Genomic DNA, 57,671 nt, shown 5'->3' with positions numbered 1-57,671 from the left:
GCTTAAATGGCGCAAGCAAAACAACATCTTATCTTTGAGTACATTAGTGAGATTTATCCCTTAGGTTGAATGCCTCTCTGGCACAGGGGAGATTAGAGTAACAACTAGCTGCAACACTTTGTATCAATTACATTTTTCATCTTGAAATCCCCTTCATCGCTCTGTCACTATGCGCGCACAAAACAAAAACAACACTTAATCGCAACATTTACCCATGCCCGCTTACATTATCCAAGCAGGCAGAGGCGTGGCGAACAACGTAAAAATAAGGAAATTGATATGAAAAGAATCACGGGACTTTTACTCGCCAGCAGTTTGAGCATGGTCCTCAGTGCCTGCGGCGGTGGCGAAGATGATCTCACTCCCAATATCCCCAAACCCGACCCAACTCCACCGAGCTTAAGTGCCGATGTCTGTTATTTAATGAGTACCACAAAGGGGGATTTAACCTTAGCCATCGACCTCACCCATATGCCCATCACGGGCAAGAACTTTAAACAGTATGTCGATAAGTCCTTCTATAACGGCACCTTATTCCACAGAACCATTAATAACTTTATGATCCAAGGCGGCGGTTTCACCACGGGATTACAGAGCAAGCCAACGAGCTCGCCAATTAAAAACGAGGCCGCGGTCGGCATCAGTAACAAACGGGGCACAATCGCGATGGCGCGTACCACAGTGTCAGACTCAGCAACATCACAGTTCTTTATCAATGTGTTGGATAATCCCCAGCTCGATGCTTCGGCGAGCAGCTATGGTTATGCTGTGTTTGGTAAAGTCATCGAAGGGATGGATGTGGTCGATCAGATAAGCATTGTGCCGACCAAAACCAGCAACGGTTTTAACGACACACCAGTGAATGAGATTTTGATTAATAGTGTGACAGAAACCAACTGCCCCAAAGCTTGATAAATACTCGGGGTTAAATAAAAAGCACTGATTTATCAGTGCTTTTTATTATTCTCGGCCCAAGGAGATTATTCATCCCCTTGAATTTTACCCACTAACAACATAGGTGCTGCGTCGATTTTATCGGCGTCCATCATGGCCGCAATTCGCTCCACCGATGAGAGTAGCTGACTCTGCTCCCACTCTTCAAGATTTTGATATTGCTTAATAAAGTGTTCCTGAAGTGGTTTAGGAGACGCCTCTAAAAGTGCACGCCCCGCATCACTTAAATACAAATGGACTTTACGCTTATCGGACTCGCTGCGTTTGCGGATCACTAATCCCCGCCCTTCGAGCCTATCAATAATCGTTGTCACAGTGGCTGGGCTGAGGGTGATTTCTTCGGCCACCTGCTTGGCTAAGGGAGCGCCGAGTTGGGCAATTTTCTGCATCACCATCAACTGTGGTCCCGTCAAGCCGGAATGCTTATTGAGTTGCCGCGAATGAATGTCGATAGCGCGGATCACGCGGCGCAGTGAAATCAGCAGTTGTTCATATTTTTCCATCGTACTTCACATACTCCTCATCAACTCAACGGCCGCACCTTACCAGAAACTCAACCACAACTCACCTTGGCGGGCAATTTTATCGCGTAATAATCTGAGTTTAACTAAACAAGTAAAAGCTGAAAAAAGCGTTTAAAAACATAGCGTATGCAGCCCTTAATCTCTGTCATAAAAATTCATTATTTAGTTATCTAGTTCCAACTTTAGTGCGAATTTCACCTCAGGAATCTATCTAAACCGATCTAGATCACAACTTGGCTACCCCTTAATTGGTAGTTTGGTCACCAGAAAGAAACAAATTTAATATACAAGCAAATAGGTGGATATATGGCTGCTAAATTTTTTATTCCTTCCGTCAACGTATTAGGCAAAGGCGCAGTAGATGATGCTATTGGTGATATCAAAACCTTAGGCTTTAAACACGCGCTAATTGTGACGGATAAACCTTTAGTCAATATTGGTCTAGTCGGTGAAGTGGTCGAAAAACTCGGCCAAAATGGTATTACCTCAACCGTGTTTGATGGCGTACAACCTAACCCAACCGTCGGGAACGTTGAAGCAGGTCTTGCGCTGTTAAAAGCCAATCAATGCGATTTTGTGATTTCACTCGGTGGCGGCTCACCACATGATTGCGCTAAAGGTATCGCTCTTGTGGCAACCAACGGCGGCAGCATCAAAGACTACGAAGGCTTAGACCAATCCGCTAAGCCACAACTGCCATTAGTAGCCATTAACACCACCGCCGGCACCGCCAGTGAAATGACCCGTTTTTGTATCATCACTGACGAAGCTCGCCATATCAAAATGGCGATTGTCGATAAACACACCACCCCATTACTGTCTGTGAATGACCCAGAGCTGATGCTGAAAAAACCAGCAAGCCTCACTGCTGCAACGGGGATGGACGCGCTGACCCACGCGGTTGAAGCCTATGTGTCTATCGCTGCGAACCCAATTACCGATGCCTGCGCCATTAAAGCCATTGAACTTATCCAAGGCAACTTAGTGAATGCGGTAAAACAAGGCCAAGATATTGAAGCCCGTGAGCAGATGGCCTATGCGCAATTCTTAGCGGGTATGGCCTTTAACAACGCCAGCTTAGGTTATGTACATGCCATGGCGCACCAATTAGGCGGTTTCTACGATCTGCCCCACGGTGTGTGTAACGCCCTCTTATTACCCCATGTGCAAGAATACAACGCTAAAGTGGTACCGCATCGCTTAAAAGATATCGCCAAAGCGATGGGTGTCGATGTTGCCAATATGACGGATGAGCAAGGTGCAGCGGCTGCAATCACTGCGATTAAAGCCCTATCCGTTGCGGTAAATATTCCAGAAAACCTGACGTTACTCGGGGTTAAAGCGGAAGATATTCCAACGCTGGCTGAAAACGCCTTGAAGGATGCCTGTGGTTTCACTAACCCTAAACAGGCAACCCATGAAGAGATCTGCCAGATCTTCACGAATGCGTTATAAGTCATATAAGCTCTAACGCCTATCAGCGCGCCAATTGACAGGATGTTGTTCGGCTAGCGCAAGCTAACGACATAGAATCGGCCCAAACAAGTTCCCTTGTTTGGGCCTTTCTTTTTATGCATCAAAGACACCTTTAACACCACATCATCACAGCAAAAACCGCCGTAACGCCTTAATCTTCGGCAATTGAGATCGCGCAGATCGAAAATTCCATCAAATAGCGCAAAAACGTGATCTTGGTGGGTTACATGCTGTTACAAATCCGCTAGACTGGTTCCAGTTCGCTTTTTCCCTGCAAAAGATGAAGCCAGCTGAGAGGCCCGTTTTAAGGAACGGGCCTCTGTCCATTCAAGCCCTCATCAACCATGCACTTCCCTCATATTTTGCTAATGTTAAATAGCATACTCATCAAAACATTTTTATACCTATCATTAATTGGTGCTTTATTGCGCAGTAGTTAAGCAAAAACGAATTTGAATGCAAAACTGAGAGATAGCCCAAAGTTATTCGTTAAAAACTCATGCTAAATAACAGCTATGGCAAATAAATTAACTCGCTCATTTTTATATAAAAACACTTGTAAAAACGGTGATTTATCTAGGACGGTATCAGCGTAATTAATGATTGACCGAATTCAAAAACGATGCCTATGATGGCAGCAACATCCTCTACAGGTAGGTACGCTATGACAGCAATTACTCATGTATATAACTACACAGTTAGATGTCCGCATTACAAAGATCCCGAACATACCGCAAGTTGGTTAAACCACATTGAATTAAACCAATCGAGTGAAATTGCATTAAACCGTATCACCAAATGGCATGAACTCTCAGGCACTAAATCCTTTGAAACCAGTAAGTTTGTCGTCCGCAAAGCCGAAAATGAAGAAGCCTATTTTTCGATGCAAAGCGATAGACTTAAAAATGATGGTCATGCGCTCGTCACCTTTAAAATTTTCCTCGATACCTGTTGCGACAAGGCCGCACCAGAAGAAATTATGCAGCACCTAATCCAAGACTATCAGCAACGTTTAGCCAAGCTAGAACAGGCATAGAACACCATTCGCCGTGGGCATATAGCGTCAAATGCCCAATTATCCCAAAGGCCAAACCAACGTTTGGCCTTTTTGATAAGTACTTTAGTCAAAGCTGCAGTAAGCAATTGTGATCTCATGCCTAGGGCGTGTTGACGTTTCAGTTTTTGGAGCAATTTGGCCAGTGTTTATACAAGGCAAAATCCGTGCTTGTAGTCATCCTACATAAACGGACAATAACGCAGCAGAAACGCTGCCGGAAGAGTTCGTCAGACAAGCACATGCTCTTACTTTCTGTCATTAAGAGCCGCATGTCATTTGAGTAGAATAACTACGCATTATTCTTCGTTTCGCGAGCACTAGCTTGTCGGAATGAAATGTAATCTCGATACATCAATGCGCCCTAGGATTTAGTTAACTGATGACGATGGTGCTCACAAGCGGCATAAAGCGTTTCAGTTCAAAGAACTCTCCCGACACAAGCAGGTGAGCCAGCGCACATTTCACCAAAAAGTGACACGACACATATCACAATTTGCGATCAGCATAATCATACACTCAACCCCCATAAAAAAATAAGACTAATAAAATCAATAAATAATCATTATTCCTGACTCACTTCCCAACATATGGCCTCATTGCTTGAGACATAAAGCTAAGGTTAATATTTTGTTTCACAACCTTACCCTCTGCACAATCTAACAACACAACGAATAGGAATAAGCGGTATGGCTATAGCAAACATTGTTATCGTGGGTGGTGGTGCTGGCGGGATGGAGATTGCGACTAAATTAGGCCACAAACTGGGGCGCAAAGGAAAAGCAAAGATAACGTTAATCGATTGTGCTGAAAGCCATATTTGGAAGCCACTACTGCATGAGGTTGCGACTGGCGCACTCGATGTTGGTATCGACGCTTTAAGCTATCGAAGCCATGCAGCTGCCCATGGCTATCACTTTCAACAGGGCGCTATGACGGATATCGATAGACAAAACAAACAAGTAGTGCTGTCAGCGATTTGTGATGATAAAGGTGATGTACTACTCCCATCTCGTCATATTGATTATGACTATTTAGTGGTCGCCATTGGCAGTATCGCTAATGACTTTAACATTCCAGGCGTACGTGAACATTGCCAATTTCTTGATAATACAGAGCAAGCAATGGCAATCCGCAAAATTTTGCTGAATAAGTTTCTCCGTTATGCCAGCCATAGCCTGCTGGCCGATAAAATTAAAATTGCTGTTGTAGGTGCAGGGGCCACTGGAGTAGAAATGTCTGCGGAAATGCACCATGCCGTGGATCAGTTGCGCGGATTTGGCTATAACATCGATTCACGTCTTTTGGAGGTCACCCTCATTGAAGCTGATAAACGGATTTTACCTAAAGTAGAAAAGCGCGAAATTTCAGATTCAGTAACCAAAGAATTAGCCGCGCTCGGCGTTAAGGTCATGACTGAAACACGCATTAATCAGGTGGATGAAACGGGGCTGACCACAACAGATGGGCAGATGATCCCCGCCGATTTAGTGATCTGGTCTACAGGGGTAAAGGCACCGGATTTTCTGAAGGAAATTGGTGGACTAGAAACCAACCATATCAACCAGTTGGTGGTAAAACAGAATATGCAAACCAGCCGCGATCCGCATATTTTTGCAATTGGTGACTGTGCTGCTTGCCCACAACCCAACGGTACTTTTGTTCCACCAAGGGGGCAATCAGCACGGCAAATGGCACTCATGACGGCCGACAATATTATGCTACTGCTTGCAGGACAAGACGCCCGTCATCTGTATGTTTATAAAGATCTGGGGTCGCTTGTTAACTTGTCGAAGTTTCATACCGTGGGCAACTTGCTGTCATTTATCGGTGGTGGAGTGATGGTCGAAGGTAAAATCGCTCGCTTTGTTTACACTTCTCTCTATCGGCGACATTTAATTGAACTGCACGGTGTGGTAAAAGGCAGCCTTTTAATGTTTGCTAAAGGTATTAGTCGCATTATTCATCCCCATCTCAAATTGCATTAGCAAGATTATTAAGGCGTTTTGCGTAACTATTTGGTATCTTGCGAGGCAACCGTTAGTTTTCAGGATGAATAACCATGAAAAAAGCAACACTCCTCATACTACCATTGCTACTTGTCACCACGGCCTGCGCCGATTTAAAGGATGCGGGGCGCGCTATCGGCACCACCACGAAGGATGTCACTAAAGAGATTGGTCATGCCACCCGCGACACCACCAAAGCCATTGGTCATGCTTCTAGGGATGCGGTGAAATCGGTCAAAGAAGATCTTACTAAAGACTCAGAGTGACGCCCGTGCGTCACTCTGCTTTATTAAGCTTTAGGTCTTATCAAGCTCAAGGCATTATGCCGCATTAGCACGAATACCATGGGGAACCGGTAATCCCTGCGCATTCACATTTACAAACACCATCTTATCGATACTCACCACTGGCGCCTGCGTCATCTTATTACGTACTTGGCAACTGACCGTAATGGAACTGTGCCCGAGGCTGACAAGCTCCAAACCAAATTCCAACACATCCCCTTGGCGCGCCGGCGTCATAAAATTGATTTCAGAAATCAGCTTAGTCACATGGCTGGTGCTTTTCATCTGGCACGCAGCAAAGATAGCCGCCTCCTCGTCAATCCAACTCAATAACTGGCCGCCAAATAGGGTATTTGCAGGATTTAAATGTTCAGGTTTGACTAAACGACGACTGTAATATTTCATGACGGTGACCTCACTGTGAATGCTAAGTTTTACGGCCAATTCACAGCATTATTTAGGCCAAGATAAATAGCCATTGAATAACAATGAGATAGCATTAAGTCTTTGTAAAACGGTTAAAAAATTGCACCAACTCGAGTCAGAGTTGCACCAGAATAATAAGTTAGATAAAAAAATAGCGACTCAGAGAGTCGCCAAGCACAGGCAAGCAAAGTATTGACTGGGTGGGAAGTTAAGTCACAAGAGTTGACTTAAAAACCCGTGCAGCACATGTAGGCGAACTGCACGGGGGACAACAGCTGCAATGCAGCTAAACACAGGGTTTACGGGTACAACATCTTACGGGTAGAACCTATTCGCGATACAACAGACTTCGCTTAAAACTGCTCTTCTTCAGTCGAGCCAGTCAGCGCAGTCACTGATGAATGACCACCTTGGATAACCGTAGTCACTTGGTCGAAATAACCTGTGCCCACTTCCTGTTGATGCGCCACGAAGGTGTAACCTTTCTTCGCTGCCGCAAACTCAACTTCTTGAACTTTCTCAACATAATGCTTCATACCTTCACCACGAGCGTAATCGTAAGCTAGGTCAAACATGTTGTACCACATGTTGTGGATACCCGCTAAAGTGATGAATTGGTACTTGTAGCCCATGTCTGATAGTGCTTGTTGGAAACGGGCAATCGTTGCATCGTCCAGATTTTTCTTCCAGTTGAACGAAGGTGAGCAGTTATAGGCCAATAATTGGTCTGGATACTGAGCATGGATTGCCTCAGCAAAACGGCGCGCTTCTTCTAAGTCTGGTTTAGCGGTTTCACACCAAATTAAATCCGCATAAGGTGCGTAGGCTAGACCGCGAGAAATCGCTTGGTCCAGACCCGCTTTTACGCGGTAGAAACCTTCATTGGTACGCTCACCAGTCACAAAGTCACGATCGTACGGATCGCAATCAGAGGTCAATAAATCCGCTGCGTTCGCATCGGTACGGGCAATAACCAGCGTTTCAACACCGCTTACGTCGGCAGCCAGACGTGCTGCAACCAGTTTTTGTACCGCTTCTTGGGTTGGCACTAATACTTTACCGCCCATATGGCCACACTTTTTCACTGACGCTAATTGGTCTTCAAAGTGCACACCGGCGGCGCCTGCGTCGATCATTGACTTCATCAATTCGAACGCATTCAGTACGCCACCAAAACCGGCTTCCGCATCGGCAATAATGGGTAGGAAATAATCGACAAAGTTTTCATCTTCCGGATTAACCCCATTGCTCCACTGGATTTGGTCGGCACGGCGGAAAGAGTTGTTAATACGTGAAACGACCGCTGGAACCGAGTTAGCTGGGTATAACGATTGGTCTGGGTACATAGTGCCCGCTAAGTTAGCGTCGGCCGCCACTTGCCAACCTGACAGATAAATCGCTTCGATACCGGCTTTTGCTTGCTGTACAGCTTGGCCGCCAGTCAGTGCACCTAACGAGTTCACATAACCTTTTTTTGCGCCACCGTTGACTAAATCCCACAATTTAGCAGCGCCGCGTTTGGCAATGGTGTTCTCAGGAACAATTGAACCACGAAGTGCCACGACTTCTTCTGCAGTGTATGGGCGACGAACATTTTTCCAACGTGGATTCTCTGCCCAATCTTTTTTGATCGCGTCAATCTGCGCCTGACGTGAAGTCTGTGTTGCCTTAGTCATAGTGTCACTCCTTTCTGTATGATGTTGTAGCAAGTGACGCTGCCCCACCGCGTCACCCTGCCCATTGGTTTAATTGACGGTTTCACCGCCATAACGCATTCCATAGGACGCATTAAGTGTTAACGCATTTATAATTAAGCAGTTAGCATCTCGTAACCGGGTAAGGTTAAGAAGTCGACCAACTCATCCGAAGTGGTAATATCCTCAAGCAATACCGCCGCTTGGGTAAATTTGCCGTGGGTGAATCTGTCACTGCCCACTTCTTTTTTCACGTTTGCTAACTCTTCCACCAGCATGTCTTTAAACAATTGTTTCGTGACGGGTTTGCCGTTGGAGAGTGACTTACCATGTTGGATCCATTGCCAAATCGAGGCGCGGGAGATTTCAGCGGTTGCCGCATCTTCCATTAATCCATAAATCGGCACACAACCGTTGCCACTGATCCACGCTTCAAGGTATTGCAGTGCAATACGAATATTCAGGCGCATCCCTTGCTCAGTGCGCTCCCCATCACAGGGCTTTAATAACTCAGCGGCGAGAATCGGTGCATCCACATCACGGGTGATATGCAATTGGTTTTGATGATCTTGGCCGATATATTCGTTAAAAATCCCCATCGCCGTATCCGCAAGACCAGGGTGAGCGACCCAAGTACCATCGTGTCCATTGCGAGCCTCAAGCTCTTTGTCCTTACGCACCCGTTGCAACACCGCTTCGTTCTGTACAGGATCCTTCGCCGGAATAAAGGCCGCCATACCTCCCATCGCCAGTGCGCCACGTTTATGGCAGGTTTTGATCAGCAGTCTTGAATAGGCGCTTAAGAAAGGCGTATCCATAGTCACCGCTTGGCGGTCAGGTAATACGCGGTCGCTATGGCGCTTTAATGTTTTGATATAACTAAAGATATAGTCCCAGCGACCACAGTTCAGTGCGACGATGTTTGAGCGTAATTCATAGAGAATTTCGTCCATTTCAAACACCGCAGGCAGCGTCTCAATCAAACAGGTACATTTGATGGTGCCAGGCTGCAGGCAGAATCTTTCTTCAACAAAATCAAACACTTTTGCCCACCAACGTGCTTCGATATGGCTCTCGAGTTTAGGAATATAGAAGTAAGGACCACTGCCCTTCGCCAGCAATTGGCGATAGTTATGGTAAAAGTACATCGCAAAGTCGAATAACGCGCCGGGAATGGACTGCTGGTTAAATTCAACATGCTTCTCTTTTAAGTGCAGGCCACGCACACGGCAGATCAATACCGCAGGATTTGGGCCTAACTTGTAGTGTTTACCGGTTTCAGGCGCTGTGTATTCAATTTCACCACGCACGGCATCACGCAGGTTAATCTGACCTTCCACTACTTTTTGCCAGCTCGGTGCTAAGGAGTCTTCAAAATCCGCCATAAACACTTTGGCATTAGCATTAAGTGCATTGATCACCATCTTACGTTCAACGGGACCAGTGATTTCGACACGGCGGTCAAGCAGGTCGTTCGGAATACCGCGGATCTTCCATGCGCCGTCACGAATAGCCCGAGTCTCAGGTAAAAAGTCTGGCAAAGCCCCTTTATCGATACGCGTCTGTCTGTCTTTACGTTTGGCGAGTAAGGTGGGCACTTCAGCCGCAAATTCACGGCAAAGTGACTCAAGCAACGCCAGCGCACCTTCGGTAAAAATCACTTCTTGGCCAGGGATAGTATTTCCCACTATGGTCAGCGTGCCATTCGCAGTGGTCTTATTCTGTGCCGAATTCAATTGCTGCTCACTTAAAGTTTGTTCCGTCATCTTCTCACCCTCCCAAGAGGCAAAACTCTTGCTCGTTTACGACTCATTACCAGTAAAGACATGGGTAACATGTACAAACATTCACCGAAAAACATTCAAATGTTCGTTTAGAACCAAAACTTACAGACAAACATTTGTATTTGCAACTATCCAAAAGTGTCATGACAGCTAAAAAAATTGACCAAAAACCATGACAAAATTGGTCTGACCAAAGTGATTTTTCAAATATAAATATTTGATTTAAAATAATTTTATATTTAAGTGATAATTACTATTTTGGTAGTGATGAAATTTGTCTGACAACTTTACCACTTCAAGTGCATTGTAATTTTATACGTAATTAAATTACATAATGAAAATTAATATATACACCACTTTTACCTTATTCGACCTAAGTAGAAAACAGACAGTGTTTTGAACTCCACCTTAAGGAAAGCGAGTAAAACCAATAAAAATAATAAGTTAACAAAATTTAAACATTACAAAAATTTAAACACTCGTTTAAATATTACGTTTACGTAAACAGTCATCGGGATAGAATGAGAGTGATAGGGATCACGGGTTATGTTTCTCGATCAAAAAGCCGAGTCGATGTGGTTAACCCAAAAAATAAATCACTTTTTTATAAAAAAAATGAAACAAATTAGAAATCTGGCTAAGAGTTGCTTCAAGTTGCGCGCCTAGTGGCGGCAAAACTCACCACAGGATTAATCCACAAACCGTTAATCATACGTAAAGATGACAAACATTTAACTCCCAAGACCTATCAATCAAAGGTTGCAATGGTTATGAAAATCATTATCATTCGCGACCATTCTGTTTGGGGGAACTTTATATGTCAGTATCACAACCTATATTTCGTTTATCACTTATTGCACTCGCCTGCCTCAGTGCTTTACCACATACCGCTTTTGCCGATGACACACCTTCTGCTCGCGATGAAAACATCGAACGCATAACAGTCTACGGCAGACAAAACTCCGTAGTGAAAAACTCTGGGCTTGCGACTAAGTCAGATATGTCCTTGATGGAAACCCCTGCGGCGGTTGTTATCGTTGACCAGGAGCTGATTAACAGCCAAGGAGTCGACAATCTGCAGGACTTGATTCGCAATATCAGCGGGGTGACTCAAGCGGGCAATAACTACGGCATTGGAGATAACTTAGTGATTCGCGGCCTCGGCGCAAACTACACCTATGACGGCATGTATGGCGGTGCCGGCCTTGGCAATACCTTTAACCCCACTCGCTCCCTAACCAATGTGGAATCCGTGGAGGTCTTAAAAGGCCCAGCAACAGGACTCTATGGCATGGGCAGCGCTGGCGGTGTGATCAACCTGATTGAAAAGAAACCGCAATTTGAGTCCAAGCACAAATTCACCACTGAAGTTGGCCAGTGGGATACCTACTCGCTCGCCATCGATAGCACGGGTGGAATTACCGATGATCTTGCTTATCGTTTAGTCGCCAAAACCGCCCGCAGTGAAGGCTACCGTGATTTAGGCGCCGACCGTGATGAAGTGTTCGGCTCACTCAAGTGGGTATTAAGTGATAGCCAAGATCTGATGCTATCCGGCGCATATATCAAAGACGCCATTGCCGTTGACTCCATCGGCCATCCAATTCGCATCTACAATGCCGATTCAGTCGGCGGCAAAACAGCGAGCGAAGTCACTTGGCAAGATTTGATAAACGATCCTAAAGGGCTGGGCATACAACTGACTGACGAGCAGCGTCAGCAATTAGCGGCATCACTCGCCAGTGGTGATGGTTTAACTCCTTATTCCTTTGGTGACGCGGGATTAATTTCTCCCATGGCAAAAGATAATGAAGGTGAAGAATTAAGGTTCAAGCTGACCCACAATATCTACTTTACCGATAATCTGTTCCTTAATCAGCAGTTGCAATATCGCGACTACACCACAGGTTTTGCCCGTCAAACAGGGGCTTACAACTATGTGTACTGGAAGCGAAACATCAAGATTGGTGGCGTATCGACGGATGTGATTAACCAGGATCCCCGCGCGCCACTGGTTGAAAATGGCGTGATCTATCCCTTTGCCGCCAGACGTCAGGAATACCGCCAACTCGATGCCGAAGAAACCTCATGGCAGTATTTTGCCGATCTACGTTACGACTTCCAAATCGGCAATATCGACAACGAATTACTGGTGAACGCTAACTACGAAGACCGCGATATTCGCCTCGAGCAATTCTCAATTTACGATGCAGATCAAGTCATTAAAAACAAACAAGGCGAAGTGATTTACCGTGGTTCGCTACCGTACATTTACGATATTCGCAATCCAAATTGGGGAACGGGTAAATTTGCCGACTACGATCCACTCAAAACCGCCAACTACAACAAAAAAGTCAGCGCTTGGGGCTTAGGCGTGCAACATGTGGGTTATTTAGGTTATGGCTTTACCTCCCGTGTTGGCGTGGCCTTTAACGAAATCAAACAGAGCTATGAGCACTTAGGTGTGGATGAGCGCTACAGCGCGAGTCAAGCGAGCCCTACCCCTGAGGAAGATAGCAAAGATAATGGTGTCACCTACAACTTGGGCTTAACCTATATGCCCATTGATGATTTATCATTTTTCGTCAATCACTCAAAGGGCCGCACCGCCTATAGCATCTTAGGCTCAATCACTGGGGAAAATACCGACCGCGAAGACTCAGAATCCGTCAGTAACGATCTTGGTATGCGCTTTAAAGCCTTTGATGATCAGATGCTAGCATCGCTGGTGTTCTTTAAAAGCTCACGCACGAATGTGCCTTACAACAACCCAGACTATAACGCTGGCGTATCTGGTGCCGAGGTACCCGTGTACTTTTACGATGGCAGCGAAGATACCCAAGGGGTCGAGTTAGATCTTAATGCCCACCTAAATGATCAGTGGCGAGTTAACTTTAATGGCATGTACCAAGATGCAAGGGATAAACAAAACCCAAATAGTTTAACCTACAACAGCCGCCAAAAAGGGGTACCCTATGTGACCGCCAGTGCTTGGGTGACCTATGGTGCAGACTGGTTTGCCTTATCCAGCCCTATTGAGCTGAGTTTAGGCGCGAAGTATGTGGATGATAGAAGCACGCACTCAACAGACTTTGGCATCCCTGATGGATATGTGCCGAGCTACACCTTAGTGGACTCTGCCATCAGCTACGCCACCGACTCTTGGAAGTTACAATTGAATATCAATAACCTATTCAATAAAGACTATTACAGCAAAGCGATGTTCCTCGGTGGTATGCCGGGCGAAGAGCGTAATGTGAAGCTGCAATATAGCTACAGCTTCTAAGCGTTTTCCTTAAGCCCATAAACAAACAAGAGAGCCCATTGGCTCTCTTGTTGTTTTAGCTGGCAGACTTAACTAACGTTTTCCCGGTCGCCACGCATCAGCGACTCCAACTCAGCTTTCCCCTTATTGGATAAATCAATCAGCTTGGCTAAATCATGTTGATGGGCAGCACTGGCGATCACCAGCTTTTTATCGTGCTCGGCAAAAATCTTCACCCTTTCATTGGCCTGCACCTGTGATAAACCTAAGCCCTGCAAAATCTTCTCACTGGCAGATAAAGCCGAACCAAAGGTTTCACGGAACACATCAGTCACCCCAAGGCTCATTAATCGATAGGCATGGTTACGGTCCCGCGCCCGAGCAACAATATTGATATGGGGGAAATGGGTTTTCACCTGTTGGGCAATTTCAATCGAATCCTCAACATTATCAACGGCCAGCAGCAACAAGCGCGAGCGCGCAATTCCCGCCGACATCAACATATCTAAGCGTCTGGCATCGCCAAAATAGACCTCACCACCGTATTTGCGGATCACATCCACATGGCTGGCATCCTTATCTAAGGCCACAAACGGAATACCCGATGACGCTAAAATCCGCCCAGTGATCTGCCCCACCCGTCCAAATCCGGCGATCACCACCTCAGATTCAGTCACATTAATGGTATCGGGTAAACGAGTATCCACCACCTTAGGTTTAGTGGCTCTAAAAAGCGTGAAAATCATCGGCGTGACTGCCATGGATAAACCAATGGCGAGCACTAATATTTGGGCGATTTTATCATCCACTATGCTGGATAATTGCGCCTGCGATAACAACACAAAGGCAAACTCACCGCCCTCTGCCAAGATAAGCCCTAGGGCAATACTCGGGCGCCATGTATGGTGCCGTAAACGGCCAAGCAGCATTAGCACTAGGGTCTTAATCAGCAGCATGCCCAGTAAAATCGCGAGGATAAGTAAGGGATCGGTTAAAAACAGCTTGAGATCCATACTCATGCCGACCGCCATAAAAAACAGCCCAAGCAGTAAGCCCTTAAAAGGCTCGATATCGGTTTCGAGCTGATGTCGGTAGCTGGAGTTCGCCAGCATAATTCCGGCTAAAAACGCCCCCATACCCGCCGATAGCCCCAGCCACTCCATCAATTCGGCGCTGCCCATCACCAGCAATAATGCAAAGGCGGTTAACACCTCACGAACGCCGCTACTGGCAACAAGTTTAAGTACCCGCGGCAACAGATATTTGCCCACCAACACAAAGCCCACTAAGGCCACACAGGTCCAATACCAAGGCACCGCATGGTGCTCAATCTGGGCCGAATTAGGTGCAAGATAAGCGGTTAATAACAACATGGGGATCACGGCGAGATCTTGCATTAACAACACACCAAAGGCATCGCGGCCCAGCGGGGTGGTCAGTAGTCTATGTTCGCTCATCAACTGCACCGCAAAAGCCGTCGATGACAAGGATAACGCCGCGCCAACCACTAATGCTGCCTCAATGGATAAGCCAAATCCCCAAGCTAAACCGCCAATTGCCGCCCAAGAAAGGAGTAACTGACCACTACCGAGACCAAAGATGGCGCTGCGCAGCTCCCATAACTTGCTCGGATTGAGTTCAAGCCCGAGCACAAACAGCATCAGTACCACACCCAGCTCGGCAAAATGCAGCACGGCGGCGGGATCAGACACCAGCGCCATGCCGCCAGGCCCTAAAATCACCCCAGCAGCGAGGTAAGACAGAATAGGTCCTGCGCCAAAACGTTTGCCCAAGGGTACAAAAATCACCGCGGCCAATAAAAATAACAGTACAGAAGTGAGCAGACTCGACTCTTCCATTAGGGCTCCACAATGTTAGCGAAAGGCAAAAATAGGGGTATGACCTTAAGCGAAAAAGCTTCGGCTACCGCTGGCAATCATACTCTAGTTATGCAGGAAAAAGTGTGAAAAATTGACCTAAAAATCATCGAGAAAACGCAAGAAATAACCGAAACAGCGAAAGAAAAAAAACGCGTTACATTAACCTAAACAGTCAGTTACACAGACAATACAACTCTACCCCCTACGGCCTTACCAACTGGCTGGTAATATTGGTGGCGCGTTTATCGGAGGCTAAAGCGTCCTCATAACAGAATACACTGTTACGACCATTGGATTTTGCGGCATACAGTGCCATATCGGCACGGTGTAGTAGAGGGTCTAGGCTTAAGTCTTCTGTTGTCATGCCGCTGACCCCAAAGCTCGCGGTGATAGTAAATTTATGCCCCGACAGATGCGTATCAATGGCTTCAATTCGGCTTCGGCATTGTTCGGCAACTTCCATCCCCTTAGATTCACTGGCGTAAGGCAAGAATAGCGCAAATTCCTCACCGCCAATCCGGGCAAACACATCACCATTGCGCACATGGGGTTTTAATACTTCCACGACTTTTTTCAGCGCCCAGTCACCCGTTCCATGGCCGTAGGAATCATTAATCCGTTTAAAATGGTCTAAGTCGAATAAAATCACGCAAAAATCGCCCCCTCGGGCAGCGGCTTGCACAAATAGATTTTCGCCCAGATCTTGCCCTGCTCCACGGTTAAGCACGCCCGTCAATGCATCCATTCTGGCCATGCGCATAAAACGCCGTTTTTGCAAATTGCCCACGACTAACAAAATCGCGAGGAAAAACAGCCCGCCCACTAATATCGTGATAAACATCAGCATATTAGTGTACTCGCGCTCTTTTACCGTTTGCTGAGCGATGTAAAGTTCGCGCTCTTTATTCAGCAAGTTGATTTCACGCGCCTGCTCATCGGCATTAAACTTAGCCGCCTGATAAGCAAGGGTTTTCATCCTCGACTCATCAAAAATCAGTTGATTATAATGTTGCTCTTTTCTGGAGTATTCATAGGCTTGTTCAAATTGTTTATCCGCCGCCATCAACTCGGCAAACACTTTGTAGGCAATATGCTTATGTTCGATATAACTATTATCATCGGGAAATGTGAGCACCTTAACTGCGTGACTTTTTGCTTGCACCAGTTCACCCGTTGCAAAGTAATTTTCTGCAAGTAGTGCATGCACATGGCTGATTTCTAATTGAAATTGAAAAGCTTCATACCCTTTTAACGCTAATAGCAAAATCGCTCTCGCGCCTAAATAGTCACCTCGCTCCTGCAAAACCATCCCTTTGCCTTTCATCGAAATAATCGCCAGAAGTGGAAATTGCTTCGCATCACAATATTGACGGCTATCTTCGAAGGCATCGAAGGCGTCGGGATTTTTCACACCGAGCAAGTAAATCGCCCGCAGCAATTTGGCATGGCAAATATCGCGAACATCGGTTTCCTGAGCGAGTTGTAACACCTTATTGGCATAGAGGCCCATATCGCTATAAGCATCCATTTCGGAATAAATATTGGCAATTCTTAGATAGGAGTGACGTTTAATCGTAACATCATCGATATTCACCACTAGGGCTAATGCTTTGGCGACAGCCGATAAGGCTTTATCATAGTCGCGCATCCCTATATAAACCGTGGCTTTATAACTATAAACCGATGCTAATAACTCAGAATTTGTGATTAAGGTTTCGGCCTGATGCAGATCGTCTAACGCTTTGGCATATTCACTGACAAAAATATAGCTAATGGCTCTGTCAATTCTTAGTCTGCCTTTTTGTGTCGGGGTTAAGCTGCTAAATGCGGTCTCATATTCGGCCAGTTTTTTCTGCGCAGTGCTAAGATCAGATTGCAGTAATACATCAAGCTCATTGAGTGCCTGATCAAAATCGATAGATTTAGCCATCAACGCTGTCGAACACAAAGCAAAGATGGCTAATAGGGCACAACGCAACCGTTTCAAGATAAGTTAATTATTACCATGATTCACTAATAAGAAGGCTTGATAGTCTTGGTCGCCACTTAACGTTTTGAGCTTTTCCATATCCCCAGTCATTACAGCGTTAATTTCTTCATCAGTTAATCCGTGGGCACGCATCACCGCCTCGGGATTCTGCTTATAGTCTTCCATTAACTGCGCATCTTGGCCTAACTGGGTAAAAAAATCCGATAATGCAAACATGTTTTCTCCTTATTGTTAATAATGACTCAATATCACACTTCAATTTAGCCCAAATCTTCGGGACCGATCCCTAACTTAGCCAAAATAGCATAGTTGTACTCCAGCTTTTTTGCTGGCGGAATTAACAACGTACTAATCGGTGTTAAGTGTGCTTGGGGTAAATTCGCTAAAGGTAAACGCTCGATACGCGGGGCTTGGATTGGCAAATTGGCCGCTTCGTATATGACCACCTCATGCTCGAGCGGGTACCATTGATTTAACTGCTCCACGAGGATCTGCAATCTATCACTCGAGGTATGAAATTGGGTTAGAGTATGTTCACCCGCAATCGCGATTTGCCAGAGTAATAAGTGGGTGGTGGGATCGGGCACATGGTTGAAAAACATAAACTGGCTGGCTTCAAAGCTTTGATGCCCGGAGTTGCCAGGGTCAATCCCTAAGTCGGCCCACAGGCAAGCTTCGGCCGAAATCCCCGGCTCCATCTTGGCCGAAAACCCTTCGGCCTTGGCGCGAGTTATCGCCATATGGGATACACAGGCAAACACGCCCGGATGACCATAGAGTGCACACACAGTTTTTTTACCCGCTCTCACCGCATCTAGAATGGCATTGACCATTTGCTCGTAGGTGTCTCGGCGATTTTTAACTTCACCATTTTGCGCATAAAACTGCTGCAAATTGATGACATTGGGGTTGAGCTTCGTCAACCAACGCTGCGAGAAACCGTCGGGTAAGAGTGAAAATACAATATCGGCATGTTCAATATAGCTGCGGCTTAATACGCTAATTTGCCCCGCGAGCTGTAACCCCGTCCCCACACAAACGAGTGATCCCAATGGTCTCTCCTAAAAAGGCGATCTCGGCGGATTAATACATAAATTCAAGCGCTGAAATAACGCTCTCTAAAACCAATACCATCGCTAAGATCATCAAAACAAAAAACTTTCACAACTCTACCCACATTCAGCTAACAATGCCACAGCACAATACTGCATTTGGTAAAATTTTCTGACCTAATTACCGCCCTACACGGTACATATAAAACAAAAAGCGATACAGGTAACAATCGCCGTAAATCAGTGTCCATGATAAAAATCTTCACACACAGCGAACTAAAGCCAGCCGCTTAGGTCGAAAACTCACACAATTGCAACGATAAGCGCCGCAACGCCCAATTACCCTTGTCATAGGGGGGACTGCTTGGGTATGATGGCCGCCAGATTTTCAGAAGTAGCGCATACAATGATCAATAAAAAGCAAAGTCTTACCCTGCTGAGTGCCATTGCGCTCTCAGTTTCGCTCAGTGCCTGTAGCGTGTTTGATTGGCTGATCTATAAGCCCGATATTCCGCAAGGCAACTACATGGAGCCGCAACAGGTTGAAAAGTTGCGTATCGACATGACCAAAGAGCAGGCCGAATACATTCTTGGTCGCCCAGTACTGCGTGACAGCTTTGCCGATGACACTTGGTATTATGTGTACCACTATAAGAGTGGCCGTGATGCGAGCATTACCCACAAAGAACTGATCCTGCACTTTACTGGCAACAAATTAAGCTTAGTGAAGGGCGACTATGAATTAAGCCCAGAGTTTAATACGCCGCTTGAGCAAAGTAAGTTGCCGATGGTAAACACCGCAGAATCTGCGCCGCAGGTGCCAGCACAGCGCCCAGATGAAAAGCCATTAGTGAAAGAAAATCAAACCGAAGCGCAAGTTCAAAAGCCAATCAAGTAAGTACACTGGTTTAACACTTACCTTAAAAACAAAAAGCGCCCATGGCGCTTTTTTTGTGTGCTGGTGTTGCAGACAGATTAAGACACCCGTCCACCGGTCACTTTATTGGCACGACCTTCATCCTTGGCCTTATCGGCACGGCGACGGCGCACATCCTTAGGATCGGCAATCAACGGGCGATAAATCTCTACTCGCTGCCCAGGTAAAATCACTTGGTCATGCTTAATCACATTGCTAAACACCCCAAGCTTTACCGTTTCTAAATCAATCTCAGGGAAAAAACTCACCATATTGCTCTGACGCACTATGTCAATCGCGCTCGTGCCGGGCAATACGCTAACCGAAATCACCTTCTGCTGAGTCGGCAGCGCATAAATAACATCGACGACGAACTTATCTGCTTCATTTGTCACTGTAAATTACCTTAGCGCGGCTGGTAAATGCCGTCACCATTGACACCATAAGATCATTAAACACTTTACCAAAAGCCATATCGACCAATGAGCTGGAAAACTCGAAATTTAAATCGAACTCCACCTTACAGGCATCTTCAGTCAACTCGGTAAAACGCCACTGGCCGAATAAGTGTTTAAAAGGCCCATTTTCAAGTCTTAACTCGATACTCTTTCCCGGCACCACCTGATTGCGCGTGGTAAAGGTCTTACGGATCCCCGCCTTACTCACATCGACCGAGGCCACCATGGTTTTACCATCAAACTCAAGCACTTTACCGCCAACACAACCGGGTAAAAACTCTTTGTACGACTCAACATCATTGACTAAATCATACATTTGCATCGCACTAAAACGAACTAACACACTTCGAGAAATTTGCGGCATAAAGCTTGGCACTCTCAATCTAAGTAAACACGCTGTCTCAAGCGAACTCCGCGCGCCCTAATCTCTAGGGAAGCTAACAAAAATTGGTTTGGATTCTACCACGATACTTAAAAAACGCACCCCTCACATATCCCTATGATGACACCGCCAAAACCGTATAAAAAACCAGCAACAAACTAATGAAGGCTTGAAATAGCTCAAATAAACCCTTATATCCATTTCAAATTGATTCACCGTGCGTATAATGGCGCCACTATGGTAAAGAAAAACTCAAAAAAAGCCGCGCCTGCGACAATCGCACGTAATAAGCGCGCAACCTTCGAATACCGTTTCGAAGAAAAAATGGAAGCCGGCCTATCCCTCATGGGATGGGAAGTGAAGTCTATCCGCATGGGTAAAGTGAACCTATCGGACTGCTACGTCTTCCTGAAAAATGGCGAAGCCTTTATGCACGGCTGTACCATTATTCCGCTCAATACCGCCTCTACCCATGTGGTGTGCGACCCTATACGACTCAAAAAATTACTGTTAAGTCGTAAAGAGTTGGACAAATTAGCAGGTTTAGTGGAACGCCAAGGCTACTCGATTATCCCTATCTCAATGTACTGGCGTAAAGGGGCTTGGGTCAAAGTGGAAATCGGCCTAGGTAAAGGTAAAAAAGATCACGACAAGCGTGAAGATACTAAAGCGCGCGAATGGGAAGTCGAAAAAGCCCGCGTAATGAAAAAGGAAAAAACGCGCGGATAATGAACAAACGATTGAACTTGCAGCAAATGATACTAGGTTATCTTTACGCTACGAGTTACAATCAACTTTCTTGGGGGCGATTCTGGATTCGACAGGATTCACGAAACCCTGGGAGCATGCCGAGGGGCGGTTGGCCTCGTTAAAAGCCGCAAAGTTATAGTTGCAAACGACGATAACTACGCTCTAGCCGCTTAATGCCGCTAGCCATCTACCACACGCTTCGCACATGGGCAGTGGATTTGATGGTCATCTCACATCGTGCTAGCGAGGGAACCCTGTCCGGGGGTGAACCGCGAAACAGTACCGGACTCACCGTTTGGGATCCTGTCTTTCGGAGTTCAAACGGTTAAACAATAGAAAGACTAAGCATGTAGCGCCTTGGATGTAGGTTTTCTGGACGCGGGTTCAAGTCCCGCCGCCTCCACCAAATAAAAGAACGAAGACGTCTCAGGACGTCTTTTTTCTTGTCTAGAACAACGTAAAATCAATAACTTACATTCCACCACTGTCCATAGACGTCCATTAACTGCCATATACTCTGGTATTCCAAATGGTATTCCAAGCGAAATGTCGCTATTATTTGGAATACCAAAACGGTTTGGAGATAGTCTATGTGTGCCAGAGCGACTCGTCTTAGTGATAAGGAAATTAAATCAATCAAACCCGATGACAAGGATAAGGTCTTATCGGATGGAGATGGACTGCAACTCAGAGTCAGATGTAATGGGTCTAAACTCTGGAACTTTAACTATCGTCATCCCACAACCAAAGCGCGTATCAATATTGGATTGGGTACATACCCAGAAATATCTTTAGCTCAAGCAAGGCAATTGACTCTTGAAAATCGAGCATTGGTTGCTCAAGGGATTGATCCCAAAGAGCATCGAAGCCAAAAGCGATTAGAAGAACAAAGTATTACCGAACATACCTTGTTTAATGTCGCATCTCAGTGGATTGAGACCAAAAAACACAGTGTAACAACTGATTACGCAACAGATATATGGCGCTCATTTGAGCGTCACGTATTCCCCAAACTCAAAGATATGCCCATATCAAAAATCACATCACCGATGATTATTGAGCTTTTTCGCCCTATAGAGGCTTCAGGCAGTTTGGAAACAGTGAAAAGGCTCACTCAACGCCTAAATGAAGTCATGGTATTTGCTGTTAACTGCGGCCTAATTTTTGCCAATCCACTTGTTGGAGTAAAAGCTGGTTTCAAAAAACCGGTAAAAGAAAATATGGCAACCCTAAAACCTGAAGAATTACCTGAGCTAATGTTAGCCCTAGCAAATGCCTCCATCAAACGTACAACTCGTTGCCTAATTGAATGGCAATTACACACTATGACTAGACCTTCTGAAGCCGCCTCGACACGTTGGGATGAGTTTAATTTCGAAGAAAAAACTTGGACTATTCCAGCTGAGAAAATGAAAAAAAGACGAGTTCACACAATCCCACTGACAGAGCAAATGTTGGCACTTCTTGAGACAATGAAGCCTATTAGTGGACATCGGCCTTATGTTTTCCCTTCAGATCGCAATCCTCTAGAGCACTGCAATAGCCAAACTGCAAATATGGCATTAAAACGTATGGGGTTTGCAAACCGACTTGTCAGTCATGGCTTACGATCTCTAGCCAGTACAACATTAAATGAACAGGGTTTTGAACCAGATTTGATTGAATCGGCATTAGCACACGTAGACTCCAATCAAGTTAGAACTGCATATAACAGGACAGACTTTTTGGAAAGAAGACGCCCGATGATGAGCTGGTGGAGTGGACATATAGAAGAAGCCTCGAAAGGGTCTCTATCTGCATCAAGCTTTAAAGGATTTAAAGTTGTAAATAGCTAAATAAAAACACCGCGAGCTCGGTTAACAAAAACATCAATCGAGCTCATAAATGCTATGAGCATCGCTTACATTAAATAGTATAAAAATATCTTAGCGTTCTAATCTCAAAAAACTACAAAATTATGACATCAAACTCATTAAGCCTTAACTGATTTAGCAAAACCCAAAATGGTTTGATATAGCTTAAATGTTGATTCATCCTGCATATGCTCATAAGTACTGACAAGATGATACGCGGGAGATTTATGTTTTGGCATATATATATCAAATGGCTTAATCAAACGTCCATTAGCCAACTCTTTTGAGACTAGAATTCGATTCACATAAGCAATACCAGCACCTTGAATTGCAGCTTCTATTGCTTGAATAGAGTTTTGAAAGATAAGTTTACTCTGGCTCGATTTTCGCTCTACTCCAAAATACTGCATGACAATATCCCATTGAACTAAACGGTTGTTGGTAAAAATCAAAGTATGTTTATCGACAATCTCCTGATTAAAGCTAAGAACATCAGAATTAAAATAATTAGGATGGCATACTGGGATCATTTCTTCATGAAATAAAAAAACTGAGTAGAGATTATCCCAAGAGTCGTAGCCATAACGTATTGCCAGATCTAAATCACACTTAGAAAATTCAAGGTAATCTAATGTATCAATGAATTCAACACTACGATTAAGCTCTTTTAGCTTGTTATCTACCAACCTTGGTAGAAGCCAATTCTTTAATAATGAAGGAGGTATAGCTATTTTGATTTTTGGCTTACTCCCTTCAATCCCCAGGTCAACCGTAGCTTCTTCCATATTTTGCAAAATCATGGATATTCTAGAATAATACCTTAAACCACAATAGGTTAGAGTAACTTTCCTGCTACCTCTTTCAAATACTTTTTTACCAATAAAATCTTCTAACGTACTTATCTGATGGCTAATTGCACCAGGCGTAACATTCAGTTCCATTGCAGCAAGTTTAAAACTTTGCAGTCTAGCTGCTGCCTCAAAATAAATAATCGATTTTATCGGAGGTATAACTCTCATGCCATCTCCTTGTGTTAAGTGAATTTTTCTATTCTGACAAATTAATTTTTTTGCTTTGTCAACATGCACCCCTGAAGCAATGATGAATGTGAATTAAAACACTAGAGAGGTAAGAGTAATGTTTAACACCAAGTTATTACCGTTAGCTATATCTGCTTTTTTTATATCAACATTTAGTTTTGGACAAACGTTATCAGAATTCCATATTGATAATGGCAATAATTGCCAATCATGTCACACAAAGCCTATAAAAGTTGATGATGCAGAAAGTTATGAAAATAAGTCCTGTGAAAGTTGTCATGGTACTATGGATAAATTAGCTACTAAATCAAAAACAAAACTATCCCCACACCATAGCCACCTTATTGATGTGTCATGTACTAGTTGCCACTCGGGCCATAAACAACCGGTATTCGTCTGCCAAACTTGTCACGACTCTTTTAAGAATGAGTTCAAAATCCCCTTTTCTGATGACAAGCCCATTCTTGATAGCTATCAATTCCCTAAAGTTACTCAAGAAATGATTGATACAGCCCTTGCAAAAGCTCCAGTTGAACAACACCAAGTTGTTGTTATTGGAGCAGGTGCAGCAGGACATGCTGCGGCTATTTCAGCGAGGCAACATGGTGTTGCAGATGTCGTTATTCTTGAAAAGCAACCCTATATAGGAGGGAATAGCATGTTAGCCGCAGGCGGAATGTCTGCCGCAGAAACAATCACACAAGCCCTTAAAAACTATCCTGACAGTAAGGCACTGTGGTACGAAGATACAATGAAAGGTGGACATAACATAAACAACCCCAATCTCGTTAAAATCTTGACAGAAAACGGCAGCGCTGGGATTGATTGGCTACAAGCAATGGGAGCAGATTTAACGTCAGCATCAAGTGCTGGGGGGCATAATGCTGAACGTTTACATAGGCCTACAGGTGGGGCGAAATCAGGTCCTGAAATCGTTAACACCCTAAAAGAAACAGCAAAGAAACTCGGGATTGAAACGCGTACAAATAGTAAAGTTATCCAGTTAGTACAAGATAAACAAGGGGTTGTCACTGGCGTCCTTGTTCAAGGAAAACACTCGAAACTACATATACTTGGAGCTAAAGCAGTCATTATTGCTTCAGGTGGTTTTGCTCGAAATAATGAACTAGTGGCAAAATATCGCCCAGATTTGAAAGGAGTCGATGCAACAAACAATCCAGGTAACGTAGGAGATGCGCTAACTTTTGCCCCCAAAGCAGGTGCAGAGGTTGTTGATATAAAAGAAATTCAAGCCTTTCCAACGGCAGCAGCAGGGAAAATGGTTATTTCAGGGACTGCACGAGGTGCCGGAGCAATCATGTTAAATAATGATGGTGACCGGTTCTGTGATGAAATGGGGCCAAGAGATAAGGTGTCTGAATGTATTTGGGCACAAGAAGGTAAGGATGCTTGGTTAGTTTTTGATGAAACCGTCTTGGATAGACTAGGCCAACTACGTGGAATGTTGGATTTAGGTATTATTTTTAAAGGCAACTCAGCAGATGAAATAGCTAAAGCAACTAAAATGAATGCTCAAAAATTTGACCACGCAATTAAACGTTATAACGATTTTAAAATGAAGGGAAAAGATGCAGACTTTGGCCGTAAAAATATGGCAGATGATCTTCAATACCCAATTTATGCGGTCAAAATTAAACCCGCCGTCCATCACACTATGGGAGGCTTAAAAATTAACGCGAAAACTGAAGTCATCGATCACAATGGCTTACCAATAAAAGGTCTCTTTGCTGCGGGAGAAGTGACAGGAGGAGTTCATGGTGCAAATAGATTGGCAGGGAATGCAATTGCTGACACCATAGTATTTGGACGAATAGCAGGTGAGCAAGTAGCCAATTCGATTAAGTAATCAACCTTGTTTTAATGCCCCCTTCTCTTAGAAGGGGGTTATTGTCCTTATATAGTGCTATCTAAATTTACCTTCCTATTTCTCGAATATAGCTTCAGATCTAGATTTAAGTAGACCATAACTACCATCAAACTGTAGAATTATTTAGGTAGTAAGTTTTTATTTTTAATCTTCACTTCGAGTGCCATAAAGCCTTTCAGCCGTAATCCAAAGGTCTGAAGGGTGACAATTCAAGGCTTGGGCTAGTTTCCACACTGAAGCGATAGATGCCTTAGCCACACCACGCTCAACACTTGATACAAATGATCTTGCAAGTTCAGCTTTATCAGCTAGTTCCTCTTGGTTAAACCCCACCTCAACACGGCGCAACTTAACCGCTCGGCCGAAGGCCATCCCCATTTTTAACACTTCATCATCATTCACTTGAGAACTCCAGGGCATTGAATACTGGATAATTCTCAAGCACTGGCTATAGACAAACCACGCCATGAAGGATACATTTCGACCTGTATAGTTGTCATTTCGATATTTAAGGTCTAAAAAATGCTTCTATTATAAGTAAGCATCTTCTTTCAAGACCGGTGATGTCGTTAAACACAATTTTTAAAAGGAGTTATACATGTCTGTCGTAAAAACCATGTCAATCATAGGAATGGTGTTTTTCCCTTTATGCCTCATTCTTGCCTCTGCGTTTGCAGAAGTTGATTTAGAAGCCTCTGCCGGATGGGGGATATTTTCAGCATTATACGGGATTGGATACTCAATCACCGTTTTTGTCCAAACCAAAAAGCTCACTAATAGTGCCTCGTAATGACTCACCTTCACCCTTTGAAAAAGCAAAGGGCGTGAGTCTAGAACATTGAAAATCAACTTGATTTAACACAAGTTGATAGGGTTCAACGATACTCTGACATACAGTAAAAAGTGTGGTTTATATGATTAAAACATTGGTTATTTTAGCTTTAACTTTGATGATTTTTGGCTGTGGAAACTCGCAGCCTAACATTGAAATTACTTACGAATATCAAACAACATTTGGCTATACGTACCCAAGTATCAACGTAAAAGCCATTAGCGATACTGTAACGATAAACAAAGTCATCATAAACAGGGGAAATTGTGGCGGCACCGTAATGTCGGGACTCCCTAAATTACTTAAATTTGGAGAATCGATTTCAGTGATAGCCAATGGTGATTGTGATGTAAAACAAGTCGATGTGCTTACCGATGATGGCGATTGGTCTGTTACTTTTTGATTTAGATTATAAAAATGCATTACAACACCATATGCCCCCCGTAAGAGCATTTACTAATTGAAGAGCCAGGAAGTTGCACACCTTCGTAGCTTCCTATCTATCTGTAACATAAAGATGTGTTTGGCAGTCCGGACAGGGGTTAACCTTATTACGAATACCCATAAACATTTTGCCGCAACCAAGGCACTGGCATTTGAGCTGTTGATGTGCAGGGATAGATAAAACATGGCTTCCGGTAGTTAATTCTTTCAGTGCCTTATTGATATCTTCATCTCTCTTAGCAATACACGCCTTCTCTCGGGGATGATAATACCAATCTTTAGCCTTGATACTTGTTTGAAGCCAGCCTAATAACTGGGCTCTGGCAGTTCCTAGTTTCCCTGTTTCGACCATCGGCTGATGATAAAAAAACGTTGATAAAGCATCGATATTGAGTGTTGTAACACCAGTATTCAACTCTTGTAATAATGGCTTTTCGAGTTGGCATTTACGCCCTCGGTATTCCAAATAGAGCACTAAAGAGTGCTTTATTGAATTCATATAAAGCATCAACTTTATGCCCACAAAAATCAGCGTCTAACGTGAGCTTTACACCCGCAGAGCCCTTTAACTCCAGATCTTTAAATACCATCACTTCGGGAGGAAATTGTTCTCGTAAAACCTTTGGTACACTAACAGGCTTAAAATATGCAGGTAACTTGAGTGATGCGCCTTCCCGCAGCAATTGATGGATCATCATCCTCACGAAAACTTCAAAAGAAAACTCGCAATCAACTATTTCTACTTTAGGTGTATTTCTGGTGTGGTGAGTAAAGTGCCATTCTCGCTCATCTCCCTGATGGGCGGACAAAGGCAAAAGACAAGAAGGGCAAATACAACCACAGGCAAGCCCCCGCTCGACCCCTGCAACATCTTTCCACTCGCCAGTGGTTTTATCCTGCCCGAAAGGTACACCTAATTTCATCTCAGCCATCCTTGTTTAAATCAGCCCAATCAGCTAACACTGACTTGCATCAAAAAAACGTTGAATCAATATATGTAGACGTATAAAAAGCCCTCACCCAAAAGGCTTAATGTTATTAGGCTACATCAACGAAGAACAAATCAAATTTGTGCTGCTATTGATTTCTAAGCTGCCTGTACGGCAGTGAACTTTGCGACTCCATATTGATATTTTGGCGCACATTTCTAAGCTGCCTGTACGGCAGTGAACGGGCAACCATAGCGTCATCGTCTGCCTAAGTTTTTCTAAGCTGCCTGTACGGCAGTGAACCCACTACATCACTGCCAGCGGTTACCGTTAATTTTCTAAGCTGCCTGTACGGCAGTGAACACTTCTTAGTTTTCTTATGATGTGCGTATCAATTTCTAAGCTGCCTGTAAGGCAGTGAACGCAACCCAGATAACGGAGACATTTGGGGCTATTTTCTAAGCTGCCTGTAAGGCAGTGAACCGCAGGAGAGATAAGGATTATCTAAGCATATTTTTCTAAGCTGCCTGTAAGGCAGTGAACTCATCACTCAACTCGCACAGTGGCTTATCGTTTTTCTAAGCTGCCTGTAAGGCAGTGAACGATTTCACCTTTGATGACCGCGATGTTTCTATTTTCTAAGCTGCCTGTAAGGCAGTGAACACAATTGCCAGCTTGTCGCCTTGGGTTGGCTCTTTCTAAGCTGCCTGTAAGGCAGTGAACCAGAAACTGAGCGAACTCTTGAACAGCAGTTTTTTCTAAGCTGCCTTTAAGGCAGTGAACGAAGCGCAAATCGTTAATCATCTGGCTAGATATTTCTAAGCTGCCTGTAAGGCAGTGAACGTGCTGGAACAGGTGCTGCAACAGCAATCATTTTTCTAAGCTGCCTGTAAGGCAGTGAACCACCACCCGCGCGCGCAACGCCGCGGTGTTAATTTCTAAGCTGCCTGTAAGGCAGTGAACCCTTAACAGTTCTGCGTGCGCTTCCTTTACTCTTTCTAAGCTGCCTGTAAGGCAGTGAACAGTCCAGCCAGCCACCCACGGTCAGCCCGTCTTTTCTAAGCTGCCTGTAAGGCAGTGAACAACACACCACGACGCTTAAAGTTGCCACAGTTTTTCTAAGCTGCCTGTAAGGCAGTGAACGAGCGCCGCGTTTAGTTTTAATTAGCATGCTCTTTCTAAGCTGCCTGTAAGGCAGTGAACTCTCGGGTGTTGTTGGTACAGGTGCAACGCTTTTTCTAAGCTGCCTGTAAGGCAGTGAACGGAACGGTGGTGAACAGTGGAGGCCCACGATTTTTCTAAGCTGCCTGTAAGGCAGTGAACCGTAACGAGCCGAAGCGAGCGCTAACGCGTTATTTCTAAGCTGCCTGTAAGGCAGTGAACGGTCGCCGCTTAGCGCGTAGCCGTATGGGTACTTTCTAAGCTGCCTGTAAGGCAGTGAACCGATATGACTGTCATCACCGAAGGTGTTGTATTTTCTAAGCTGCCTGTAAGGCAGTGAACTACACGTTGCGTTGACCGTGACAGTTCCACTCTTTCTAAGCTGCCTGTAAGGCAGTGAACATTAAGCCTGATGAGCTTAGAAGGCTGCAAATTTTCTAAGCTGCCTGTAAGGCAGTGAACGCTAGTACGTAAAGAGATTGTTAGCTGGTTGGTTTCTAAGCTGCCTGTAAGGCAGTGAACTCCAAGGACCAAGCAAAAGACCTGGTTAAAAATTTCTAAGCTGCCTGTAAGGCAGTGAACAGGATGCGCACAATGTGAGAACGTTATGTTGATTTCTAAGCTGCCTGTAAGGCAGTGAACCGCAAATTAATGCATCTATTAAATCCTTAGGTTTTCTAAGCTGCCTGTAAGGCAGTGAACATGCTCAAACTTGAACTTTCCCTTACCTTCCCTTTCTAAGCTGCCTGTAAGGCAGTGAACGCTCTAGCGAGCTGGTGTTTCCGACAGATAAATTTCTAAGCTGCCTGTAAGGCAGTGAACATAACAAAGCAGGTAAGCACTGCGGTTAGTGTTTTCTAAGCTGCCTGTAAGGCAGTGAACTCCTGAATTTGATGCAGGATTTCATCGAGCTTTTTCTAAGCTGCCTGTAAGGCAGTGAACTTAACAAAGTTGCCGAAATTGCCGCCAGAGAATTTCTAAGCTGCCTGTAAGGCAGTGAACGGCAAAATGGCAATGACCACCTACGGCCTTGCTTTCTAAGCTGCCTGTAAGGCAGTGAACGGCAAAATGGCAATGACCACCTACGGCCTTGCTTTCTAAGCTGCCTGTAAGGCAGTGAACTCGCCCACCCTTTTCACGCTCTCTCGCACCTTTTTCTAAGCTGCCTGTAAGGCAGTGAACGTTTAGCTCAGTAATCGCGGCATTACCTTTCATTTCTAAGCTGCCTGTAAGGCAGTGAACAAACCTGACCACGGTGTTATCTCCGCCAGCTGTTTCTAAGCTGCCTGTAAGGCAGTGAACAGTGTCGGATTATTGGCATAGCGTCTGTACTCTTTCTAAGCTGCCTGTAAGGCAGTGAACCACTTCACAACTAACCATGACACGTGCTGGTTTTTCTAAGCTGCCTGTAAGGCAGTGAACATAGTGCCTGTAAAAATATTATCGATTGTCTCTTTCTAAGCTGCCTGTAAGGCAGTGAACGCAATGCTATTGATCATGGTGTCGCGTATGCTTTTCTAAGCTGCCTGTAAGGCAGTGAACTGATAGCGCCGTTAATGTTCACGGTTCCGTCGTTTCTAAGCTGCCTGTAAGGCAGTGAACGATCCATATGGGTAATCACCGTCGGCAGGATTTTTCTAAGCTGCCTGTAAGGCAGTGAACCTAGACCTAATCATGGTGTGGCATTACAACAATTTCTAAGCTGCCTGTAAGGCAGTGAACCGTCATTTAGTGCGTTTGCTGCTGATTCTGGTTTTCTAAGCTGCCTGTAAGGCAGTGAACATTCAGTAAATGGAGAGCAACTCGCAGACCTTTTTCTAAGCTGCCTGTAAGGCAGTGAACTAACATCGCAAAATTCCTCAATCTCGCTCACTTTTCTAAGCTGCCTGTAAGGCAGTGAACGTGCTTATCTGTTGGCGTCAACGTGCCAGCTTTTTCTAAGCTGCCTGTAAGGCAGTGAACACAACGACCTTCACCATTATCATTTTTCCATGTTTCTAAGCTGCCTGTAAGGCAGTGAACCATCACGGCAATCGGCATCACAAAAAATACGTTTTCTAAGCTGCCTGTAAGGCAGTGAACTGAGCTTTACGATAAGTTCGAGGGATGGGTAGTTTCTAAGCTGCCTGTAAGGCAGTGAACTCCCCTTGATGGGAGCGTAGCGATACGCTTTTTTTCTAAGCTGCCTGTAAGGCAGTGAACTTAATGTTGAAGTTGCACATATTGTTATTGGTTTTCTAAGCTGCCTGTAAGGCAGTGAACTTCTACTCAGCAGGGCTAGTTAAAAAATCAAATTTCTAAGCTGCCTGTAAGGCAGTGAACGGTACTTAGGATATTTTGCCAATACTTCATGATTTCTAAGCTGCCTGTAAGGCAGTGAACTAGCCGGAAGGCTGACAGGTGTTAAACGTGATTTTCTAAGCTGCCTGTAAGGCAGTGAACCAATCCAAGACACTTCTGATTTTTTACGAGTATTTCTAAGCTGCCTGTAAGGCAGTGAACATGTGGAGTCGGGCAAGTCTCAACTATCGCCATTTCTAAGCTGCCTGTAAGGCAGTGAACCAGTGATCACATTGTTCAGTGAACGGATGCCTTTTCTAAGCTGCCTGTAAGGCAGTGAACTGAGTAAGTATCGTTCAATCCGCCCTCTCACTTTTCTAAGCTGCCTGTAAGGCAGTGAACGCAAAGCGCTAAAGGGTCGCAACCTTGTGCAATTTCTAAGCTGCCTGTAAGGCAGTGAACAACCAGTCACGGTCGGGGCAGTTACGCTAACTTTTCTAAGCTGCCTGTAAGGCAGTGAACGCCAACGCGAACAGCGCGACAGAGGCGTACCTTTTCTAAGCTGCCTGTAAGGCAGTGAACCTGGCATGATAATTACTCTACGGTTAGTTTATTTTCTAAGCTGCCTGTAAGGCAGTGAACTTTATGGGATTTGTGGCGCCAATATTGCCACTTTTCTAAGCTGCCTGTAAGGCAGTGAACTTTAACGATTTTTTCATAACAATTTCCCTCTATTTCTAAGCTGCCTGTAAGGCAGTGAACGCAGTTAAAGAAGCCATTAAAGCCATGGCAACTTTCTAAGCTGCCTGTAAGGCAGTGAACAGAAGCCAAGAAGCAAGATTATCTTCCGTACATTTCTAAGCTGCCTGTAAGGCAGTGAACTTTAACGATTTTTTCATAACAATTTCCCTCTATTTCTAAGCTGCCTGTAAGGCAGTGAACTTTAACGATTTTTTCATAACAATTTCCCTCTATTTCTAAGCTGCCTGTAAGGCAGTGAACGCAGTTAAAGAAGCCATTAAAGCCATGGCAACTTTCTAAGCTGCCTGTAAGGCAGTGAACAGAAGCCAAGAAGCAAGATTATCTTCCGTACATTTCTAAGCTGCCTGTAAGGCAGTGAACTAGATGATGAGCTTGATTTGATGACTGATGCTTTTCTAAGCTGCCTGTAAGGCAGTGAACCTGTAGCTGGTGATATTACTGTTAAGCTGTCATTTCTAAGCTGCCTGTAAGGCAGTGAACGCCTGTTTAGTGTAGAACAGGTTTGGCTTGTATTTCTAAGCTGCCTGTAAGGCAGTGAACACCCATTTTTCTATGACTGGCGAAGAATCAGATTTCTAAGCTGCCTGTAAGGCAGTGAACGAATGCCTTATCGCTATCAAAACTTACTTACCTTTCTAAGCTGCCTGTAAGGCAGTGAACTTTACACCTTGGCATACTGGCGCCAGCGCCAATTTCTAAGCTGCCTGTAAGGCAGTGAACCACGCTCAAACGTATAATTTGGGAATGCATCATTTCTAAGCTGCCTGTAAGGCAGTGAACTCAGCCACCCCGACGGCCGATAGCGCAGGATATTTCTAAGCTGCCTGTAAGGCAGTGAACTCATTAAACCTCCTCGGCCTAGTGCTCGGCTATTTCTAAGCTGCCTGTAAGGCAGTGAACTCATTAAACCTCCTCGGCCTAGTGCTCGGCTATTTCTAAGCTGCCTGTAAGGCAGTGAACATCTTCGCAACCGCCTTCACCTTCCCATTCATTTTCTAAGCTGCCTGTAAGGCAGTGAACGCTCGCCATATCGCGGTGTTGAATCGATTAAATTTCTAAGCTGCCTGTAAGGCAGTGAACTCCTTGCGCTTGCGTCCATTTGCTGACCATTCTTTCTAAGCTGCCTGTAAGGCAGTGAACCCTGTTGGTAATCCTGATTGGTTTGCTCAGGCTTTCTAAGCTGCCTGTAAGGCAGTGAACATGTAGACGATTCAATTTAAGGCGTATGTCATTTTCTAAGCTGCCTGTAAGGCAGTGAACTGCGCGTCGCCACTGGCGCGGTACTCGGCCTATTTCTAAGCTGCCTGTAAGGCAGTGAACGGTGTAAAGCTTTGGGTAGTCGTGCTGTTTACTTTCTAAGCTGCCTGTAAGGCAGTGAACCACAAAATCAACGCCCTGATCCTGCTCGCAAATTTCTAAGCTGCCTGTAAGGCAGTGAACTTAAATAAACCAAATTCGTGTTATTATTTAGATTTCTAAGCTGCCTGTAAGGCAGTGAACCGATGGTCAAGTTATTGTTAAACGACATTAACTTTCTAAGCTGCCTGTAAGGCAGTGAACACGACTACTGCTTAAGCCTGCGCGCTAGCCATTTTCTAAGCTGCCTGTAAGGCAGTGAACTTCAAAGTCCATCGAAGGGCGGACCGTTGACTTTTCTAAGCTGCCTGTAAGGCAGTGAACCTGGTCCTCGAGCCACACGGCCCGCTCGTATGTTTCTAAGCTGCCTGTAAGGCAGTGAACGCGCCCTTAGCCCCCAGCGCCGCCCCTATTTGTTTCTAAGCTGCCTGTAAGGCAGTGAACGTTGTGCCCTTTCTCACCCGAATTACACGGGTTTTCTAAGCTGCCTGTAAGGCAGTGAACGCTACTGGCGATCCCTCCAATCCTGTTTGTCATTTCTAAGCTGCCTGTAAGGCAGTGAACAGTAATAAAAAGCGTCTGGCAGGACGGGTTTATTTCTAAGCTGCCTGTAAGGCAGTGAACCTTAGCCAATGCGCGCATGAGCGTGCCGCAATTTTCTAAGCTGCCTGTAAGGCAGTGAACAAGCTCGACCACCCCCTTCACTAATTTTTATCTTTCTAAGCTGCCTGTAAGGCAGTGAACAGATCACCAGACGGTTCGATAAGTATCTCATTTTTCTAAGCTGCCTGTAAGGCAGTGAACCTTATAGATAACTACATGAAGGATGCTGTGAATTTCTAAGCTGCCTGTAAGGCAGTGAACTTCAGGGACATAAATCTTGCCATAACGTTCAGTTTCTAAGCTGCCTGTAAGGCAGTGAACAATAGACTAAATCAATAAAAATAAGTTACAACAGGCAGTTAGGATAAAAATTACTTTTTTACCTTATTAAAAACCACCCATTGTAACTTGTTGTATTTAAAATATATTTTTAAAGAGCAAAAAATAAAGGGTTAAAACTTACCTTTTTCGTTCAATTTAAAAGTGCGGTACGGTAGCCAATACTGACTGTCCATTCGCTTTGCTACTCAAGCCATAGCAATCGAAGCCCCCATCTTGTGATGTGCTTTGCTGCTGCATCTGAATAAACAGCGGAAACTTGCTATTTTTTTCTGGTGAGCGTTGCTTGGTTTGCTGGCTATGCAAGTAAATAAACGGCAAAGAGCACAATGCTGTCGGCTTGCTTTGTTGCAAATCCGCTAAACATTCCACCAGCGGTTTACCGGATTTTGCTGCCCATAGTGCGGCTTTTTGCTGCATATCCCGCTCTATTCGTTCGGGCGATTTCACCTGCTTGCGTACAAAGCTTACGTAAGTTACATCGCTTGGTACGGGTTTGATCCCTTTGATGTGCACATAGTCTTCTAAGCGAGTTAGCCAGCTGTGGATATCCAACTTTTCCAATGTCGTTTGCTCTTTAGCAAATAGGCGTAACTTACTGCCGAGCGGAAATTGCGCTTGGCGATAATCAGGAAAACCGACCGCAACGAGCGATTGATTGCTACCCACTTTGTGCTCAACCAAGGCGATGTGGACTTGTTGAAAGACGTTTTGCCAAAGAAAGCCCAAGGCAATGTCAGCATCTGGCAGTAAAGTGATCTCTTGGTAGTAGTTCATCACTGCCACCTATTTGTCACTTTCGCCAAATACACCGCCACGCACCAATACCGCCATAACGTAATGCTCATCTTCTTCACGGGGCAAGTTTTCACCACGCGCCCACTTATCGAAGAAGGTGTAAAAATCTTGCTTGTCTTTCGGGGTACGGAACGCCTTTCCTAAATTGGTGACAGCGCCATAAGGTTCAATCGCAATGGCTCCTGCACTTTGCTCCTCAGATGCGTAATCTGGGTACCAAGTATCAATGGAACGCAGTGCATTACCAATTTTTTGTGAGTGCATCGCAGCATGCTCATTAACCGCATACAGGATTTTACTTTTCTTGGTTTTACTGTTGCCTTTATCCAGCACCAACTCTTCACTGGGGTAAACTTCTTGGGCTTTACCGACTTTGGCATAGCAGTCAATTTGCAACATCAAATGATCTGTTTCGCTGGCCAGTGCCTGAGCAATTCTGTCGGCCAAACTATTGATCTGTGAATCGTTATGATCAAAGTGGCGAGTACTGAATTGTTTGGCATTAAAAGTCCAAGTCTGCTCAGACCCTTTGTTTAATGCTTTGACTTGCACTTCAATCTCTTCTGCGCCAACGCGGTTGCGCCATAGAAAACGGGCATTGGCAAGGTTGGTGGCATAACGTTTCGCCAATTCGAAACAGCCATATTTGGTAATGTACTGCGAAACCGCAGCACTGTAGCTCTGTTTGAACAGCGCATTGTTACACGCCGAAGGTTGGGCAAGCCCCCCTAATACTTTGAGTGTGAAATGTAGCTTCAAAGTATCGTGATCCTGCCCCAACGCACAGGCATCCACGCGCTGCAAGTTTGGACTTTCAACTTTTGCATCGAGTTTAGCTGGATCTTTTGTGAAATCACCTGCGTCTTTCTTATTGAAGCGATTAGAAATCGTGCCACGTACCGATTTCTCTTGTAGGGCTAATGGGGTTGCTTGCGCTTTTGTTTCCCAATTACATCCAAAGAGATAGCCATCGGATGGCACTAATTTTTTTTCAAATGCGAGTACTGAAGCTGTGTCGTTATTTTTAGCCATGAGAAATTTCCTTATTGATGTTCGTTGATAGCATTAACTTGCTGACAAAGGTAAAGATCGTTTTCTAAATCGGGGTGGTATTGCCAAAGGATGTCATCGAGATGCTTAATTTTGTGCGCCATCACAAACTCGCCGAGTGTGACCACACTTTCGGCAAAGCGATGCGGCACTGAGGGATCGCGCTGATTTTTTGCTTCAGCTAATGGTGAAATACCTTGAAACCCTGTGGCGATTGGCACAATCCAACCGCTCGTCTTGCGCTGGCTATGCCAAACAACACTTTGGTCTTCAAGCTGCTCACAATGGTGGTGTACGGTGAGGTAACCAAGCAGCGCATCTAAGGCATCATCGCCTTGCTGCATTGCTTCAATCATTAAATCGCGGCGTTCAATGAGTACATAACCCGGCATCAGTTGATTGAGTAATTTTCGGGTCTCTTGCTCACTTTCAATATCAGTCGATTGATTAAATGGGCGCTGCATACTGAGAACATCGCCTCCTGCAACTTTCATGGTGGCGATAATCGCTTGCAGTTGTTCTGCGAAGCGCTCGTGCTGCACTTGATCGACATTGCCACTCCACTCAATAACTAACGAAACGTCTAGGTGGCAGCGTGCCTCTTCAATAAATGCCGAGCGCGAACCATCCTTATCGAGCGGATTACCAGTACCGATAATTGAATGAACAAAGTCACCTTCGCCTTTATGAATCTGTACATCACAACGGTGGCTTACCACCGCAGCACTATGCAGTATGAGATCTGATAAACCTGCTTGGTTCAGCTTGCGCTCTAAGGCATGCACAAAGCCTAACCATGCCGTCATCGCCGGAAAGCCAATGGTAAATGGGCTTGAAAGTGCATTGGCGTTGTGAATTTTAAGATGCGGAAGAATCAATACATTCATCGCAAGTTCTCCTTATTGCTGGCAACCACCTTTTCAATGGCCAGCAGTTCTTGGTCTGCTAGAGTTAAGGGACTGCTGATCACTTTGCTGCGGCCGTAATGGTTGATTAAGCCTCGCGCAATGTCGCGAATGATTTTATCGAGCCACTCATCCTCTTGCTGACGCTGATCAGCAAACTCTGGATAGAGCCAGATTTTTTGATCCAAAGGCAACGCACTCGATAGTTCACCGGAATACGCTTCAAGAAACAGGCGTACTTGCCACATTTTTTCAATCACCAAATCAACATATTGCTGAATACGGTAGTCGCGCCCATCACGGAGATTGATGTTGTTGTAGTCGGTGAGAAAGAGTCGATGCAGCGCTTCAAGCACCTCTTTGGCTTGCCAAGCGGTAAAACTCTCTTTGAAAAAATCCGTTCTCGGCAGACGGATATCGCGAGGTGTTAACTCCGGTGGAATCGAGGCCAGCAAATGTGCTTTACCTGCGTTTTGGTTATTGAGCACGCTGATATTTTGCGGTTTTGTGCCGCCAAACCCAATCGTGGTTAGGCCAAAGATTTCTTGGTAACCCGCAGGGTGAAATTGGCTCGTTTTTTTGCACTCTCTTGCCTCTTTTACCGCATCACCAAATCGAAGGACATCAAGACGTTTACGTAATTCAAAAAGATGGCCGGAATGAGTCAATAACGACAATAAATGATATTCCCCATCGGCTATAGGGAAATAGACTTGCTTAATCTTCGAGCTGGAAACAGACGCCTGATCGCTATCAACCATTTTTAAAAAGCCATCGCGTAGCGCCTTATATTCACAGCTTGGTATATCAAGCAATTGCCGAGCTAACTCGCTCTCTTGCTCAATATGCAACAGTAAAGAACGTTGGTCGCTCATCTCTAAGCTGAGAAACTTGTATACATCTAATGCCGCCGCATTACCGAGTGCATCTTGCTCAACACTCACATTACCGGAGCGAAGAAAACCATCTGTCCTAGGTTTGTTCTTAGCAATAATGGACGAGACGTAACCATTTTTATTTTTCCGCGCACTCGGATGGCTAAAGGTACAAGGATGCGAAGCCACAGAAATTTGCCCCGCTCTTTTGGCCGCATCAGGCAACCAATTGTCTAATAGAAAGTTTTGCTCACACTCCTGTTGTTTTTCCAATACTTCTGCATCAGACATTGCTGCACTGATGTTTTTCTTAAGCCATGCTTCTTTACGCTCCGCAAAAAAGGCTGCTATTGCTGGATCTATCACTTGACATCTCCCTTTTTGATTAAGTTTTGTCCAGTCTATAACCACCACAAAACAAGATCAACCATTATGTAATTTTTTAAATAAACATTTTGAAAATCCTTTGAAAGAGTTCTACTCATGCTGTAGCCTCTCCCTCGACTGCAAAAATGCAGCTTAGAAAATTATCTAATTGTTTAAGATGTTCACTACCATGCAGGTAGCAAAAGGCTGGATTTTTCCAGCCTTTACTTTTAGGAAGTTCTGACTAACCCTAGTTGGTCGTTGTAGCTGTATTGCTGATTACCTTCACGGTAGATAAAACTGATTTCGCCATACCGAACTGACGTGGCAAACCCCTGCTCAGGGCTTGGACTGTATAAACTGACTAACTCGCTGTAATCACGCTGTAGCCAGAGCTTCTGTTGCTGCGTTGGTGCCAGCGGCTGGTGTTCAATATTCAAGGTGCGTTCAATCGGATGTAAGCCGCCCTGCTCTTCACGCAAACAAAACTCGATACTGCGCGCTTTTTTGACTAAGTAGATTTGCACTGTGGGTTCACTTTTACGAAAGCGTTTGAAGTATTGCGGCAGTGCGGTAAGCCACCAGTAGCCGTAAATATGACCATGCAGATGCTCGTGCCAACATGACTGCGGCGCACTGTTGCGACGATTACGGCTGTATCTATCCTGGCGACTAGTATTGGCTTGCTGTGGTTTGCCAATTTGATCGGTGCCAAGGGTTTTCGCGGTGGCAAAGTGCTCTAAATCCGCCAGATTCTTTTGCGGCTCTGGTATTGTTCGTTTTTGGATACGTGCAATGGCATTGACTGATTGCAACAATGCTTCTTCGTCGACCAACTCTTTTAAATCATGGGTGACTAACGGTGAAATAGAGTCTGTTTCATAGCCGGGATGATTAAATACTCGCTCTACTCCTCCCTTGAAGCCTTTGACGTTGTATTGCAACAAGCCAATGTTGGGTATTTCCACCTCGCCATCACGATGTCTGCGCACGCGGCCTGCCATTTGAATGATCGAACGAAAAGATGAGGGTTCAATCACCGCCCAATCAAAGTCATGATCACGCCCCACTTCTTCAACTGGGGTGGCAACCAGAATGAAAATCAGGTTTTTTGCTTGGCAAACGGTTAGGTGTTCGCGTATCACGGGATGAGCAAAAGCGGCAGGGTGTTCACCCGCTTTCTCTTTGCGCTTGAGTACTTCATCCAAATGCTTTTCTTGCTCATGGCGCAGCAACAGCACCTGCTGGCTGTGATAAGCCATGCAGCGCACTTCGGTATCGGAGGGCCAATCACAACTGAGTAGATATTGGGTTAATTCGACGCAAGGTTGAATATTGGCAACCCGAACCACGCCAAACGATACCCTGGTTTGGCTCTCTGGCTCTAAGGTGTTGTGGTGCTGGTGTTTGGCCAAAACCGCTTGCTTAACTGTCTCGAAGTACTGTTTCTCAAGCGGTTGCCCACCCTGTTTAATGCATGGAATGATATCGGCTTTTCGCCTTGCAATTTGCTGTTTTAGCTTATCAACGCGTTTAGACACAAAGCGTTGTTGGAAAGCCTCATAGGCAGTTAAATCAGGATCATCGCAGCCCACCAGCTGTGTATCGGTACTAAACTCATCGACATAAACACAATTAACAGTACTGACTCGATCACGGCTGGCGGCAAACACTGCCCACCCTTGACGATAGGCATTGTATAAACCAAGGGCTAAATCCGGCGGTATGGTGGCAGAGGAAATCATCACTTTGCGCCCCAGCATGGCTGCCAGATGCACTAATCGGCCAATCGCAATCAGATCATCGCCGGTAAAGTCGTCAATTTCATCAATCACCAAGTCGGATGACATTAAACGTAAACAGGGCAGAATATAGCGCCCACCACGCTTAGTTTCGGTCGCGGCCATGATGTGATCGATGGTGCACACCAGTACTGGGGCATACAGAAGTTTTCGGTCTTTTTCTTTGGTTAAAACGGTCGTGAGCTCTTCTTCAGGCAGCACACCTTGCCAATCCAGAACATCGTTTTCATCTTGAAGACTCTCCAAAGACTCAGAACCAGCGTCAGCTTGTTCAGGTTCAATGTCATCTTTTTCAACCGTCTTACCCGATTGATGTAACTCTGAAATTGCTTTAGAGCCTATAAGTACTGCCAAGTCGCTTTCTTGCAGTTTGAGCCGTTCTTTGTATTCGTCACCGGTTTGCAAAGTGAGTGTGCGCAAGCCAAGTGCTAGAATAAAACGCAGACTTTCACCCTCTTCAGATAACGCCTGCATAATTTTGGCGTTGGCGATGGTTTTGCCACAACCGGTACTGGCCATGTTCACCACAAAATAGCCTTGGCTTTTGTCTTCCGTTTGTTCACGCCACTCATTGATTTTGCGTACCGCTTTGTCTTGCCAACGGAATGCTTTAGGCGTGTTGGCCTTAGGTGCAAGCTCGCTGAGCTCAGTGGCTTTTAGTGGCTCTGATTCAAAAAACGGCAGTAGCTTCACTGTGTTCACCGCTACTTTAGCGACATTAACTAAGTGCTCATCCAACTTTTGTTTACGTGCTTTGGTGGTGGGATCGGTATTAGCGTACAGCTCTACCGAGGTTTTCCATTGATGATCATTGGGTTGTGAAGAGTAATAGTGGTCACCTAACATCAGGCACAACCTTGCATGGTGTAGAATCCCTCGCCAACTACCATCATTTATAGCCTGAACGAGTAAAGGTAGGTGATGTAATAAGTCTTTCGCGCGGCGTTTTAGCTCAGCAAGCCAAATCGAAGAATTAGAGAGCAGCCCTAACGGAAACTCAAAACATTTCGGCAGTAGCTCGTTGTACTCATCAAAGCGGTTTTCGTAGCCCCATGCTGGAGTAATTCTGGCTAGTAAATCAGCCAACGACGAGTTATCAACTTCTCGTTGTTTATCACACAGGTCTTGCTCTTTGGGTAAAGGCAACCGGTGATGAGAAACGATCAACCAAGCGATCAAAGCTGCCGCTGTCGGTAATTCGGCAAGCGCCTTTTCTTTGGGTAATGTATTGGTATTAAAGCAAGTTTCATCAATGCCTATATCAATCAGTGAATTTAGCCAAACCTCATCAAGACGTTCATGAGTTTGATGAGTAACCCATTGCTGAAAGAGCAAACAAGATACCCACTCATGGCGTAGCGGGTCACCTTTATGCTTGGTTTTTACTTCTGGGTTTAACTTTTCCTGAAAAAGTAAAGATGCTTTACCCCAATCGTGCAGCAAAGCGGCCATGCCAGTGATCACCTTAATCAGGGGTAAATATTTCCAATCGTTTTCATATTCGCTGTTGAGCAAATCCTTCTCAGTACTATTGACTGGCACATATCCCTCTGCATTAAATTTCTTCTTGTTACCCACCACCCATAAAAACTGACTACGCGAACGGGAGCGTATCCAGTGGCAGCTGACGGCGGTGCTGCGGCTGGCGGTTTGACGCAGCATTTTTTTCACGGTCAACAAACCATCTTCGGTGATGAGCGTTTGCCAGGTGTTATCGCCAATCCGGTTGGCGAAGGCATCGAGTACCCGGCGGGTTTTCTGAAGGGCATTTTTCTCGCATTGACTGACAAAGGTGACCATCATCGTGGGTTCACCTCACTCTCTTGCTCAATCTTCGACTTGCTCTCAAGGTGCTTTTCTGGTTTGTTCTCAAGTTCGTTCTCGGACTCTGTCTGGCCTTGCAGAGCAATACTTTTCACCGTATCGAACATAAAATCGAGTGCTTTATGCTCGATAAAAGCTTGCAGTATTTGTTGGCGAAACTCTTGTTCGGTGGCGTTTTCTTTAGCGCAAACAAACGCCCATGGCAGCACAATGGCATCTTTAATTAAATCCGCGACATCGAACACTAAAGCTCCCCTTCGGGTTTTGCCATGCATGACGGCAAAGCCGTGAGGAATGCCAAGCACCCACAAGCAGCTTGCTGCAAGCCCATAGGCTAAGTAGTTGCCGTGATTCAAAAAATCATTGGCTTTGTCAGTGCATTTTTTGTCTGGTTGGTGCTGGCGAGTAAAACAGTCTTTGCCTGTGCTATTAGCGGCATACTTGTATAGCGCTTTGGTGAGCTGCGCTTCCGTAAGCAGCAGTTCGGCAGGTTTGCTGGCAGATTCGGTACGCTGGTGAAAGGTTTCAAGGGATTGTTTTATCACTTCATCTTGCAGATTAAATTTCTCAAGGGTTAGTTCTCGGTCTGATCGCCAAACACGCTGCAAGTAATCAATCCGTGCGTTTTGAAATTGCTTCGCGGCAGTTAAGCGTTTTTCATCATCAAACCAGAATGAAAGCCAGCCTTGTAAGTATTCTGTTGGGCGATATTCGCTCTGAGGCGTGAACCATTCCACCTCGCAAGCCATGTGCAGTGGCGTACCGCCGCCGCCACAAAATCCAACCAATACGCCAGCCTGTGAGAGCATGCGCATGGCGGCTTGAGTAATTGAAGTACCGTTGCCGAGCATGAGTACGGTGGTGTTGGCAATCGGAATATTGAAGTAGAGGTTTTCTTTATCGGCTTCGGTCAAATAGAGCACACGGCCATCTTTTTGCATCACACGGCAATATTCCAAGTAATACATATTGGCGCGCTTTGAGTGCAGAATTGTTTTTAAATCAGAAGGTGAAAAATCATCCATAATAAACCTTAGTGTGCTCTCCGTTTCAAATACATACTACATTCATAAACGCTTACTCACCATAACCTTGTTGTGACACCTACGTCATATTTAGCAACTAAATCATCTCTAAACTGATATCTATAATCGCGAATTTCATTTAAGACTTAACTTACTAAGTTGTGCATTCAAACTCTTAACGTTAACAATCTCTTGCTTCTATCCTTTCAAAAATCCACTCCTGTACTTCACTTTCTACCCACGCAACGGCCCTATCGCCTAATGATACGGGTTTGGGAAAAGCTCCTTCTGCGATGTATTTGTAGATGGTTGAACGGGCAAGGCCTGTGCAGTCGATAACGTCTTTTAGTCTGATTAATCTCATTTTTTGAATCCTCTGGTTTAGTTCAAACCATGAGGAGTGGCGGTTATCTTTAACTGTGAAATTTGGCGGTCTCCAACCTTTTTCACATCTATATCACTAAGATGCAGTAACACATTTACTGTCACATCCGGCTACCAGAAGCGATTGCGACCAGTGGCCAATCTATCTATTTAAACGAAGGAGGCTTTATGCCTATCGTATTTATCGCCGGCTTTATGCTTGGCGTTGGAATTTACCGCAGCCTGAAGGAGAAGGACTATGTTTAGCCTGCTCATTAATCGGCCAATGGCTGAGTTATTTATTCTCGGCGTGATTGCTGGTTACGACTGGGCGAAAAACAAAGGTATGTAGCCTAGGTTAGTCATGCCCTCACGAAGCCAAGGTGCTTGTGGGCACCTTGGCTTTTATGTCTGTTTCGAACATTTTTTAGCTATATATCACTCCTGTGCATAAGCCCATTAACGCTTTCAAGGAGCCTGATATGTCAACAAAACCTATGCACACCAGAACGACCATTCGACCAGTGACGCTATGGCCGCCCTCGGATGACGTCATCCTCGCCTCTGCCGCCAATATCATTGCCGAGCGCTATGTGAAAAAGGACGCCTATACCAATCCACAGGCCACTAAGGATTTTTTAACTTACAAACTCGGTGGTTATGAGCGGGAGGTATTTGCGGTGATGCTGCTCGATAATCAGCATCAATTACTCGAGTTTAAAGAGTTATTCTTTGGCACGTTAGATGCCGCCAGTGTTTATCCACGGGAAGTGGTTAAGGCGGTGTTAGCCGTCAATGCCGCAGCGGTGATTTTTGCCCATAACCATCCCTCCGGTGAGTCAGAACCTTCAATGGCAGATAAGCACATAACCAAACGGTTAACCGATGCGCTGGCACTTATCGATGTGCGCGTGCTTGACCATATCGTGGTTGGCCGCACGCCAGTGTCCTTTGCTGAGCGCGGTTTACTCTAGCCAACGTTTAAACCTGCCACACCTTTTTAAGGAGTCCATCATGATTGAATTTACCGATAGCTTTTCACAGGCCTGTGTTGCCGAAGCCTGTGCTGCGTTTCCGGAACTGCGTAACCGCTTAGCGGTTGAGCTAATTTTGCCGATGTTTGTCCGTCCACTTAATGCCATGGGCCAAGTGATTGGCAAACCGATTGTGGCACCGAATCCAAAGCTACATAAAACCGTATTGAGTGTGTTTCACCGTGATGTGGTTGAGCACTTGCCCAAGGAGATTGCCTTTTGCCGCTATATTTGCCCCTGTAACAGTTATGGTGTGCCTATAGGTGAATGGCAGCGGGTCATCAATGGCGTGTACTTTAACCATGGCAGTAATGAACAGCCTAATTGGAGTGTGCATACTTAAAGACCTTTACCTGCTGGATATACAGCGGTATTCACCACTTCTACTCAACTAGATATTCATCACCGCTCCCGCTAATCCGCTAACCAGCAAGCCACAACCTGAGTTTTATCCTTCAACCATTGAGGTCACTATGACAACGCTAAAACTTTTCGATATTGAGCACGCCTGGGGCTTGCCCCGTAAAGTGTCACCCCGCTTTGGTGCGAGGCTAATTTTGCGCGGTCTGCACTTGGATTATCTCCATGACCGCGCCAGTTTTGTCGGTGAATTTCCACCAGCAATTAAACAACAATTTGTCGAGGCCTTTCCCGCCATGGTTAAACAGCTTGAGCGGCTGGTGGCCACTGGCGAGATTGATGCCACAGAGCAGCACTGCGTGAGCATTGAACACGCAGGCTTTACCTGTGAGGCTGATACCTTAGGCAGTCATGGCTATTTGTATATTGCGATTTATCAAACCGAAGCTAAACCACTAACCACCAGCAACCTCGCCATCACTCGATAACTTGTTCGAGTTCGTAAGCCTGTACCAATCCCCTAACCGTAAGCACCTTTTCCTAAACCCTAGCTTTAGATCTCTATCAAGCAACCCTTAGCGACTCATCTTAAATAGCTCGACCAACCACTGTTTTTTAACCCAGCCGCATAGACAACAAGAGCCAAGGCATGACTGCGCCTTGGCTCTTGCGTATGCACGTCAATCAAACAAGGAATATCCCATGACATTAACCATCAAGCGTAACCAACAGCCAGCGATGCCCAATCGTTTTTACCAAGTGATTGAAAAGGAATTGGCTAACCTCGATCCAAAAGACGCCAACGCTATCACCCTTAATTTTCGAGATCCAGACTACAGCGCCGAAGCGGGTGGCTTTCATCCCGTCGAAGTCAGGCTTGAGAAACAGCAAGATCACTGGCGTTTAGTCTACGTCACCGACTTTGCTTTTCGCGGTCATCCCTTCCCTGAACTGGTTAAAGATATCGATATCTGCTTTAACAGCAAGCAGGTTTATAGCCTGTTTAGCGGCTGGATTGGGGAGCGGGAATCACAGGGACTGATTAAGTTGTTTAGCGATAACTTTGTCAGTTATTACCAGATGGAAGCCTATCAAGTGGAGGTGAGCTTGGATTAGCCCGCATCGTTATTTCAATGTTGTTGAACGCCCGCAAGTTCCCGTAACCATAAAACGGGAACACTCAACCCCTTGCCCCATAAGGCTTTCAACAACGCAAGTACCCAAAAACACGCTATAGCAAAAAAGAGGAACATGACCATGCCTGAAGTTCAAGCGGTTAAAGATCAAGACACCGTTAAGCTTATCAGCTATCTACTCGAAAGACAGTTTAGCCAGCAACTGGCCGATGTGTGGAATATCGGCCTTAATCTCGCGCTTAGGATATCCGACTTACTCTCAATTAAGTTCAGTGATATCCACGGCGATAGACTCATCATTAAGGAGTCCAAAACCGGCAAAATCGCCAATATCAAGCTCAACTCAAAAACGCTAGAACGGATACAGCGTATTGCGCGCGAGCATCCTAACCATATCTACCTGTTTCAGTCCTACCGTAATCAAAGAGCGAAAAACACCAAACCCGCGCCTTTGTCACGCCGCTATATTTGCCGCGCTCTGGCGATGATTGGTGAAGAACTCAAAATCGCCTTAGGCACTCACTCGATGCGTAAGACCCGTGGCTATCTGCTGTATCAACAAACCAAAGACATTGGTCGAGTAATGAAGATGCTCAGGCATAGCGCCGAAGAAACCACCTTGCGATATATTGGTATTGAGCAAGACGATATCGATAAGGACTTTGTCGAGCTAGAAATCTAACAGGTTAAGAGGGTGCCAGTTCACCCTCTACATTTTGGTACTCACAGTAAGCTTCAAGGACTATCATCTATAAACAATTACTTGATTTTATCTCACCGTAAGGCCCACTCCATTACCTGCCACGCTGCTTGCAAGCTTTTCCAAGGTTTCATTTTGCAAGTCAAATACATATAAATCGATACGCTCTTGCATAAAAGTATCTGACCAAGGAACCAAAGAGATACTCAAAGTTCGAAGTGTGATAAATCTGCCATCATCACTTTTACTTACAATACTAAATAAGTCCATGACAGATATTTTTTTCGTTCTTAACACTTGTCCATCGGAAAGGCGCAGCCAGTATAATGTTCCGCCCTTAACAGCTAAGGCTTTATCCTCACTTAGATAGATCATGTCTGTATAGTCTTTTAATGAAAACTTACTAAAGGATAAATCGTTTCCATTGACAAGGTATAAATCACCTTTACGAAGATAGAAGCTCACGACTTTATCAGGATAGGCGTACACATTAGGTGGCCGCATAACTATACCGACTTCATCAATGCGATGAACCTCTTTGCCTTCCTTAACAAAAACAATTTCACCCACATTGTTGATTACTGAAAAATAAATATATGAGCCTTCAGTAAAAAAAACGGTGCCTCGGCGCTCAGGGTGATATTCAACGGAAGAATTCGTAAGATTAAGAATATACTCTCCAGGATTTAAAACCCCATTGGAGATGGATAACTTGTCGCCATAAACTTGCATAACAGGGCTATTACCCGCATTCACATGATATTCTTTTATGATGTCGCGAGTTTTTATATCAATAACACTGATTATGCCAGTACCAGCACCTTTGTTAAATTCTAACGTCTTAGAGGTGATGACCTGCGTAGGCATTGCTGAAGTCATAAAACTTATTCCCAATAATAAACATGATAAGAGACTATTTTTTAGGACCATAGCTCACCTCTATCTGTCGCCTTACACTATCGGCCTAAGAGAGAATAAACATAATTCACTGCAGTAAAATTCATTACGGTAGACATAAAGTAGAATCCTTATCCATGCTCATTTTTCAATGTTAACGATATCGATAAGGACTTTGCTGAGCTGGAAATCTAACAACAAGGAAGGATTACCCTCCTTATTTTTTTAATCTCCTGCCCGTAAAGTACACTCCATATCCTTAGAAAAACGGATACCAGATCTATCAACAACCCAGATCAACTCATTTCCCTCGTTTTTTTCCTTTTCAAGCAATAAATTGATTACGCTCCCATCAAAAGTATGAATAATCTTTCCTTCTGCTTCGATATCAATCCGCTCTAAAGTGACATTTTCGTTCTGCTTTACACCAAAAATACCCTCCCCCATGGCTCCCAAACCAAATACACGACATGGTGGCCACTCATGGGAAAAGGTTTCACCATTACTGTAAGTAACGGTTAATTTAACCGGAATAGAAAACTCACTTCTGATGTTAGGGCCTGGAAATTGATCGCATGCAGCAAGAAGCATACAAAAATAAAGCAACAGTAAATTTTTCATTGTGGCCATCATCAACGAAAACCTCGACCATAATTTTGCACAGCATTTTCGAACACATTAAAACCTTTAGTATGCTTTAACTTGCTGATTTGTTGGCATTACCTACAACCTTTTACAAGATAGAACGATTCATTTTGCTTTTCACCATCCACATAAATTTTTAGCTCCTGAGCACCTGTGAATACAGCTTTAAATGACGAACTAAACAATCCATTTTGAACATACTGAGCTGGTGGCATCACAGGTTTGTACTCATAAATCTGCTCTCCAGCCCTAACTCTAAAACAATCGAGGTTATATGCAACTCGGGTTGCTTCACCAGGTTCAATTCGAGACAACTCAACATCTGAATAGCCAGACAGAATGTGGATGGGAATACTGCTCTCATTCAAAACCTCAACATTAAATTGAGTAGGACAACCCACCAAACTTAAGCTAGAAAGCACTATAGCAACCGTTTTAAGCAACACATGTAAAATTCTCATAAAACCTGCACTCAATGAGGGGCTAGCTTTCAAGATGTACTTAGGTCTTTCGTAAAATCAAAAAGTTAGTCCGTTTTAGTTTGATGATCTCCACTTAATCAGTTTCTTATGAAAATAGATGATTTTATGATTATCCAACGGTAGCAGGGAGTCGGTAAAATCGAGAGCAAAATCCACATCTTTGACCTTTTCAGGGAATTTAAAGTACAAGTTATAACAGTTATCTACAAATTCACTGCCGAGCCGTAAACTCTCTTTGTTATCGGCAATATCGACACTACGAGTACCTCTTTCACCATCAATAGAGCGATCAAAACCACAAAAAATTGGGTCTTTCCTTTTATATTTCATTACCCTATATGGCTTGAAATGCTGTTCAATACCATCAACTTTCATGATTAGCGCGATATTGTTTGCTATTAACTCAACATCCAATTTCAAGGGTTTTACCCCCAATGCGAGTACAATTTCATCATCATTAAATTGACTATCACGCCAACGGTTCATCTCTATACCCAGTATGGCATTACCCCGGTACTTGGTTTCATAATTGTTGAATAACAACGACAAGTTAACGTCGGAAAATTCAATAATATCATCAAGGCTTTTGTTATACGTGTATTCCTTAGTATCGGGAACGGGCTCCCAAGGACTGACGGAAGGAACACTGGCCACCTCCAGAGTCGTGGAAGTGCAGCCACACAAACAAAGACCGATAAGCAGTAACAAATACTTCATCACTTATTCCTCTACTCTTGCCCATAACAGCTCAAAACTAATTGAGCCAATACATCAACCGAATCAACCCAAGTGACTTAATGGGCTTTACTGAGTAGATAAAAATACACGGTTAACGCCTTGGCTTTACCACTACACTGGTTGCAGCTGCCACCATTGAGTAACATTCCGAGCAACCAGTGCTCGGAATGTCTTGTTGTAGTTCCAGTAGACACTCTAAATTATAAATGTTATCCACCTATACTAAGCTATAGCCAAATGAACGTGTTCTATCGCCATAATGCTTAGTCTCCAACTTAGCAAAATAGCTCAAACGATAGAAGGCTTTACCGAAGGTCTGAGGATACTTTTGAGCATTACGATTGATGTAATAAACCGGAGTATCCTCAGGGAAATGTACTAAATGCCTAGTACTGTAATCATCTAACCCCAAAGCACTAGCCCAGGCTTCAACAATCTTAGTACTCAGGTTTTGGCCACTTCGATTGAAATTTCCGAGATGGCTATAGGCATCCTTATTAAGAAATATCACTACGTGGTAGTGATCTGTGTCTGCATCTGCTCGCTCCTTTGCCCATATATAGCGCAAAGTGCAAGGATGAACACGCTTAGCTTTGCGCCCTTTGATAAACCTATCATATCGGATTTTTGCCGTAAGAGACTTAAAGAACTTGGTTATCACCGTTGAATCATAAACTACTGGTGAATCACAAAAATTGAGCTGTGGTAAATGTAAATCAAACCTCACCATGAAGGTTCTTGGATGGTCAATAATAGCTGTCTGCATCGTCTTCAATATTATTTCTAAGTACGCACTACTTAAAGGCCTAGAGATAACCTTAAAGTCTTGATACTGGCCATTACTGATTATGGGATAAGCGTTAAAAGTTGACATGTTACGATTCCATATTGGTTATTTTTCATAACCTAAATGGTCAATGTAATCTTAAACTTATGCTCATTTATGATCTGATGCTCCTAGTATTCATTAAACAATATCCAAGGATGAATTGGGGTAATACAAGGTCAATTGGCTTCTGTTGCACTTGTCCTACAATCGTTTTGTGATTTAGATACTTGGAATCAAAGCTAATCTTGAGCACGACATAGTGCAGCTAATAACAGCCTAAGAGGAATGGAAAAAGATAGTAATAACAAACAGACATGGCACCAGACTGGAATGCTTGATCGCATTAAGGGAAAAGTGTTCTCAACTACGGTAAATTCCAAGTATTTTGCGGTCGATGCAACTCGAAGATTAAATGTTTACAAATTACGTTGTTTGATATGTTTGACTAATTCTTTGAGCGCCTTCCAGTTGATACAACATGGATAGTATCGACCTGAACAAAATTAGAATTAACATCTTCATCTTTGGGGGTGGGATTGGGGTTGCGCTTGGGCTTGGGTCCTGCCGTTAGCACGACACCACCAAATACAACACTATCTTTAATCTCTTGTGAGCAGGTAAGATTTAACATCAAGACTAAAAAACTTATATTAGACGCTTGCTGTTCAGATGAATCATTTTGTTCAATAGATGACTCAGGATCAATTGTATCCTGAAGGACAGACTTAGCGATCAAATCAAGTTCAGGCTTTGTGATAATGATCATTTCTTTAGGTACATAACTAATTTGCCGAATCGAAAGATCATACGTTTTTGCAAAGACATCGACTTGTTGGACAACTTCTATAACTTTTGTAGTCACTTCAGTAGCCAACTTTTTCAATAAAAAACCTTTGAGCAAAGAGTTGAGAGCGTCTACATTGTCTTTTGGCTCTATTGGTAGACTTATTTCTAATGGTAGAACTGAGCCAGATAACGATGGTATCAAGATATCACGAAGCTTGGTAATCGCCATTTTTTTCAACTCATGAGAATTGAGCAAATCAGATAAATCTCGTTCTTTGGATGATTCGATAATCTCTTGAGATAATGAAAAAATGGTCAAAATACATAGTTGATGTATATATAAAATAATTTTTTTATCAAAAAAGTGCTTAGATAAATAATCGTAGTATTGCTCATCTGTTACTGGATAACTTTGTTCAAGCACCTTGTCTTTTTTATTTACCCTCAACTTGGCCCTTCGTCGATATCTAAAAATCTGAGTTAACAAATCAGACTGTCTGAAGATATATAAAGGCAACGAAACGCCTAATCGAACTACCTGTGGATTATCAGCCTTGAGTTGAAGTTGAAATATGGCGGGTAAGTACCCCCAAAACGCTGTGTAACCAACCTCTCTAGCAAGCATGGAAACACAACCTAAACGCTTTAAGACTTGAAGACTAAGCCTAATTTCATTATCTGAAATGCCACCTAAAAGGTGTTTCATTTCACTCATGCGTTGTGAAGTGATGTATCCAAATTTATCAGCAGAACAAGCTAAAATAGCCCATAGCAATCTTATTTGACGGCGCGGAAAATTAGTATCCATGCCAAGAAGAGCTTGGTAAAACTCTTCTTTCAATAAGCATTGACTGTATAACTGTCCCCACAACCGCCAAGTTGTGGCAGCTAAAAAATACTCAAATTTTGGTCCTTTCACTCCTTTTAGCCTCAAATAAGTGTTCGAGTATTTATCCACATATCCTTCCTGAACTAGATACTCTAGAGAGAGCCTAACTCGCCTTTCAGTGGACTTGAAAGTTCGTGCTAGTTGCTTAGGCTCTGCGGGAACGAGCAAAGGTTCCAAGACATTTGTGTTTTTCATCATTTCTATTACAAGTGCCCACTGGAGCAATAACAACCGCTCTTCAGGTGTAGCTCCTGTCATTGAGTGCAGTAATTCCAATTTAATCTCCATCAAAAATACGATTTATGCTCATAAAACAGCAAAATCCTCAAGCCCCCTAGCACCATAATACACATGTAGCGTCACATGTAATTCCAACAACTATTGCAAATAGCTTAAGGACAATGTTACACCTGCAGCGGCACACAACACAAAATCAAACACAAAGTATCTATAACTTTAAACATAGATTTTAACCAAGAGGGATGACCAGTGAATGACCTTCATGCAAGAGCTGCAACCGAACTATTTACATTTTTGAAATCTAAAACACCAAGAAGCCTCGAGTGGGAAATTAAATATCTAAGGAAAAATGACATAAAGCTTAATGTCGCAGAGCCATTTAAGGATAGCTTTAGCCTGATCGCTTGGTTGGGAACAGAACTGGTGCGCCAAGGCTATAACACGCAAAAAGCAAAAGAGCTTGCTCAAAGAATGAGAAATGCGTGGCGCACACATAATTCCCGTAAAAATGGAAAGACGGTTTCAATATCTATCAGTCTCAAGCCCTCTATTGCTGAACTGCTAGCGCAAATGAGCAGAGGCGAAAACAAATCTGACATCATATCTAAGCTCATATCTAACAACTACCAAAGTTACTTAGCTGAAAAACGTGAATTAGCAAAACAGAAAGCAGAACAAAAGGAGGAGCGTCTAAAAAAGCAAATCGCTGTTCAAGAATCAAAAAAAACAATGATGTCTCCTTGTACATGTAGCCTTCAATTCCCATGTGACGTACTTACAGAGCAATTGAATCAAAAAAAAGAACTTGCTGACGGAATCTCAAAACTACATAGCTTAGTTAGCAAACAGAATGAGCAACAAACAAGTCTATTTTAACGTTTTATGACAAAACTCCTCAAAATTCATGACCAAGCATTGCTTCATGTGACAAATATTTACTATGACACACTCGCTAGATGGCAACCCAATCAGTTAAGAGTCAAAAACATCATATTTTGGTATTCCAAAAGGTATTCCAATAAAAAATCAAATTAATAAAAATAATTTAAATACAAAAACTTAAAACACAGATTCAAATGACGCCGCCCCACCAAATATAAGAACGAAGACGTCTCAGGACGTCTTTTTTCTTGCCTTGAACAACGCAAAATCAATAACTTACAGCACATTAACGTCTAATTACCTCCAACTACAGCTTTGATTTTTAGGTACACCTGAGGGTACACGGCCTTGACTTCGAAACTACAGTGTATCCATCATGACCATTGTCACTACTCGCCTAACAGATAAAGAAATCAAAACGGCAAAACCAAGGGATAAAGAATATAACCTATTTGACGGTGACGGACTCCGCTTAAAAATTATCCAAACAATGGATTTTGAACTATTACAATCCCCCCATGTTTCGGGTATTTGTGCGCAATTGTAGACGATGCATCATAAGCTGTTTAGATAAACGCTCAATCATTGAACAAATGGATTCAGAAACACTATCAACCTCTTGTGTCTTGATATATTTTCTCCGCCAAACCTCAGCTAAAGTGAAAATAAGTTGTTCCGCTTGACTTAGAGATTGATGTGATAACTCTCTGATAAATAAAACTCTACAGCATTCAAAAAAGCAATGTAGCACAATATTATCCTGTAGTTTCTGCTCATTCATTGTTTTATCGAGAACTAACCATTGTGGCTGACCTTCAATAAAAATAATCGCAGACATAATATTAGTGACTGACGCTAATGACGTACCGCCACAACATAAGTCGTGAATATTTTCACAAGCAGCCAAACTCAATTGAAGTCGATAGGCAAGCTGTGCTTTTAACCATTGATGACTCACTGCTGTCACAAACGTCATTAGCTAACCTTTAGCGATAGAGTTTTACGGTTTGAGGTATCACGTTAAACTTCGTACCTAAATGTGCAAAAAACACTTGAGCAAGCATAGATATGCCACGATAAAAATCCGTCTTTGCATGAAGCTCTGCTAATGCCAAACAGCGCCCCGCCCAAGGTAAAGTATGTTGTTGCAACAATAGCGTGCAGACTCTCACCTTTTGTGTGTCATTGGGGTTTAACGCTAATTCATCAAACAAGTATTGCAACACTAATAAAATCAAGCCTAAATGGTCTACGGGTTCATTTCGCGTCAGGGATAACTCGATACCATGGGTGTTATAAAAGCTAGCCAGATTTTGAGTCGAAGCCTCATTCAGTAACTGCCCCTCACTGGTGTATACCGATCCCCAGGGGGCAGCTTTAGGATCGCCAGGGCCAAAAAATAGCTGCCCATAGTCTAATTGAAGCTCGATTAATTGCGATTCATCATCTTGCCATTGAGTCAAATAGCTACTTAGCAAAGCTTTTCCTGACTGCTCACCTGTCGAGAGTTCAAGCTCTGGCCACTGTGTTGCTAACTCATCTCGCTTAAATTGTGTCAGTAACGGCATATTAGGGTACGAGTACAAAATGTTATGTAGCACTTTTGCCATTGCACCCCAGGTTTGGTAATCATTCGTGTTGATTGTTGACATAGTGTTCCTTTTACAAACGAAGAAAAATGAGGGGACTAAGCCCCCCATTTTCACTATTACACTTCTGCGGGGTTTAATAATTGCCCACTACCACCAACTGGTTGACCATTTCGATTGGCCTTAATAATCAAGTTTGGTGAAGTAATTGAGGGCGATGGTAAGGGGGCAATATGACCATCACCCTCTCCATATTTCGCTCGTAAATTATCCATAGTGTCAAAGTCGAGTGCCCGTAAAGGACAAGAATCAACGCAAATAGGCTTTTTACCTTCCGCGAGTCTATCGCTGCAACCATCACATTTAGTCATCACCTTACGCTCAATATCTAGCTGAGGAGCATCATATGGGCAGGCTCTCGCGCAACTTTCACAACCAATACAAAGTTCAGTGGCAACTTGGACTAATCCATCTTCACGGCGCTTATGCATTGCACCTGTTGGACAGGCTTTAACACACACAGGCTCACTGCAATGGTTACAACCAATAGACATGTAGTAAGCAAAGACATTTTGCTCAAAACTACCATCGACGTTTTGCGACCAATTACCACCACCATATTCATAAACACGGCGCCAAATAATACCGGGCAAATTAGCGACACCATTATTCATCACATCATCTTTTGCGCGAACCAAGCCAGTCATGCGATCCTTACAGGCAATATGACAGGTTTTACAGCCAGTACATTTGCTGCTATCGAAATAGAAACCATATTGTGTTTGTTGAGTCATTTTCATCTACCCCTTATGCCTTGACGATCTGCACGCGATTGGTGTGTTGTGGGTTTCCCTTTGCGAAAGGGCTTGGTTGGTAACGAGTTAACGTATTAATACAGCCACCAACATCAATTGGGTGCCCGCTCCTTCCAATCCGAGCAATATCAGGTTGATACCAAGCACCCTGACCTAAAGCCACAACACCTGGGGCAACCCTTGGGGTAATCCGTACAGGTAATTCAACTGTGCCACGATCGTTCCACATCTGTACTTTATCGCCACTTCTTAAACCACGACCTAAGGCATCAGTTGGGTTCATCCATACGGCATCTTCTGCGGCTTCGCGCAGCCATGGCACGTTATGATAACTTGAGTGTGTACGCCCCTTGGTGTGATAACCCATTAATTGCAGAGGATAATCATCCTTAGTATCTTCATCGTCGTAGCCTTCCCATGTGGGTTGATACATGGGGATTGCAGTGATGTAATCGCCTTTAACATTAGGATTAAAGATCCAATCTTTACCCTTTTGCGCCATCGACAATGAGTAGATCTCTACCTTACCGGATGGTGTGCTCACCGCTTTACCACCATTGATATAGCTATCGAGTGCAAGTACTGGCGTCTTGCTAAACGCACGGAACACACCAATCTTTTGCGCTTCAGCGTAACTGTTAGGGAATGCAGGTTGTGCATCCGTATTCGCGCTATTTGTGCGAGTCTTTTGGTATAGTTCCTCTAACCAAGCGGCTTCATCTTTACCTTCTGTGTACTCCGCTTCTTTACCCATTTTGGCAGCAATTAAGCGTCCCATTTCAAACATCGAAATGCTTTCCCACATCGGCTTAACGGCAGCCTTCATGGCAACGAGATAACCCATGATCCCGGATGCATAGCTATCATTGACTAAGTCATTCGACTCTAACCAAGTGGTATCTGGTAGTAAGATGTCCGCATAACGTGCGCTAGGTGTCATCCAGCAATCACACACGACTATAAGTTCACATTTGGTGTCATCTTCGAGGATTTTAGCGGTACCGTTACAGTCTGAATGTTGGTTAATTAATGCGTTACTGTTAATCGCAAATACCGCTTTAATATCTGCGCCAAGTGGAGTATCTAAATCAGCTGTACCACGGATCCCATCTTTACGCGCCGTCATTTCATGGCCACGCTCTATCGCTTCTGCCCAAGTAAAGAAAGAAATGGATTCTTTAACCGGATTATTACCACCGCTCATACCTGCACGGTTTAAACTGCCTTGATAAGGCAATGCGCCATTACTAACACCTGGCAGCCCTACTTTGCCGGTTAGGAACGAAAGCATATAGCAAGCACGCATAGCTTGTTCACCATTAGCATGACGGTTTACGCCTGCACCAGTCACAATAAACGGTGCTTTAGCATTCATAATCTTGCTAGCGACAGATTTAATATTTGCTTCTGATATTCCGCAAATTTTAGCTGCCCAAGCGGGGGTTCTTGGGCCATTATCGACAAACTTACCTTCACCAAGAATGTAGTTGCGATAGTTGTCTTCAACGTCGATATAAGGCAAATATTGAGTCTTTTTAGGATCGCCACTTGCGGTAAATTCAGCGACAAGTTTTTCAAGAGAGGCCTTGTCAAATCCAACGCAATACTTATCTAAAAATGCCTTGGAATGCGTATCAACCCATCCAGAGCTAATCATTTCATAGGCAATCGCTTCTGCAAATGCCGCATCGGTTCCTGGTCTAATCGGTAACCATTGGCTTTCTTTACCCGCCATTGAGTCCGTATAACGTGGGTCCACCATAATCACTTCAAGGTTCGCATTCGCCTCAAGCGCTTTTAAGAAATCATATCCTTCACCCGACCCACTTTGACGCATTTCACTTGGGTTGTAGCCAATACCGAGGAACAGATCACTATCATATAACGCCGTTAAAGAAGAACCTGATGTGCTACCAAACCCAGTTGCTGCGGCCGCTTCATTTTGTTGTGCCCAAGAATAGTTGCCATAAATCTTCAGGAATCCCCCATTCAGATTGAGCACACGATCAAAACACGCTGAGCTAGCAAATCCATAATAAGCCCCTGTTCCGTAGTGTTTCAAAATCGACTTATTACCGTAACTACTGGCAATACGCTGAATTTCACTCGCAATCGTTGAAGCAGCCTCATCCCATGATATTGGCACAAACTTAGCGTCTCCACGCTTACCAACACGCTTCATAGGTGTACGTAAGCGATCTGGTGCGTAAGTTCGGCTGCGAAGTGAGCGTCCACGGGCACAGGCTCGGATCTGGT

The 57,671-nt window shown here is 44.2% G+C and carries 49 protein-coding genes, 1 other RNA gene and 1 CRISPR repeat array (1 of these 51 cut by a window edge); of the genes, 19 read left to right on the top strand and 31 right to left on the bottom strand.

What is annotated here, in order from left to right; all coding sequences use genetic code 11:
- Positions 1–279: 279 nt before the first annotated feature.
- On the top strand, positions 280–912 hold the full coding sequence (locus HG547_RS03485; RefSeq protein WP_169547015.1) for a peptidylprolyl isomerase: 633 nt from the start codon (positions 280–282) through the stop codon (positions 910–912).
- Positions 913–980: 68 nt separating this feature from the next.
- Here the strand turns inward: HG547_RS03485 and HG547_RS03480 are convergent, their stop codons facing one another.
- Positions 981–1,457: a MarR family transcriptional regulator gene (locus tag HG547_RS03480; protein ID WP_037416024.1), complete on the bottom strand. Its 477-nt coding sequence runs from the start codon at positions 1,455–1,457 to the stop codon at positions 981–983.
- A 327-nt stretch (positions 1,458–1,784) separates the two neighbouring features.
- Here HG547_RS03480 and yiaY point away from each other — a divergent pair, with 327 nt between their 5' ends.
- The 4 genes from yiaY to HG547_RS03460 all read left to right on the top strand — a co-directional run bounded on the left by yiaY (position 1,785) and on the right by HG547_RS03460 (position 6,283).
- Entirely contained in the window at positions 1,785–2,933 is a 1,149-nt protein-coding gene (yiaY, locus tag HG547_RS03475) for an L-threonine dehydrogenase (RefSeq protein ID WP_037416021.1), read from the top strand.
- A 685-nt stretch (positions 2,934–3,618) separates the two neighbouring features.
- The gene (locus HG547_RS03470; protein ID WP_037416019.1) at positions 3,619–3,990 is read left to right on the top strand and encodes a hypothetical protein; all 372 of its coding nucleotides are present in this window, start codon (positions 3,619–3,621) and stop codon (positions 3,988–3,990) included.
- 707 nt (positions 3,991–4,697) lie between these two features.
- Complete coding sequence (locus tag HG547_RS03465; protein WP_169547014.1) at positions 4,698–5,996, top strand: NAD(P)/FAD-dependent oxidoreductase; 1,299 nt, start codon at positions 4,698–4,700, stop codon at positions 5,994–5,996.
- A 74-nt stretch (positions 5,997–6,070) separates the two neighbouring features.
- The gene (locus tag HG547_RS03460) at positions 6,071–6,283 is read left to right on the top strand and encodes a hypothetical protein (protein WP_037425550.1); all 213 of its coding nucleotides are present in this window, start codon (positions 6,071–6,073) and stop codon (positions 6,281–6,283) included.
- Between the two features lie 54 nt (positions 6,284–6,337).
- Here HG547_RS03460 and HG547_RS03455 read toward each other — a convergent pair whose 3' ends face one another.
- From HG547_RS03455 to aceB, 3 genes are all read right to left on the bottom strand, one after another.
- Positions 6,338–6,706: a hotdog domain-containing protein gene (locus HG547_RS03455; RefSeq protein ID WP_007646510.1), complete on the bottom strand. Its 369-nt coding sequence runs from the start codon at positions 6,704–6,706 to the stop codon at positions 6,338–6,340.
- Positions 6,707–7,080: 374 nt separating this feature from the next.
- Positions 7,081–8,403, bottom strand: a complete 1,323-nt coding sequence (aceA, locus tag HG547_RS03450) for an isocitrate lyase (protein WP_037425548.1) — start codon at positions 8,401–8,403, stop codon at positions 7,081–7,083.
- Between the two features lie 134 nt (positions 8,404–8,537).
- Positions 8,538–10,187: a malate synthase A gene (gene aceB, locus HG547_RS03445; RefSeq protein WP_169547013.1), complete on the bottom strand. Its 1,650-nt coding sequence runs from the start codon at positions 10,185–10,187 to the stop codon at positions 8,538–8,540.
- Between the two features lie 835 nt (positions 10,188–11,022).
- Here aceB and HG547_RS03440 point away from each other — a divergent pair.
- Positions 11,023–13,491 carry a TonB-dependent receptor gene (locus HG547_RS03440; protein ID WP_169547012.1) on the top strand — a complete coding sequence of 823 codons (2,469 nt, stop codon included), beginning with the start codon at positions 11,023–11,025 and terminating at the stop codon, positions 13,489–13,491.
- 68 nt (positions 13,492–13,559) lie between these two features.
- On the opposite strand, the gene HG547_RS03435 is transcribed toward HG547_RS03440, so the two are convergent.
- The 4 genes from HG547_RS03435 to HG547_RS03420 all read right to left on the bottom strand — a co-directional run bounded on the left by HG547_RS03435 (position 13,560) and on the right by HG547_RS03420 (position 18,392).
- The gene (locus tag HG547_RS03435) at positions 13,560–15,329 is read right to left on the bottom strand and encodes a monovalent cation:proton antiporter-2 (CPA2) family protein (protein ID WP_037425544.1); all 1,770 of its coding nucleotides are present in this window, start codon (positions 15,327–15,329) and stop codon (positions 13,560–13,562) included.
- Positions 15,330–15,552: 223 nt separating this feature from the next.
- On the bottom strand, positions 15,553–17,280 hold the full coding sequence (locus HG547_RS03430) for a GGDEF domain-containing protein (RefSeq protein ID WP_088585865.1): 1,728 nt from the start codon (positions 17,278–17,280) through the stop codon (positions 15,553–15,555).
- Between the two features lie 63 nt (positions 17,281–17,343).
- Positions 17,344–17,556 carry a hypothetical protein gene (locus tag HG547_RS03425; RefSeq protein ID WP_047538087.1) on the bottom strand — a complete coding sequence of 71 codons (213 nt, stop codon included), beginning with the start codon at positions 17,554–17,556 and terminating at the stop codon, positions 17,344–17,346.
- Positions 17,557–17,600: 44 nt separating this feature from the next.
- Positions 17,601–18,392 carry an SAM-dependent methyltransferase gene (locus tag HG547_RS03420; RefSeq protein ID WP_088210567.1) on the bottom strand — a complete coding sequence of 264 codons (792 nt, stop codon included), beginning with the start codon at positions 18,390–18,392 and terminating at the stop codon, positions 17,601–17,603.
- Positions 18,393–18,798: 406 nt separating this feature from the next.
- Here HG547_RS03420 and bamE point away from each other — a divergent pair, with 406 nt between their 5' ends.
- Positions 18,799–19,290: an outer membrane protein assembly factor BamE gene (bamE, locus tag HG547_RS03415; RefSeq protein ID WP_037416135.1), complete on the top strand. Its 492-nt coding sequence runs from the start codon at positions 18,799–18,801 to the stop codon at positions 19,288–19,290.
- A 77-nt stretch (positions 19,291–19,367) separates the two neighbouring features.
- Here bamE and HG547_RS03410 read toward each other — a convergent pair whose 3' ends face one another.
- Both HG547_RS03410 and HG547_RS03405 read right to left on the bottom strand, forming a co-directional pair.
- Positions 19,368–19,703, bottom strand: a complete 336-nt coding sequence (locus HG547_RS03410; protein WP_037415988.1) for an RnfH family protein — start codon at positions 19,701–19,703, stop codon at positions 19,368–19,370.
- Entirely contained in the window at positions 19,693–20,130 is a 438-nt protein-coding gene (locus HG547_RS03405; protein ID WP_011623526.1) for a type II toxin-antitoxin system RatA family toxin, read from the bottom strand. The genes HG547_RS03410 and HG547_RS03405 overlap by 11 nt, the downstream gene beginning before the upstream one ends.
- Positions 20,131–20,385: 255 nt before the next feature.
- On the opposite strand from HG547_RS03405, the gene smpB reads away from it, so the two are divergent.
- The 3 genes from smpB to HG547_RS03390 all read left to right on the top strand — a co-directional run bounded on the left by smpB (position 20,386) and on the right by HG547_RS03390 (position 22,733).
- The gene (gene smpB, locus HG547_RS03400) at positions 20,386–20,877 is read left to right on the top strand and encodes an SsrA-binding protein SmpB (protein WP_011071661.1); all 492 of its coding nucleotides are present in this window, start codon (positions 20,386–20,388) and stop codon (positions 20,875–20,877) included.
- Positions 20,878–20,949: 72 nt separating this feature from the next.
- Positions 20,950–21,304, top strand: a transfer-messenger RNA (tmRNA) gene (gene ssrA / locus HG547_RS03395).
- 184 nt (positions 21,305–21,488) lie between these two features.
- A complete protein-coding gene (locus tag HG547_RS03390; protein WP_088585866.1) occupies positions 21,489–22,733 on the top strand; it encodes an integrase domain-containing protein in 1,245 nt (414 codons plus the stop codon).
- Positions 22,734–22,870: 137 nt separating this feature from the next.
- On the opposite strand, the gene HG547_RS03385 is transcribed toward HG547_RS03390, so the two are convergent.
- Entirely contained in the window at positions 22,871–23,770 is a 900-nt protein-coding gene (locus tag HG547_RS03385; protein WP_169547011.1) for a LysR substrate-binding domain-containing protein, read from the bottom strand.
- 118 nt (positions 23,771–23,888) lie between these two features.
- Between HG547_RS03385 and HG547_RS03380 the strand changes: the two genes are divergently transcribed.
- Entirely contained in the window at positions 23,889–25,658 is a 1,770-nt protein-coding gene (locus HG547_RS03380) for a flavocytochrome c (RefSeq protein WP_169547010.1), read from the top strand.
- A gap of 165 nt (positions 25,659–25,823) precedes the next feature.
- Here HG547_RS03380 and HG547_RS03375 read toward each other — a convergent pair whose 3' ends face one another.
- On the bottom strand, positions 25,824–26,081 hold the full coding sequence (locus HG547_RS03375; protein ID WP_348981354.1) for a helix-turn-helix transcriptional regulator: 258 nt from the start codon (positions 26,079–26,081) through the stop codon (positions 25,824–25,826).
- A gap of 196 nt (positions 26,082–26,277) precedes the next feature.
- Here HG547_RS03375 and HG547_RS03370 point away from each other — a divergent pair, with 196 nt between their 5' ends.
- Both HG547_RS03370 and HG547_RS03365 read left to right on the top strand, forming a co-directional pair.
- Positions 26,278–26,469 carry a hypothetical protein gene (locus tag HG547_RS03370; protein WP_037415839.1) on the top strand — a complete coding sequence of 64 codons (192 nt, stop codon included), beginning with the start codon at positions 26,278–26,280 and terminating at the stop codon, positions 26,467–26,469.
- A 124-nt stretch (positions 26,470–26,593) separates the two neighbouring features.
- A complete protein-coding gene (locus HG547_RS03365; protein ID WP_144375450.1) occupies positions 26,594–26,914 on the top strand; it encodes a hypothetical protein in 321 nt (106 codons plus the stop codon).
- A gap of 93 nt (positions 26,915–27,007) precedes the next feature.
- Here the strand turns inward: HG547_RS03365 and HG547_RS03360 are convergent, their stop codons facing one another.
- From HG547_RS03360 to HG547_RS03320, 9 genes are all read right to left on the bottom strand, one after another.
- Positions 27,008–27,430 carry a hypothetical protein gene (locus HG547_RS03360; protein WP_169547009.1) on the bottom strand — a complete coding sequence of 141 codons (423 nt, stop codon included), beginning with the start codon at positions 27,428–27,430 and terminating at the stop codon, positions 27,008–27,010.
- Entirely contained in the window at positions 27,402–27,878 is a 477-nt protein-coding gene (locus HG547_RS03355; protein WP_169547008.1) for a hypothetical protein, read from the bottom strand. Before HG547_RS03355 ends, HG547_RS03360 begins: the two co-directional genes overlap by 29 nt.
- 161 nt (positions 27,879–28,039) lie before the next feature.
- Positions 28,040–34,367: a CRISPR direct-repeat array (repeat unit 28 nt; unit sequence TTTCTAAGCTGCCTGTAAGGCAGTGAAC).
- A gap of 156 nt (positions 34,368–34,523) precedes the next feature.
- Complete coding sequence (gene cas6f, locus HG547_RS03350) at positions 34,524–35,162, bottom strand: type I-F CRISPR-associated endoribonuclease Cas6/Csy4 (protein WP_169547007.1); 639 nt, start codon at positions 35,160–35,162, stop codon at positions 34,524–34,526.
- A gap of 9 nt (positions 35,163–35,171) precedes the next feature.
- Positions 35,172–36,215 (bottom strand): type I-F CRISPR-associated protein Csy3, encoded by a 1,044-nt coding sequence (csy3, locus tag HG547_RS03345; RefSeq protein WP_169547006.1) that lies wholly within the window; start codon positions 36,213–36,215, stop codon positions 35,172–35,174.
- Between the two features lie 11 nt (positions 36,216–36,226).
- Complete coding sequence (gene csy2, locus HG547_RS03340; protein WP_169547005.1) at positions 36,227–37,120, bottom strand: type I-F CRISPR-associated protein Csy2; 894 nt, start codon at positions 37,118–37,120, stop codon at positions 36,227–36,229.
- A complete protein-coding gene (gene csy1 / locus HG547_RS03335; RefSeq protein ID WP_169547004.1) occupies positions 37,117–38,379 on the bottom strand; it encodes a type I-F CRISPR-associated protein Csy1 in 1,263 nt (420 codons plus the stop codon). Before csy1 ends, csy2 begins: the two co-directional genes overlap by 4 nt.
- Positions 38,380–38,609: 230 nt before the next feature.
- The gene (gene cas3f, locus HG547_RS03330; protein ID WP_169547003.1) at positions 38,610–41,984 is read right to left on the bottom strand and encodes a type I-F CRISPR-associated helicase Cas3f; all 3,375 of its coding nucleotides are present in this window, start codon (positions 41,982–41,984) and stop codon (positions 38,610–38,612) included.
- On the bottom strand, positions 41,981–43,030 hold the full coding sequence (gene cas1f / locus HG547_RS03325) for a type I-F CRISPR-associated endonuclease Cas1f (protein WP_211164524.1): 1,050 nt from the start codon (positions 43,028–43,030) through the stop codon (positions 41,981–41,983). The genes cas3f and cas1f overlap by 4 nt, the downstream gene beginning before the upstream one ends.
- A 181-nt stretch (positions 43,031–43,211) precedes the next feature.
- Positions 43,212–43,394 carry an AlpA family transcriptional regulator gene (locus HG547_RS03320; protein ID WP_169547002.1) on the bottom strand — a complete coding sequence of 61 codons (183 nt, stop codon included), beginning with the start codon at positions 43,392–43,394 and terminating at the stop codon, positions 43,212–43,214.
- Positions 43,395–43,875: 481 nt separating this feature from the next.
- On the opposite strand from HG547_RS03320, the gene radC reads away from it, so the two are divergent.
- The 5 genes from radC to HG547_RS03295 all read left to right on the top strand — a co-directional run bounded on the left by radC (position 43,876) and on the right by HG547_RS03295 (position 46,605).
- Positions 43,876–44,367, top strand: coding sequence for a DNA repair protein RadC (radC, locus tag HG547_RS03315; protein WP_169547001.1), 492 nt, complete (start codon positions 43,876–43,878; stop codon positions 44,365–44,367).
- A gap of 40 nt (positions 44,368–44,407) precedes the next feature.
- Entirely contained in the window at positions 44,408–44,770 is a 363-nt protein-coding gene (locus tag HG547_RS03310) for a hypothetical protein (RefSeq protein ID WP_169547000.1), read from the top strand.
- A gap of 130 nt (positions 44,771–44,900) precedes the next feature.
- Positions 44,901–45,275 carry a type IV toxin-antitoxin system YeeU family antitoxin gene (locus HG547_RS03305; RefSeq protein WP_169546999.1) on the top strand — a complete coding sequence of 125 codons (375 nt, stop codon included), beginning with the start codon at positions 44,901–44,903 and terminating at the stop codon, positions 45,273–45,275.
- 214 nt (positions 45,276–45,489) lie between these two features.
- A complete protein-coding gene (locus HG547_RS03300) occupies positions 45,490–45,903 on the top strand; it encodes a DUF2787 domain-containing protein (protein WP_169546998.1) in 414 nt (137 codons plus the stop codon).
- Positions 45,904–46,044: 141 nt separating this feature from the next.
- Positions 46,045–46,605, top strand: a complete 561-nt coding sequence (locus HG547_RS03295; RefSeq protein WP_126511665.1) for a tyrosine-type recombinase/integrase — start codon at positions 46,045–46,047, stop codon at positions 46,603–46,605.
- 87 nt (positions 46,606–46,692) lie between these two features.
- Here the strand turns inward: HG547_RS03295 and HG547_RS03290 are convergent, their stop codons facing one another.
- From HG547_RS03290 to HG547_RS03265, 6 genes are all read right to left on the bottom strand, one after another.
- Complete coding sequence (locus HG547_RS03290) at positions 46,693–47,502, bottom strand: hypothetical protein (RefSeq protein ID WP_169546997.1); 810 nt, start codon at positions 47,500–47,502, stop codon at positions 46,693–46,695.
- A gap of 243 nt (positions 47,503–47,745) precedes the next feature.
- Positions 47,746–48,141, bottom strand: a complete 396-nt coding sequence (locus HG547_RS03285; RefSeq protein ID WP_169546996.1) for a hypothetical protein — start codon at positions 48,139–48,141, stop codon at positions 47,746–47,748.
- Between the two features lie 98 nt (positions 48,142–48,239).
- Positions 48,240–48,626: a hypothetical protein gene (locus tag HG547_RS03280; protein WP_169546995.1), complete on the bottom strand. Its 387-nt coding sequence runs from the start codon at positions 48,624–48,626 to the stop codon at positions 48,240–48,242.
- Positions 48,627–48,701: 75 nt separating this feature from the next.
- Positions 48,702–49,364 (bottom strand): hypothetical protein, encoded by a 663-nt coding sequence (locus HG547_RS03275; RefSeq protein ID WP_169546994.1) that lies wholly within the window; start codon positions 49,362–49,364, stop codon positions 48,702–48,704.
- Between the two features lie 238 nt (positions 49,365–49,602).
- Positions 49,603–50,259 (bottom strand): inovirus Gp2 family protein, encoded by a 657-nt coding sequence (locus HG547_RS03270; RefSeq protein ID WP_169546993.1) that lies wholly within the window; start codon positions 50,257–50,259, stop codon positions 49,603–49,605.
- Between the two features lie 400 nt (positions 50,260–50,659).
- Positions 50,660–52,165 carry a hypothetical protein gene (locus tag HG547_RS03265; protein ID WP_169546992.1) on the bottom strand — a complete coding sequence of 502 codons (1,506 nt, stop codon included), beginning with the start codon at positions 52,163–52,165 and terminating at the stop codon, positions 50,660–50,662.
- A gap of 213 nt (positions 52,166–52,378) precedes the next feature.
- Between HG547_RS03265 and HG547_RS03260 the strand changes: the two genes are divergently transcribed.
- Positions 52,379–53,005 carry a hypothetical protein gene (locus HG547_RS03260; protein ID WP_169546991.1) on the top strand — a complete coding sequence of 209 codons (627 nt, stop codon included), beginning with the start codon at positions 52,379–52,381 and terminating at the stop codon, positions 53,003–53,005.
- Between the two features lie 511 nt (positions 53,006–53,516).
- On the opposite strand, the gene HG547_RS03250 is transcribed toward HG547_RS03260, so the two are convergent.
- The 4 genes in view from HG547_RS03250 to HG547_RS03235 are tightly spaced (at most 56 nt apart) and all read right to left on the bottom strand, a layout consistent with a single transcriptional unit that may run on beyond the window.
- Positions 53,517–53,987 (bottom strand): hypothetical protein, encoded by a 471-nt coding sequence (locus tag HG547_RS03250; RefSeq protein ID WP_055647768.1) that lies wholly within the window; start codon positions 53,985–53,987, stop codon positions 53,517–53,519.
- Between the two features lie 10 nt (positions 53,988–53,997).
- Complete coding sequence (locus HG547_RS03245; protein ID WP_169546990.1) at positions 53,998–54,663, bottom strand: molecular chaperone TorD family protein; 666 nt, start codon at positions 54,661–54,663, stop codon at positions 53,998–54,000.
- A gap of 56 nt (positions 54,664–54,719) precedes the next feature.
- Positions 54,720–55,394, bottom strand: coding sequence for a DMSO/selenate family reductase complex B subunit (locus HG547_RS03240; protein ID WP_037425569.1), 675 nt, complete (start codon positions 55,392–55,394; stop codon positions 54,720–54,722).
- 13 nt (positions 55,395–55,407) lie between these two features.
- Positions 55,408–57,671: the 3' portion of a DMSO/selenate family reductase complex A subunit gene (locus HG547_RS03235; RefSeq protein ID WP_169546989.1), read on the bottom strand. 247 nt of this gene lie beyond the right edge of the window; 2,264 of the gene's 2,511 nt are visible here — the last part of the coding sequence; the start codon falls outside the window, past its right edge — the gene reads right to left on this strand; it ends in the stop codon at positions 55,408–55,410.

The sequence above is a fragment of the Shewanella sp. DNRA4 genome, assembly GCF_012843185.1.
GTDB classification, from domain to species: Bacteria; Pseudomonadota; Gammaproteobacteria; order Enterobacterales; family Shewanellaceae; genus Shewanella; species Shewanella xiamenensis.
The sequence above is the reverse complement of the archived record's forward strand: the minus strand, read 5'-3'. Positions and strand labels throughout refer to the sequence as shown.

What these genes read in the sequence shown, in the direction of transcription:
- HG547_RS03405 (WP_011623526.1), bottom strand. Translation starts at nt 20,130, where the DNA reads ATGCCGCAAATTTCTCGAAGTGTGTTAGTTCGTTTTAGTGCGATGCAA.
- bamE (WP_037416135.1), top strand. Translation starts at nt 18,799, where the DNA reads ATGATCAATAAAAAGCAAAGTCTTACCCTGCTGAGTGCCATTGCGCTC.
- HG547_RS03430 (WP_088585865.1), bottom strand. Translation starts at nt 17,280, where the DNA reads ATGGCTAAATCTATCGATTTTGATCAGGCACTCAATGAGCTTGATGTA.
- HG547_RS03455 (WP_007646510.1), bottom strand. Translation starts at nt 6,706, where the DNA reads ATGAAATATTACAGTCGTCGTTTAGTCAAACCTGAACATTTAAATCCT.
- HG547_RS03240 (WP_037425569.1), bottom strand. Translation starts at nt 55,394, where the DNA reads ATGACTCAACAAACACAATATGGTTTCTATTTCGATAGCAGCAAATGT.
- HG547_RS03390 (WP_088585866.1), top strand. Translation starts at nt 21,489, where the DNA reads ATGTGTGCCAGAGCGACTCGTCTTAGTGATAAGGAAATTAAATCAATC.
- HG547_RS03270 (WP_169546993.1), bottom strand. Translation starts at nt 50,259, where the DNA reads ATGTCAACTTTTAACGCTTATCCCATAATCAGTAATGGCCAGTATCAA.
- cas6f (WP_169547007.1), bottom strand. Translation starts at nt 35,162, where the DNA reads ATGAACTACTACCAAGAGATCACTTTACTGCCAGATGCTGACATTGCC.
- yiaY (WP_037416021.1), top strand. Translation starts at nt 1,785, where the DNA reads ATGGCTGCTAAATTTTTTATTCCTTCCGTCAACGTATTAGGCAAAGGC.
- HG547_RS03380 (WP_169547010.1), top strand. Translation starts at nt 23,889, where the DNA reads ATGTTTAACACCAAGTTATTACCGTTAGCTATATCTGCTTTTTTTATA.
- HG547_RS03305 (WP_169546999.1), top strand. Translation starts at nt 44,901, where the DNA reads ATGACAACGCTAAAACTTTTCGATATTGAGCACGCCTGGGGCTTGCCC.
- aceB (WP_169547013.1), bottom strand. Translation starts at nt 10,187, where the DNA reads ATGACGGAACAAACTTTAAGTGAGCAGCAATTGAATTCGGCACAGAAT.
- HG547_RS03370 (WP_037415839.1), top strand. Translation starts at nt 26,278, where the DNA reads ATGTCTGTCGTAAAAACCATGTCAATCATAGGAATGGTGTTTTTCCCT.
- cas3f (WP_169547003.1), bottom strand. Translation starts at nt 41,984, where the DNA reads ATGATGGTCACCTTTGTCAGTCAATGCGAGAAAAATGCCCTTCAGAAA.
- HG547_RS03480 (WP_037416024.1), bottom strand. Translation starts at nt 1,457, where the DNA reads ATGGAAAAATATGAACAACTGCTGATTTCACTGCGCCGCGTGATCCGC.
- HG547_RS03300 (WP_169546998.1), top strand. Translation starts at nt 45,490, where the DNA reads ATGACATTAACCATCAAGCGTAACCAACAGCCAGCGATGCCCAATCGT.
- HG547_RS03250 (WP_055647768.1), bottom strand. Translation starts at nt 53,987, where the DNA reads ATGACGTTTGTGACAGCAGTGAGTCATCAATGGTTAAAAGCACAGCTT.
- cas1f (WP_211164524.1), bottom strand. Translation starts at nt 43,030, where the DNA reads ATGGATGATTTTTCACCTTCTGATTTAAAAACAATTCTGCACTCAAAG.
- csy2 (WP_169547005.1), bottom strand. Translation starts at nt 37,120, where the DNA reads ATGAATGTATTGATTCTTCCGCATCTTAAAATTCACAACGCCAATGCA.
- HG547_RS03485 (WP_169547015.1), top strand. Translation starts at nt 280, where the DNA reads ATGAAAAGAATCACGGGACTTTTACTCGCCAGCAGTTTGAGCATGGTC.
- HG547_RS03245 (WP_169546990.1), bottom strand. Translation starts at nt 54,663, where the DNA reads ATGTCAACAATCAACACGAATGATTACCAAACCTGGGGTGCAATGGCA.
- HG547_RS03285 (WP_169546996.1), bottom strand. Translation starts at nt 48,141, where the DNA reads ATGAAAAATTTACTGTTGCTTTATTTTTGTATGCTTCTTGCTGCATGC.
- HG547_RS03295 (WP_126511665.1), top strand. Translation starts at nt 46,045, where the DNA reads ATGCCTGAAGTTCAAGCGGTTAAAGATCAAGACACCGTTAAGCTTATC.
- smpB (WP_011071661.1), top strand. Translation starts at nt 20,386, where the DNA reads ATGGTAAAGAAAAACTCAAAAAAAGCCGCGCCTGCGACAATCGCACGT.
- HG547_RS03275 (WP_169546994.1), bottom strand. Translation starts at nt 49,364, where the DNA reads ATGAAGTATTTGTTACTGCTTATCGGTCTTTGTTTGTGTGGCTGCACT.
- HG547_RS03440 (WP_169547012.1), top strand. Translation starts at nt 11,023, where the DNA reads ATGTCAGTATCACAACCTATATTTCGTTTATCACTTATTGCACTCGCC.
- HG547_RS03470 (WP_037416019.1), top strand. Translation starts at nt 3,619, where the DNA reads ATGACAGCAATTACTCATGTATATAACTACACAGTTAGATGTCCGCAT.
- HG547_RS03460 (WP_037425550.1), top strand. Translation starts at nt 6,071, where the DNA reads ATGAAAAAAGCAACACTCCTCATACTACCATTGCTACTTGTCACCACG.
- HG547_RS03385 (WP_169547011.1), bottom strand. Translation starts at nt 23,770, where the DNA reads ATGAGAGTTATACCTCCGATAAAATCGATTATTTATTTTGAGGCAGCA.
- csy3 (WP_169547006.1), bottom strand. Translation starts at nt 36,215, where the DNA reads ATGGCTAAAAATAACGACACAGCTTCAGTACTCGCATTTGAAAAAAAA.
- HG547_RS03365 (WP_144375450.1), top strand. Translation starts at nt 26,594, where the DNA reads ATGATTAAAACATTGGTTATTTTAGCTTTAACTTTGATGATTTTTGGC.
- HG547_RS03310 (WP_169547000.1), top strand. Translation starts at nt 44,408, where the DNA reads ATGATTGAATTTACCGATAGCTTTTCACAGGCCTGTGTTGCCGAAGCC.
- HG547_RS03290 (WP_169546997.1), bottom strand. Translation starts at nt 47,502, where the DNA reads ATGACTTCAGCAATGCCTACGCAGGTCATCACCTCTAAGACGTTAGAA.
- HG547_RS03280 (WP_169546995.1), bottom strand. Translation starts at nt 48,626, where the DNA reads ATGAGAATTTTACATGTGTTGCTTAAAACGGTTGCTATAGTGCTTTCT.
- HG547_RS03320 (WP_169547002.1), bottom strand. Translation starts at nt 43,394, where the DNA reads ATGAGATTAATCAGACTAAAAGACGTTATCGACTGCACAGGCCTTGCC.
- HG547_RS03425 (WP_047538087.1), bottom strand. Translation starts at nt 17,556, where the DNA reads ATGTTTGCATTATCGGATTTTTTTACCCAGTTAGGCCAAGATGCGCAG.
- HG547_RS03465 (WP_169547014.1), top strand. Translation starts at nt 4,698, where the DNA reads ATGGCTATAGCAAACATTGTTATCGTGGGTGGTGGTGCTGGCGGGATG.
- HG547_RS03355 (WP_169547008.1), bottom strand. Translation starts at nt 27,878, where the DNA reads ATGAAATTAGGTGTACCTTTCGGGCAGGATAAAACCACTGGCGAGTGG.
- aceA (WP_037425548.1), bottom strand. Translation starts at nt 8,403, where the DNA reads ATGACTAAGGCAACACAGACTTCACGTCAGGCGCAGATTGACGCGATC.
- HG547_RS03435 (WP_037425544.1), bottom strand. Translation starts at nt 15,329, where the DNA reads ATGGAAGAGTCGAGTCTGCTCACTTCTGTACTGTTATTTTTATTGGCC.
- radC (WP_169547001.1), top strand. Translation starts at nt 43,876, where the DNA reads ATGTCAACAAAACCTATGCACACCAGAACGACCATTCGACCAGTGACG.